This window comes from Acinetobacter sp. YH12227 (assembly GCF_013417785.1).
GTDB lineage: Bacteria > Pseudomonadota > Gammaproteobacteria > Pseudomonadales > Moraxellaceae > Acinetobacter > Acinetobacter gandensis.
On sequence record NZ_VPDH01000001.1, the window covers coordinates 57,672 to 102,342 of the forward strand.

The 44,671-nt window shown below is 41.3% G+C and carries 34 protein-coding genes, 1 tRNA gene and 2 pseudogenes (1 of these 37 running past the window's edge); 25 read left to right on the forward strand and 12 right to left on the reverse strand.

The features are described 5' to 3' along the window. The 6 genes from FTV09_RS00295 to FTV09_RS00320 all read right to left on the reverse strand — a co-directional run. Positions 1-353: the 5' portion of an AAA family ATPase gene (locus FTV09_RS00295; protein WP_180056215.1), read on the reverse strand. It extends 1,060 nt beyond the left edge of the window; 353 of the gene's 1,413 nt are visible here — the first part of the coding sequence; the start codon lies at positions 351-353; the stop codon falls past the left edge of the window. A 49-nt stretch (positions 354-402) separates the two neighbouring features. After that, the gene (locus FTV09_RS00300) at positions 403-1,905 is read right to left on the reverse strand and encodes a UvrD-helicase domain-containing protein (RefSeq protein WP_180056216.1); all 1,503 of its coding nucleotides are present in this window, start codon (positions 1,903-1,905) and stop codon (positions 403-405) included. A gap of 9 nt (positions 1,906-1,914) precedes the next feature. Further along, a complete protein-coding gene (gene hisIE, locus FTV09_RS00305) occupies positions 1,915-2,697 on the reverse strand; it encodes a bifunctional phosphoribosyl-AMP cyclohydrolase/phosphoribosyl-ATP diphosphatase HisIE (protein WP_067763043.1) in 783 nt (260 codons plus the stop codon). 97 nt (positions 2,698-2,794) lie between these two features. Beyond that, positions 2,795-4,105 (reverse strand): NAD(P)/FAD-dependent oxidoreductase, encoded by a 1,311-nt coding sequence (locus FTV09_RS00310; protein ID WP_180056217.1) that lies wholly within the window; start codon positions 4,103-4,105, stop codon positions 2,795-2,797. Positions 4,106-4,226: 121 nt separating this feature from the next. Then, a complete protein-coding gene (locus tag FTV09_RS00315) occupies positions 4,227-5,114 on the reverse strand; it encodes an SDR family NAD(P)-dependent oxidoreductase (protein WP_067763039.1) in 888 nt (295 codons plus the stop codon). 418 nt (positions 5,115-5,532) lie between these two features. Continuing rightward, positions 5,533-6,810, reverse strand: coding sequence for an O-acetylhomoserine aminocarboxypropyltransferase/cysteine synthase family protein (locus FTV09_RS00320; protein WP_180056218.1), 1,278 nt, complete (start codon positions 6,808-6,810; stop codon positions 5,533-5,535). 318 nt (positions 6,811-7,128) lie between these two features. On the opposite strand from FTV09_RS00320, the gene ettA reads away from it, so the two are divergent. Further along, positions 7,129-8,790, forward strand: coding sequence for an energy-dependent translational throttle protein EttA (ettA, locus tag FTV09_RS00325; RefSeq protein WP_180056219.1), 1,662 nt, complete (start codon positions 7,129-7,131; stop codon positions 8,788-8,790). Positions 8,791-8,850: 60 nt separating this feature from the next. On the opposite strand, the gene FTV09_RS00330 is transcribed toward ettA, so the two are convergent. After that, positions 8,851-9,261 carry a tetratricopeptide repeat protein gene (locus FTV09_RS00330; protein ID WP_180056220.1) on the reverse strand — a complete coding sequence of 137 codons (411 nt, stop codon included), beginning with the start codon at positions 9,259-9,261 and terminating at the stop codon, positions 8,851-8,853. 349 nt (positions 9,262-9,610) lie between these two features. Here FTV09_RS00330 and FTV09_RS00335 point away from each other — a divergent pair, with 349 nt between their 5' ends. Next, positions 9,611-10,603, forward strand: coding sequence for a cation diffusion facilitator family transporter (locus tag FTV09_RS00335; protein WP_180056221.1), 993 nt, complete (start codon positions 9,611-9,613; stop codon positions 10,601-10,603). 30 nt (positions 10,604-10,633) lie between these two features. Here FTV09_RS00335 and FTV09_RS00340 read toward each other — a convergent pair whose 3' ends face one another. The 4 genes from FTV09_RS00340 to FTV09_RS00355 all read right to left on the reverse strand — a co-directional run bounded on the left by FTV09_RS00340 (position 10,634) and on the right by FTV09_RS00355 (position 13,271). Then, the gene (locus FTV09_RS00340) at positions 10,634-10,975 is read right to left on the reverse strand and encodes a hypothetical protein (RefSeq protein WP_067763027.1); all 342 of its coding nucleotides are present in this window, start codon (positions 10,973-10,975) and stop codon (positions 10,634-10,636) included. 159 nt (positions 10,976-11,134) lie between these two features. Continuing rightward, a tRNA-Glu gene (locus FTV09_RS00345) sits at positions 11,135-11,210 on the reverse strand. A 90-nt stretch (positions 11,211-11,300) separates the two neighbouring features. After that, the gene (gltX, locus tag FTV09_RS00350; protein WP_180056222.1) at positions 11,301-12,809 is read right to left on the reverse strand and encodes a glutamate--tRNA ligase; all 1,509 of its coding nucleotides are present in this window, start codon (positions 12,807-12,809) and stop codon (positions 11,301-11,303) included. A gap of 171 nt (positions 12,810-12,980) precedes the next feature. Further along, on the reverse strand, positions 12,981-13,271 hold the full coding sequence (locus FTV09_RS00355; protein WP_180056223.1) for a hypothetical protein: 291 nt from the start codon (positions 13,269-13,271) through the stop codon (positions 12,981-12,983). Between the two features lie 382 nt (positions 13,272-13,653). Here FTV09_RS00355 and FTV09_RS00360 point away from each other — a divergent pair, with 382 nt between their 5' ends. The 9 genes from FTV09_RS00360 (at position 13,654) to FTV09_RS00400 (ending at position 24,142) form a co-directional block, all read left to right on the forward strand. After that, complete coding sequence (locus tag FTV09_RS00360) at positions 13,654-14,655, forward strand: sulfate ABC transporter substrate-binding protein (protein ID WP_180056224.1); 1,002 nt, start codon at positions 13,654-13,656, stop codon at positions 14,653-14,655. Between the two features lie 261 nt (positions 14,656-14,916). After that, positions 14,917-15,936: a sulfate ABC transporter substrate-binding protein gene (locus tag FTV09_RS00365; RefSeq protein ID WP_180056225.1), complete on the forward strand. Its 1,020-nt coding sequence runs from the start codon at positions 14,917-14,919 to the stop codon at positions 15,934-15,936. 188 nt (positions 15,937-16,124) lie between these two features. After that, positions 16,125-17,036 (forward strand): 16S rRNA (cytosine(1402)-N(4))-methyltransferase RsmH, encoded by a 912-nt coding sequence (rsmH, locus tag FTV09_RS00370; protein WP_067763018.1) that lies wholly within the window; start codon positions 16,125-16,127, stop codon positions 17,034-17,036. A gap of 10 nt (positions 17,037-17,046) precedes the next feature. Further along, on the forward strand, positions 17,047-17,379 hold the full coding sequence (ftsL, locus tag FTV09_RS00375; protein ID WP_067763016.1) for a cell division protein FtsL: 333 nt from the start codon (positions 17,047-17,049) through the stop codon (positions 17,377-17,379). Positions 17,380-17,391: 12 nt separating this feature from the next. Then, positions 17,392-19,221, forward strand: coding sequence for a penicillin-binding protein PBP3 (gene ftsI, locus FTV09_RS00380; protein ID WP_067763014.1), 1,830 nt, complete (start codon positions 17,392-17,394; stop codon positions 19,219-19,221). A gap of 7 nt (positions 19,222-19,228) precedes the next feature. Then, positions 19,229-20,725 (forward strand): UDP-N-acetylmuramoyl-L-alanyl-D-glutamate--2,6-diaminopimelate ligase, encoded by a 1,497-nt coding sequence (locus tag FTV09_RS00385; RefSeq protein WP_180056226.1) that lies wholly within the window; start codon positions 19,229-19,231, stop codon positions 20,723-20,725. Positions 20,726-20,734: 9 nt separating this feature from the next. Continuing rightward, positions 20,735-22,144 (forward strand): UDP-N-acetylmuramoyl-tripeptide--D-alanyl-D-alanine ligase, encoded by a 1,410-nt coding sequence (gene murF, locus FTV09_RS00390; protein WP_180056227.1) that lies wholly within the window; start codon positions 20,735-20,737, stop codon positions 22,142-22,144. Then, positions 22,144-23,262, forward strand: coding sequence for a phospho-N-acetylmuramoyl-pentapeptide-transferase (mraY, locus tag FTV09_RS00395; protein WP_180056228.1), 1,119 nt, complete (start codon positions 22,144-22,146; stop codon positions 23,260-23,262). The genes murF and mraY overlap by 1 nt, the downstream gene beginning before the upstream one ends. 76 nt (positions 23,263-23,338) lie before the next feature. Beyond that, positions 23,339-24,142, forward strand: a complete 804-nt coding sequence (locus FTV09_RS00400; protein WP_067763252.1) for a putative RNA methyltransferase — start codon at positions 23,339-23,341, stop codon at positions 24,140-24,142. A 41-nt stretch (positions 24,143-24,183) separates the two neighbouring features. Here the strand turns inward: FTV09_RS00400 and ponA are convergent, their stop codons facing one another. After that, positions 24,184-26,721 (reverse strand): penicillin-binding protein PBP1a, encoded by a 2,538-nt coding sequence (gene ponA / locus FTV09_RS00405; RefSeq protein ID WP_180056229.1) that lies wholly within the window; start codon positions 26,719-26,721, stop codon positions 24,184-24,186. Between the two features lie 165 nt (positions 26,722-26,886). Between ponA and FTV09_RS00410 the strand changes: the two are divergent. The 14 genes and pseudogenes from FTV09_RS00410 (at position 26,887) to FTV09_RS00475 (ending at position 44,536) form a co-directional block, all read left to right on the forward strand. Next, a pseudogene (locus FTV09_RS00410) lies at positions 26,887-27,945 on the forward strand (pilus assembly protein PilM). After that, complete coding sequence (locus FTV09_RS00415) at positions 27,945-28,631, forward strand: PilN domain-containing protein (RefSeq protein ID WP_180056230.1); 687 nt, start codon at positions 27,945-27,947, stop codon at positions 28,629-28,631. Before FTV09_RS00410 ends, FTV09_RS00415 begins: the two are co-directional and overlap by 1 nt. Next, positions 28,628-29,350: a type 4a pilus biogenesis protein PilO gene (locus FTV09_RS00420; protein WP_180056231.1), complete on the forward strand. Its 723-nt coding sequence runs from the start codon at positions 28,628-28,630 to the stop codon at positions 29,348-29,350. The genes FTV09_RS00415 and FTV09_RS00420 overlap by 4 nt, the downstream gene beginning before the upstream one ends. Then, complete coding sequence (locus FTV09_RS00425; RefSeq protein ID WP_180056232.1) at positions 29,347-29,874, forward strand: pilus assembly protein PilP; 528 nt, start codon at positions 29,347-29,349, stop codon at positions 29,872-29,874. The genes FTV09_RS00420 and FTV09_RS00425 overlap by 4 nt, the downstream gene beginning before the upstream one ends. Before the next feature lie 61 nt (positions 29,875-29,935). Then, positions 29,936-32,045 (forward strand): annotated as a pseudogene (gene pilQ / locus FTV09_RS00430) (type IV pilus secretin PilQ). A gap of 36 nt (positions 32,046-32,081) precedes the next feature. Further along, positions 32,082-32,624, forward strand: a complete 543-nt coding sequence (aroK, locus tag FTV09_RS00435; protein WP_067763002.1) for a shikimate kinase AroK — start codon at positions 32,082-32,084, stop codon at positions 32,622-32,624. Between the two features lie 19 nt (positions 32,625-32,643). Beyond that, positions 32,644-33,723: a 3-dehydroquinate synthase gene (aroB, locus tag FTV09_RS00440; protein ID WP_180056233.1), complete on the forward strand. Its 1,080-nt coding sequence runs from the start codon at positions 32,644-32,646 to the stop codon at positions 33,721-33,723. 11 nt (positions 33,724-33,734) lie between these two features. Beyond that, positions 33,735-34,580: a hypothetical protein gene (locus FTV09_RS00445; protein ID WP_180056234.1), complete on the forward strand. Its 846-nt coding sequence runs from the start codon at positions 33,735-33,737 to the stop codon at positions 34,578-34,580. A 469-nt stretch (positions 34,581-35,049) separates the two neighbouring features. Next, positions 35,050-39,525, forward strand: a complete 4,476-nt coding sequence (gltB, locus tag FTV09_RS00450; RefSeq protein ID WP_180056235.1) for a glutamate synthase large subunit — start codon at positions 35,050-35,052, stop codon at positions 39,523-39,525. Positions 39,526-39,598: 73 nt separating this feature from the next. Next, positions 39,599-41,020, forward strand: a complete 1,422-nt coding sequence (locus tag FTV09_RS00455; protein WP_180056236.1) for an FAD-dependent oxidoreductase — start codon at positions 39,599-39,601, stop codon at positions 41,018-41,020. Positions 41,021-41,260: 240 nt separating this feature from the next. Further along, the gene (locus FTV09_RS00460) at positions 41,261-42,145 is read left to right on the forward strand and encodes a metal-dependent hydrolase (RefSeq protein WP_180056237.1); all 885 of its coding nucleotides are present in this window, start codon (positions 41,261-41,263) and stop codon (positions 42,143-42,145) included. Between the two features lie 149 nt (positions 42,146-42,294). Next, complete coding sequence (locus FTV09_RS00465) at positions 42,295-42,885, forward strand: LemA family protein (protein ID WP_067762997.1); 591 nt, start codon at positions 42,295-42,297, stop codon at positions 42,883-42,885. 29 nt (positions 42,886-42,914) lie between these two features. Then, positions 42,915-43,982, forward strand: coding sequence for a TPM domain-containing protein (locus tag FTV09_RS00470; RefSeq protein WP_180056238.1), 1,068 nt, complete (start codon positions 42,915-42,917; stop codon positions 43,980-43,982). Continuing rightward, positions 43,976-44,536, forward strand: coding sequence for a TPM domain-containing protein (locus FTV09_RS00475; RefSeq protein WP_180056239.1), 561 nt, complete (start codon positions 43,976-43,978; stop codon positions 44,534-44,536). The genes FTV09_RS00470 and FTV09_RS00475 overlap by 7 nt, the downstream gene beginning before the upstream one ends. Positions 44,537-44,671: the final 135 nt, after the last annotated feature.

The following is a 44,671-nucleotide window of genomic DNA, read 5'->3' on the forward strand; positions in this document are numbered from 1 at the left end:
CTATTTAAGGTTTTATACAATTGCCATGAACAGGCTTGTGGGTCGATTTCTTGTTGGTCACTTGAGGGTTGAAAAGAGCCAATTTCTTCGGGAAAGTGAACCTGAATATCGAGTTTAGATTGTAAGCGCGCCAACATTATATCTTGATCGAGCATGACTACGCCTGCGGTACGTAAGTCTTTATAGCGCGCAGCAAACCATGTGAGCGCTTGATAGCTAAAACGTAATAGAGAGGTTTTCCCTGAGCCTTGATCACCCAAAATTAAAGTAATCGGGAGATCGTGATAATTAAAATTAAGTTTGATGTCAGTAAAATGTAGGGTGTGCTTAAGTTGGATTGAATCTATTTTCATAATGCACCTTTTACTGACTTATTGTCTATTCACCTTTTTATACATCATATCAGCTGACGGCTTGAGCTAAGGACTTGGGCATTTGTCGTTTTAAATGCTGCACCAAATCATAAATATGATGGATATTTAAGCTTACTTTAGCACGTGTGCAGGCAACGTAAAGTAATCGTAACTCTTCGTCACTAATTTTATAGTCTTTTTCATTTAGCTTAAATTGGTAGTCATCTTCAATATGCACACGATCCCATTCCAAACCTTTGGCTTTATGTGCAGTCGAAATGATGTAATCAGCTTGATCAATTGGGGTAATTTTCGCTAATGCTTTTTTGAGCGGATCTGTACCGTGATCGTCGACCAATTTCACCAAGGGCTTAATGTCACTACCATCATTGGTTTCGCAGTATTCATGTACATCATGCCATGAGTTAAACCATGCCAATTCAGGTACATCGACCACACGCTTGCCTTGTTTTAGCATCGCGGCTGCATCAACAAAACGATTTAATCGTGCATGATCGGCTTGTAGACTTACTTTCTCGCCTTTGACTAATCCTGCTAAGAGTAATTCCATGGCACGTGCATTGGTGCGACATAAAATAGCATCCCGCATTTTGGTGTGGGGCTTGTTGACCACTTTGGAATTGACATGTGGATTGCCAAGTAAGGGCACTGTCTCATTGAGTGCGCCTAGCAAGGCATTGGCGTTAAAAGCAATTTCTTCACCAAAACGAAATGATGTCGTTAAACGAGACTCGGGTAAGGGTAATTGCTGCATCGCGTTGACAGCGCCACGCCATGCATAAATTTGTTGGTGTGCGTCACCGACATAAATAACTTGGGTATTACGTTGTTTAAGTAAAATTCCCAGCATTAATGGATCAGCGTCTTGTGCTTCATCAAACAAGACATAATCGGCGGGAATATTCGGTTCAGACAAAGCCCATAATTTTAGGTAAATATCATGACCAATCCCTGCAGCATGATTTGGATCAATGGATTCGAGCCAACGTCGTTCTACAGCTGGATATAAATGTTTTTGTAATTCAGTAATATCATCTGGATGTAACCAACTCGGCGCTTGTAAATGGCGTGGAGCTGGGTACTGTGAACTGGTGGAGCAGAAATAACTCACAGCATTAGCCACCAAACTAGCAAGGCGTGACGGCATCAACACATATTTTTCATAGCGTCCACCCATCATGCGACGTAAGGTAATTGGGCTAAGACGATATTCTTTGGCAATAAAACTTGGGCTTAAACGGGGTAAGCGTAGTTTATCCGTCACTCCACGTGGAACACTGCGATAGGCCAAAGAGTGGAATGTACGACAGTCAACATGGTTGTGAAAACGGTTTTGTGCCTCAGTCGCAATGGCTTTATTGAATGCCAAGTACATACCACGCCGCTGCGGCATGGCATCACTGATCATTTGCAGTGTGGTGGTTTTACCTGTGCCAGCATAGGCAATCACTTTAAAAGATTTGCCCAAGCGTGCGTTATCTATGGCAGTTGCTTGCTCATAGGTGGCGGCCGGTTTCTTAATATCTGACACAGGCAAGACTTAGTGACTACGGTTGGCTTTTTCAACCAAACCTGATAAGCCTTGACGGCGTGCCAATTCATTTAACACCAATTGAGGGTCGAGGTCGAAGTAACCTAACATCACAATGGTATGGAACCATAAATCAGCCACTTCATAGATCAAATCATTTTTATGATCTTCGTTGGCTTCATTTTTAAAGTCTTTGGCAGAAATAATGGTTTCAACACTTTCTTCGCCGACTTTTTCTAAAATCTTGTTTAGGCCTTTATGGTACAACTTCGCCACATAAGATGAATCTGGATCCGCTTTTTTACGCTCCGCCATCATCTGACCTAGGTATGACAGAACATCTACTTGCTCTGAAGTCGCATTTGAGGCATTCATAGCAAGCGTATGTGGATTTGTTGATTTCTCACCATAAATTTGGCTTGGGTCTTTAATTTGTGCATCCACAATTTCCCAGCCATTTGGTGTCAATTTGCGATAGAAGCAAGATTCACGACCGGTGTGGCAGGCGATACCACCATGCTGCTCAATTTGTAGAATGATCACATCCGCATCACAGTCTAAGCGGATTTCATGTACAGTTTGAAAATGACCAGACTCTTCGCCTTTGTGCCATAACTTATTGCGTGAACGTGAGAAATACACTGCTTGGTTTTTCTCAGCAGTCAGCGCTAAAGCTTCACGGTTCATCCATGCCACCATCAACACACGACCTGTTTGATGATGCTGTGCAATAGCAGGCACTAAGCCTTGTTCGTTAAATTTTACTTCATCGAGCCATTGCACGTTGTTCATGAGAATTTCACCAAATAATATTCAAAAATTAAAAAGCTACAATGTCAGTAGCAACCCCATAGTGTAAGCCATCGTGTCTTTGATGGGGAGTTAAATCTTAATCAAATTTTAAATCGACAAGTAGCTCGTTGGTCTGAATGATGGGTCTACGCGCAATATCAGCATAATTCATTTGTCCAAATGCGCCTGTTTTTAGTCCTGAAATGGTGATGGCTATTTCTTTACGGAAAAAAGGCAGTTGATACATGGTGCGAAAAGAAAGGTCACGTACGGGGCCCGTCCAAGTATGATTCGACTGATAAAATGGTGTTAGTAAGCGACTAAAAAATTGATAAAAACGAACCGATGACAGGCGCAGTTCATGATAATGCTGCCAAAGCGCTTCGTGGTTAAATAGCTGATTATTCTGACTTGTTTTTAGTACGGCCTGGCTGATCGCCCATGCATCTAGTAAAGCCATATTGGCGCCTTGTCCAAGTTGAGGGCTCATGGCATGTGCTGCGTCACCCATTAGACCAATTCGACCCTCGCCAAGTTTACTTAAAACCACATCACGATAGTTGGCCGATAGCCAAGCTTGCTTATGATCTGCATGTGGAATGCGATGCTCTAACCATTCGGCTACTTTAGGCCAATGTTTTGAAACATCATGTAGCCATTGTTGTTGCTGCTTCGGTGTTTTTAGAAAGCTTTCAAGTTGATTACTTGGCAAACTCCAAAAAATACTCGAGAGTCGCTGTTCCGGCTGACTCGGAACAGCTCCTGTGGGCATCACACCCATCATGATGTTCGAGCGATGATAGAACTGATGTAGAATTTGAGGGTTAAGTACTTCACATTCCGGCACAATAATCCACTTGGCACCCCATGGATAAGGCTTATTTAACTTAACCCATGTCTGTGGCCGAAGTTGGCTACGTGCGCCATTGGCGATCAGTACCAAATCACAACGGTGGGTGAATGAATAGCCCTGAGTTGTTCCAATTAAACTGACGCTATCATCTCGTTGCTCTAACTCAGCAATCTCGTGCTGCATATGCCATTCGATATGATTAGTATATTCACGGGCTTTGGACTCGAGTACATGACATAAAGTGGCACGGTGAATCCCTAAACCATAGAAACGTGGATCTGCTTGTTTATAATGGCTATTAATCAGCAAATCACCGCCAGAAATTTGGCCTTCTAAACCGCTGACCATCGTACCCAGTGTAAGAGCATGTTCTAACACACCCAGATGTTCAAAAACGGCGAGTCCAGCGGGTTGTAACAGTAATCCTGCACCAACAGGCTCAAGTTCACTGACTTTTTCATACAGATGGATGTGATGACCTTGTGCTGCTAGGAGTGATGCAGCAGCTAAACCTGCCGTACCTGCACCAATAATAGCAATATTTAGATTTTTCATTCTTTTGATCGAGTTAAGTCATTATTTTAAGCTATAGCTTCAATCTAGCAAAAAAGCACACTCAAGACGAATAAAAAAAAGTCCCAAATGGGACTTTTAAATTATTTGGTGGGTTAGCTGATTACCAATGCTCACCCGGGAATAAGCGAGCATATGCTTTTTGTACCCAATTCAACTTTTGTTGTTGTCCAACAGAGGCAGAAGAGCTTGGGAATAGGTTATAACCAATCGACATGAGTTTGTTGTTGATGTCCGGCGCGATAGAGTAGGTAATGGATGCCAAACGACCCAAATTTGTTGCCACTTTTTTCGGGCGTTTCACAATCGCATATGCAATTAAATCAGCAGCTTGCTCTGGCGAAAGTGTTGGTACGTATTTATAAATTTTTGTTGGTGCAATCATTGGTGTACGAACCAAAGGCATATAGACCGAAGTAATTGCAATGTTGTGAGAATGAACTTCTGCACTTAAACAACGACTAAACGCGTCTAACGCGGCCTTCGAAGCTACATAAGCAGAGAAGCGCGTTGCATTTGCCAACACACCAATTGAACTGATATTGATAATGTGGCCTTCACGACGAATCATCATTTTAGGCAATAAGTTCATCACTAAACGGACGGCACCAAAATAATTTAATTGCATGGTACGTTCAAAGTCGTGGAAGCGATCCGTAGATTCGTGCACAGCACGACGAATTGAACGGCCTGCATTATTAATCAGAATATCAATGTGATCGACTGACGCTAAAATCTGTTGTGCAACGGCATCAATCGAATCCATATCATTTAAGTCACATGGAAAGACATCAGCCTTACCACCACTGGCTTCAATTTCTTGTTTAACGGCATCGAGCGTTTCTTTGGTACGAGCAACCAATAGAACATGAGCACCTGCATTGGCAAGGCGATGAGCTGTGGTTAAACCAATACCACTAGATGCACCTGTGATCAAAATGGTTTTGCCGTTTACACGGTCAACAAAGCGGTTTTCGAGTCTTGAATTCACAATAAGGTTCCCTGTTCAATCCATATTTTTGTAGTCATTTATCGGCCTGTTGGCGTCAAGCGGAAGGCTATTCTTAATGAGCTGTATGATAACGATTTAAATAAAAAAAGCTAGAATATAAGTTGTTGATAATTCAGTGTAATTTAGATTTTTTACTCTAAAATAAAATAGCGCGTTAAGCGATTTTTAGCATATAAATCCGTGAAAGAGAAGCCCTTTCTAGCAAAGCATAGATACAAATATTTTAGTCAAAATAATAAATCTAAATTTGTAAATGGCATACGGATGACCGTGCTGTTTATTTGAGCAGTTTTTAAAATGAAATTTTCAGCAATTTAATATTCGAAGAGTGAGAGAAATAGATTCTTAATTCATACAAAAAAGGCCTCTATACAGAGGCCTTGTTGATTTTTCTAATTTAAACGGTAGCTAATGCTTGCTCCAAATCGGCGATTAAATCATCCGCATGTTCAATGCCAATTGAGAGGCGCACCATGTCTATGCTCACACCAGCAGCTTTTAACTCTTGTTCGTTGAGTTGACGATGTGTTGTGGTTGCAGGATGGCAAGCCAAGCTTTTTGCATCGCCAATATTGACCAAACGTGTAAAGAGTTGCAGCGCATCAATGAAGCGTGTGCCCCCTGCAAGACCATCTTGTACGCCAAAAGAGAGAATAGCTGAAGGTTTACCTTTAACATATTTTTGCGCCAAAGCGTGCTGCGGATGATCTTTTAAACCTGCGTAATTGACCCATTTCACTTTTGGATGCGCTTGCAAATACTCTGCAATTTTTTGCGCATTTTCAGTATGGCGTTCCATACGTAAACTTAAAGTTTCCAAGCCTTGCAGAATCAAAAAAACATTATGTGGGCTAATCGCAGCACCGGTATTACGTAGTGGCACTACGCGTGCACGGGCAATGTAAGCGGCTTCGCCTAATGCCTCGACATAGTTGACACCGTGATAACTTGGATCAGGTGTATTCAATGCTTTAAAGCGCTCAGGGTATTTACCCCATGGAAATTTACCGCTATCGACAATAATGCCACCAATGGAATTACCATGACCCCCAATGTATTTGGTCAATGAATGCACCACAATATCGGCACCAAATTCAAAAGACTTTTGCAGGACTGGCGTTGCAACCGTATTGTCAACAATGACAGGCACACCATATTCATGCGCAATTTTTGCAATAGCTTCTAAGTCAATAATATTGCCAAGTGGATTGCCAATCGACTCGACAAAAACCAGTTTGGTCTTTTCATCAATGAGGCTACGCAGGGCTTCGGGATTTTGATAATCGAAGAATCGAACTTCAATGCCTTGTTTTGGTAGGGTATGCGCAAATAAATTATACGTGCCACCATAAAGCGTCGAAACGGAAGCAATATTGTCACCTGCTTCGGCAATGGTTTGGATGGCATAGGTAATTGCTGCCATACCTGAAGCCAAAGCCAATGCACCGATACCACCTTCGAGTGCTGCAACACGTTGTTCAAGTACCGCAGTGGTGGGGTTCATAATACGGGTGTAGATATTACCCTGAACTTTTAAATCAAATAAATCTGCCCCATGTTGAGTATTATCAAACGAATATGATGTTGTTTGATAGATCGGAACCGCAACAGCTTTGGTGGTTGCTTCCGGGGTATACCCTGTGTGAATCGCTAAAGTTTCATCTTTATATGTCATGTTTACTTCATCTTTGTGAGTTAATTTTTAATCAGTCTATCATTTATTTATATAAGTAAAAGTGCATATGTTGTCAAATATTTAGCAAATTTATTCATATATATGAATAAATTTCAGCTAAAGATGAGTGAAATTGAATTAAAAATATCGTGATTATTTTTTATGCAGAATTAAACTTGTAACAATGCATTGAAGCCGCGTGTGAAACCTTATTTTTTCGCGACTTTATGCGTATAATAGCCGATTATTTTTTCGCTCATTTGAGCAGGGGCAACTTTATGTTGTTCCGTATATGGTTTGACTATTGAGGAGTCCTACGTGGCCCAATATATTTACACGATGAACCGTGTGTCGAAAATGGTTCCGCCGAAACGCGAAATCCTAAAAGACATCTCTTTATCATTTTTCCCAGGCGCAAAAATTGGTGTGCTTGGTCTAAACGGTGCAGGTAAATCTACCTTGCTTCGTATTATGGCGGGCGTAGATAAAGATTTCTCAGGTGAAGCACGTGCGCAACCAGGTATCAAAATTGGTTACCTTGAGCAAGAACCACCTTTGGACGAAACCAAAGACGTACGTGGCAACGTGGAAGATGGTTTACGTGAACCACTTGATGCACTTGCACGTTTAGATGAAGTTTTCGCTGAATATGCAGCTGAAGATGCTGACTTCGATGCACTTGCAAAAGAGCAAGAGAAGTTAGAAGCAATTATCCATTCTTGGGATGCACACAACATTGTGAACCAAATGGACCAAGCTGCGGCTGCGTTAAACCTTCCAGCTTGGGATGCAGACGTATCTAAGTTGTCAGGTGGTGAACGCCGCCGTGTAGCACTTTGCCGCTTGTTATTGTCTAAACCGGACATGTTGCTTCTAGACGAACCTACGAACCATTTGGATGCTTCTTCAGTATCATGGTTGGAACGTTTCTTGAAAGACTTCCCAGGTACAATCGTTGCCATTACGCATGACCGTTATTTCTTGGATAACGTTGCTGAATGGATTCTTGAGCTTGACCGCGGTATGGGTATTCCATACCAAGGTAACTACTCTTCTTGGTTAGAGCAGAAAAATGCGCGTTTAGAGCAAGAACAGAAGCAAGAAGAATCTTTTGCTAAAGCATTGAAAAAAGAACTTGAATGGGTTCGTTCAAATGCCAAAGGTCAGCAAAAGAAAAACAAAGCGCGTATGGAGCGTTTTGAAGAGCTTAACTCTCGTGAATTCCAACAGCGTAACGAAACCTCAGAAATCTACATTCCACCTGGTCCACGTCTAGGCAATAAGGTTGTAGAAGTTGAAGGTATCAGCAAGTCGTTTGGTGATCGTACGCTTTATAAAGACTTATCATTTGTTGTTCCACCATGTGCCATTGTGGGTATTGTGGGTGAGAACGGTGCGGGTAAAACGACACTTTTCCGTATGATGACAGGTGAGCAACAACCTGATACTGGTACTGTGGTACTGGGCGAATCAGTAAAAGTGGCTTACGTGGGTCAGATTCGTGACACATTAGATGATAACAAAACGGTTTGGGAAGAAGTTTCTGGCGGTTTAGATATCTTGAAGATTGGTGACTACGAAATTGCATCTCGTGCATATATCGGTCGTTTTAACTTCAAAGGTCAAGATCAGCAAAAACGTGTAGGTCAATTGTCAGGTGGTGAGCGTAACCGTTTACAACTTGCGAAAATTCTACAAATGGGCGCAAACGTAATCTTACTCGATGAACCATCAAACGACTTGGACATCGAAACTTTACGTGCACTTGAGGATGCAATTCTTGTATTCCCAGGTACAGTGATGGTGATCTCGCATGACCGTTGGTTCCTAGACCGCATTGCAACACATATCTTGTCATTTGAAGGTGAAACACCTGAATTCTTCACTGGTAACTACCATGAATTTGAAGAATACCGTCGTAAACGTGATGGTGATGACTTAGTAACCAAGCGTCAAAAATACCGTAAAATTGGTGGTTAATCCCCAATTTAAAAAAAAACCAGCCTAAGGGCTGGTTTTTTTATGAGTATAAAAAAGCTGCTAAAAAGTGAGATCTTCAAAAGCTTGGTTGAGTGTATGAAGGGCAGAGGAATGTCCCTGCGCTGCTGCTTTATTTAACCACGTTTGTGCATGCGCATAATTACGATCTAAGCCTAGTTCACCATTTAAATAACCCACACCGATTCGGTATTGAGCCTCTTTATGGCCTTTTAATGCAGCACTTAAAAAATTCCACATTGCGTTACGATAATCTGTTGGTGATTGATCTTCTAATTCAACAGGATGATGGATTAGAAAATCTTGATGGTGCTGAATAGCCAATTTTTTAAAGTAAGTACCTTGTGTGTAGTCGTTTTCAGCTTCTGGTTTCAAAAGATGCATTCCTTGCGACTTCGAATTTTCATGTTGAAATAACACGCCAGAGATCTTTTGAAGAGCTTGTTTAATCATCATTAAACTCCTTTTCCCTGTGGTTGGTATATCTCAGTTGAGATGTACGGCAGTGGATTACATGGATTATATTTGTTGTAAACATGTAATGCCTAATGAGAAAAGTATCACGCTTTTATTCAGAAGTTAATACCAATTTAGAAAATATTTTTTCTTATAATTTCAATTAAATAGATCTAATTTCAAAGCATTTGAAATTTACTTTATTTCCACCTCTCTCGCTTTAGTCCTTTGGAGTATTTGACGACATGTGACGGCACTCAAGTACATAATTTTGATGTAATTTTATAACGTTAAAGACTCCTGCTAATCTTGAACTTAAAAGAATTTTTATAAAGGTCAAATTTAAATGGCAGAGCATCATGGACATGACCATAGTCATGCCGTTGTGACAGAAGGTAATGTAAAAAAACTCTGTTTTGCTTTGGCGCTGACGACAACTTTTTTAATTGTTGAGGTCGTGGCAGGTTTTATCACTCAAAGTCTCGCGTTGCTTTCAGATGCCGCGCATATGTTCACAGATGCTGCTGCACTGGCCATTGCATTGGTTGCGATAAAAATAGGAAAACTTCCTGCTGATAATAAACGTACCTTTGGCTATCAACGCTTTGAAATTTTGGCTGCCTTATTTAACGCCCTCATGTTATTTGTTGTGGCTATCTATATTTTATACGAAGCCTATCAGCGTTTTTCGACACCACCTGAAATTCAAAGTATGGGGATGATGATTGTTGCTGTAATTGGTCTCATCATTAATTTAATTTCGATGCGTATTCTATTTTCCAGTGCACAAGAAAGTTTGAATGTGAAAGGGGCTTATTTAGAAGTGCTCAGTGATGCTTTGGGCTCAGTAGGTGTCATTATTGGTGCCGCAGTGATTTATTTCACTGGCTGGATGTGGGTCGATACGGTCATTGCGGTGTTAATTGGATTTTGGGTATTGCCACGGACTTGGATTTTATTAAAACAAAGCATCAATATTTTATTGGAAGGTGTGCCTGAAGAAATCGATATTGAAAAATTACGTAATGATCTTTTGGCATTGAAAGGGGTGGAAAGTATTCACCAGTTAAAAGTCTGGGCAATCACATCGAAAAATGTACATTTAACTGTGCATCTATATGCGCCTGAAGCGGATCGAAATGCATTGTATTTTGAGGCAATTGATATGCTGCAACATCAGCATGGGATAACTGAAATGACACTACAGATTGAAGAAAATGCATGTGTTGCACGACAGCATGATACGCATTTAATGCAAGGTGAGGTGGTTCAGCATCAGCATGAACATCATCATGGTGAGCATGAGTCGCATTCACATGATCAATCACATCAGCATTGAGCTGATGTGATTTTTGATTGAGCGAGAAAATTAGATTTCCCACTCGTGATTACATTCGCGGCATTTCCATTTCTTTTGTGATTGCATGAAACCTTGCATAGAAATTTTGAAATCTGGCAAATCGCGGTAGAACATAAAACCAGCAATCACACAAACAATAAAGACAACCACAGTAGCGCTTTGTAATGTCGTTCCAGCGCCATCACCAAAGATCCACATTGCGATGCTGATTAATACCAACAGTAATAAAATAAATACTGCTGGAATCAACATGATTAAACTTTTCGGAACAACAGGGCGTGCGACAGGTGCACCTGCTTGTGCCTGAGGCATAATTTTAGGGCTTTGGCATTTTGGGCAACGGTATTGCATTACAACTCCATAATTTTAATCTATGACTTATTCTAATCTGAATAACGCAGAAAGCAAAAATACCAAGGAAAGTTCTGACTATAAATTTTAGGCAATAAAAAACCCAAGTCATAATGCTTGGGTTTTTTATTAAGACCACTACAAGAATGATCTTGAATATGGCGTCCCTACGGGGATTCGAACCCCGGTTACCGCCGTGAAAGGGCGATGTCCTAGGCCTCTAGACGATAGGGACAAGTGAGGCAACATTGATTTGGTTAACACCATCTCTCTGTATGGGCGCTATATTAGGGGGATAACGCCCACGCGTCAACTAATAATTCAATTAAGCTTCATCAACTGCATCATTTTTCGGCAGTTTTAAGCTTTCATTGAGTTTTTCCCACGCTTTTGTTTCTTTTTTGCTCGGACCACCTACAATTTCAAGTGCATGACGTAAACGTGCGAAGGTCAAGTCAGGGCCAATGGTCACCATAGATTGCATTACTGGTGTAGATGAGGTTGAACCTGCAATGGCAATAAAGAACGTTGGCATAAAGTCACGGAGTTTAATGCCCATTTGGTTCGCTAAATCCATTAGTGTTTGGCTTACCGTGTCATTATTCCACGTGAATAAACTTTCAAGGCGCCAAATGGCAAATTGTAGGCTTTGACGTACTTGTTCTTCAGACAATTTTTTACTTTCAAATTGTTCTTTAGACAGTGTTGGGAATTGGTTGAAATAGAAACCAGCCCAATTTACTGCTTCAGACAATAAGTTAATACGTGGTTGAATCGCGGCAGCAATATCTTCCAGTGTTTGACGGTCTGATTTCCAAGCCAACAGTGTATTCAAAAGTTCAGCAGGGGTAAGCCCTTTAATCCATTGACCATTCAACCAGTTGAGTTTTTCAACATCAAAGATTGGGCCACCCAAAGACACACGTTGAATATCAAAATGTTCAATCATTTCAGCCAAAGTGAATTTTTCACTTTCATCTGGCATAGACCAGCCCATACGACCCAAGTAGTTCAAAAGAGCTTCTGGTAGTACACCAATATCTTTGTAATAGTTGATTGAGGTTGGGTTTTTACGTTTAGACAGTTTTGATTTGTCTGGGTTACGTAATAATGGCATGTGGCAAAGCACAGGCATTTCCCAACCAAAGTATTTATAAAGCAACTGATGTTTAGGCGCAGATGGAATCCATTCTTCACCACGGATCACGTGGGTAATTTCCATTAAATGGTCATCAACAACGTTTGCTAAGTGGTAAGTTGGTAGGCCGTCAGTTTTCAATAGAATTTGCATGTCAACTTGTGCCCATGGAATTTCTACTTCGCCACGTAATAAGTCATTGAATTTGCAAATACCTTCTTCAGGGACTTTCATACGAATAACATGCGGCTCGCCTGCAGCTAAACGGCGTTCAACTTCTTCAGCAGTATGTTTTAAACCACGGCCATCATAGCGAGGTGATTCGCCGCGTTCTTGTTGTTCAACACGCATTTGATCAAGTTCTGCTGCCGTTGCGAAGCAGTAGAAAGCATGGCCTTTTTCAACAAGTTCCAATGCATATTGTTTATAAATGTCCATACGCTCCGATTGACGGTACGGCGCATGTGGCCCGCCGATATCAGGACCTTCAGACCAATTTAGACCTAGCCAACGTAATGAATCTAAAATCATTTTCTCAGATTCAGGGGTAGAGCGTAATTGGTCAGTATCTTCAATACGAAGAATAAATTCACCGCCATGCTGTTTTGCAAAACATAAGTTAAACAATGCAATGTAGGCAGTCCCAACGTGCGGGAAACCAGTAGGAGAAGGTGCGATACGAGTACGAACAGTCATAATCAGCTATTAATCAGAATGTAAATTAGGGACTATTATAACGAAAAAGCCTGATCACTTAATGCTTAATTCAACATTCAATGATCAGGCTTATCTCGATGCTCGGAGGGGAGAGCACCAATGGTTATAAATTTATGCTGAACTCAACAATCTAGAGATAAAATCTGTAGATTAAGAGTTGCTGCCAGAGAAAATGGCTTGGACAAAACGTGAAAAACTTTGGTTTTGTGATGCAAAAAAGCTTTGTGATGGTGGTGCTTTAATCGAAGTTAGCACTTTTAAATTATCGTCTGTACGACCTTTTGCTTCCGATTTTTGCTGATTAATGGCCTTCTCAATCAAAGAAGTGCGTTCAGCAGGCATAGTTACTTTATTTGAAGAACTATGTGTAACCGCACAAAAACCTGTTTGCGCTGTCAATGCGATGCCCAATCCAAGGCACACTGCATAAGAAAATTTCATGTCCAAATCTCCCCTTATTTGGTGATGGAACTTTATATTTTGCAATATCGTTTTAATATTTAGACTACGATTTAACCATCTTTGGTAATTAAAAAGTAGAACTACGTCACAATTTTTACAAAAAAACTAAAAAAGTCGGTTTTAGAGTTACCTAAATAGACTGTTTTCTACAGATTTTCGGTAGTTGTAACAGACAACTGTGAAGATAGCATGGAGGGAATTTTGATAATGGCTGAGATTTAGCAATTTTTCTGCATTTGATGGCTGTTTTTTGGATATCTAAAAAATAGAAATACTACTGAAATAATAATATAGATTGCTGATTGTTAATATTATTTTAGATTTATATAGTGCGTTTAATCGTCAGTATAAGTTGAATCAAATGAAAAAAATAATTGCTTCTGGGGTTTTGGTTTTATTGAGTAGTGTGGCTGCGCAGGTATATGCCGCAAAAGATTTTTTAAATGTATCTTACGATCCGACCCGTGAGTTTTATCAAGAATATAATCAGGCATTTGGTCAGTATTGGAAACAGCGTACAGGTCAAGAAATTAACTTTAAACAGTCGCATGGTGGTTCAGGTAAGCAAGCCCGTGCAGTCGCTACAGGACTACAAGCCGATGTTGTGACCTTGGCATTGGCCAACGATATTGATGAAATTGTGGCTACCGGTCAGATCAATAAGAATTGGCAAAAACAATTTCCGAATAATTCTGCACCTTATACCTCGACCATTGTATTTTTAGTACGTAAAGGCAATCCAAAGAAAATTAAGGATTGGAATGATTTAACCAAGCCGGGCGTTGAAATTATTACACCGAATCCGAAGACGGGTGGGGCACCACGTTGGATTTATTTATCTGCTTGGGGGTATGCGTTAAAACAACCGGGTGGTAATGACGCGAAAGCGAAAGATTTAGTCAAAAAACTATATAGCAATGTCAAAGTGTTAGATTCAGGTGCGCGTGGCTCACTGACTACTTTCGCAGAACGCGGTATTGGTGATGTGCTATTGTCTTGGGAAAATGAAGCATTATTAGCAACACAAGGTTTAGGTAAAGATAAGTTTGATATTGTTTACCCATCGATTTCGATTTTGGCAGAACCCTCTGTGGCAGTTGTTGATAAAACCGTTGATAAAAATGGCAATCGAAACTTAGCTAAAGGCTATCTCAACTATTTATACTCACCAAAAGGACAGGAGTTAGCTGGTAAATATTACTTCCGTCCACGTGATGCAAAAGCGACTGCGAAATATGCGGCACAATTTCCAAAACTACAAACCTTTACGATTGATAAAGTATTTGGGGGATGGGCAAAAGCACAGAAGACACATTTCGTAAATGGTGCGATTTTTGATCAAATTTATAGTGAGAAAAATTAAGTCGATGTATGGATTGATCTTTTTATTTAGCTAAATTTTTTTGAAACGGATAATTTGTTATCCGTTTTTTGCATATGCAATCCATAAAAACCTATATATGCATAATAAGTAAAGTGTTTTTGATATTTTAGTAATAAAAACAATATTTTAAAAAATAAGATCTACAAATACTAAGCTCTTTGAAGATACATATCTGAATTGCGATTTATGATTTTATTTCATATATTTAGCACCATTGAAGATAACTTTATGCTGGCTGATATGAAAACTCAATTTAAAGCCTTGATTAGTGCTGCATTATTGGCAACAGGTGTGGCATTTACTGCAACAACAGCACAAGCTGCTGACCGTGAATTCTTAAACGTATCTTATGATGCAACACGTGAATTTTACGACGAATTTAACAAATCATTTGGTGCTTATTGGAAAGAGCGCACTGGAAATACAGTTGCATTCAAACAATCACATGGTGGTTCAGGTAAGCAAGCACGTTCGGTTGTTGATGGCTTAAAAGGCGATGTAGTGACTTTAGCTTTGGCGAACGACATTGAAGAAATCGTCAAGTCTGGTCAAATTCAACCAGGTTGGCAAAAAGAGTTTCCACATAATTCTGCACCATATACATCAACCATCGTGTTCATGGTACGTAAAGGCAATCCGAAAAAAATTAAAGATTGGTCTGACTTGACCAAACCGGGTGTACAAATTATTACGCCTAACCCGAAAACTGGTGGCTTACCACGTTGGGTTTATCTATCTGCTTGGGGTTATGCTCTAAAACAACCAGGTGGCAGCGAAGCGAAAGCGAAAGATTTTGTCGGCAAAATGTACCATAACGTCAAAGTGATGGATTCTGCTGCACGTGCATCAATGACAACTTTTGCTGAGCGCGGAATTGGTGACGTGTTATTAACATGGGAAAATGAAGCATTAGTGACGCAAAAAACATTGGGTAAAAATAAGTTTGATATTGTTTATCCATCAATGTCTATTTTGACTGAACCTTCGGTTGCGATTGTTGATAAAACTGTGGCGAAAAATGGCAATAAATGGTTAGCGCAAGGTTATATCAACTACTTGTATTCACCATTGGGTCAAGATATGGCAGCACGTCATTTCTATCGTCCACGTAATGCAGAAGTATTAGCCAAATATAAAGCACAGTTCCCAACTTTAAAAACATTCACCATTGATGAAGTTTTTGGTGGTTGGTCTAAAGCACAGCAAACCCACTTTGTGAATGGCGCAATCTTTGATCAAATCTATAACAATAAGCGTTAAGATTTAATTCAGATTTGTCCATTTGCTTTAAAAAAACCTCCTTTGGGAGGTTTTTTTATTAAATGGCATAAAATAAAAACGGTTTTCTCTATGGAAAGTAATATTTCTGTACAAAAAGACGTTTGGAGCTTTGCTAAAACAAGGTAATAATGTGCAGTTACATTTTTAGCTGTGTTGAACGAACCCTTATGTCGCATATTTCTGTATTACTTCATGAAACTGTTGATGCCTTACTGGCAGATCGCAATACAGGAATTTTCGTAGATGGGACTTTTGGACGTGGCGGACACACTCGTTTATTGCTGTCTAAATTAGATGAAAATGCACGTGTTTATGGTTTTGATAAAGACCCTCAAGCATTGGCTGTCGCTGCCGAATTAGAGCAAGAAGATCCGCGTTTTAAAATTATTCATGCCAGCTTTGCGGATTTAAAACAAGCATTACAAGATCGTGGTATTGAGTCTGTAGATGGCATCATGGCGGACTTAGGGGTATCTTCACCTCAGCTTGATCAAGCTGAACGTGGTTTTAGCTTTATGAAAGATGGTCCTTTGGACATGCGTATGGATAACTCGCAAGGCCCAACAGCGGCACAGTGGTTGGTAGATATTGAAGAAGAAGACCTGGCGAATATTATTTTTAAATATGGTGAAGAGCGTTATAGCCGCCGTATTGCCAAAGCGATTAAAGCAGCGGGTTATATTGAAACCACTGGTCAATTGGCAGAGATTGTAAAAGTTGCGCACCCGAAATGGGAAAAAAATAAGCATGCTGCAACACGTACTTTCCAAGCAATCCGTATTGCTATTAATAAAGAACTCGACGATATTGATATTTTCTTGCCTCAGGCAGTGGAAATGCTTAAACCTGAAGGAACACTTGCAGTGATTAGCTTCCATTCATTAGAGGATCGTTTAATTAAACAATTTATTCAAAAAGAATCGACATTGGCAGAAGATACAGGCTGGGGCTTACCACAGAAACGTGAAGATACCCGCCGTTTGAAAAAAGTATCTCGTATTAAAGCTAGTGATGAAGAAGTAAAAGCCAACCCACGTTCGCGTAGTGCTTGGCTTCGAGTGGCAGAGCGTTTAGCTTAAAAGGCAAAGAATGAAAACCGAAGCGATAGAAAAAATAGCGAATAAGCTGCAAACAAAAAAAGTCGTTGTTTATGGCATTTTGATGGTGTTGGTTTTTATCAGTGCCATTATGGTGGTATTCCAAGTGTTTGAATATCGTCAAGATTATCGTAAGCTTAGTACGTTTATGCGTGAACGAGACGACTTAAATGCAGAGTGGGGGCGCTTACTTATCGAACAACAAACTTTCGGTGCAACTGCGCAAATTGGAACACGTGCGGTGACTCAACTACGTATGTATTCACCACCAGTCGCTCAAACGGTTGTTATTTCATTGCCACAAACTCCAGAACAGAAAAAATAGGCTAGCTGTCACATGGTTGAGAAAAGAAACAAACAAGCTCCACGTAAAAAACAGCAGTCTGTAACAGGTAAAACAGCGATTGCTGTGGAAATGTGGCGTTACCACCTCATGTGGGCGGTTGTTTTACTGTGCTTTATTGCACTCGTAGGACGGGCTTTTTATGTGCAAATTATTAATAAAGACTTTTTGCAAAATAAAGCCAATGCCAAAATTTTAAGAACTGAAACGCTCAAAGCCATGCGTGGTGTTATTTACGATCGTCATGGTGTGCCTTTGGCGATTAGTACACCGATCATGAAAATCGTGATTGATCCACGTGATTATTTTGATAATAAAAAACTGTTTGAAGAAACCACAGCCGAACTTGCCAAAGATCCAACCAACCGCAAACTTAAGCGTCAATTGCCAGATAAAAATTTAAATTTGGATGAGTTAGCGGATGCTGTGGGGATGGATCGTGCAGAACTTAAACGTAAAATGAATGAGCGTCCGCGTTCACGCTATTTAGTCCTACAAAAAGAAGTCCCTCCGCAACAAGCTGAATTGATCATGAAACGTGATTTTCAGGGAGTCTATACCGAGAAAAACTACAAGCGCTATTACCCGCAACCTCAGCCCAATTCACAAATTATTGGTTTAACCAATAGTGAGGGGATGGGAATTGAAGGTTTGGAAATGCAGCTTAATCAACGTCTTTCTGGTGTAGATGGGGCGCAGCAAATTGTGCGTGATAAAAAAGGCAATCGTGTTAAAGACCCTGAAATTGTCAAAGAAGTCGAATCTGGGGAAAATATCACACTAAGTATCGACTCGCGCCTGCAATACATTATGTATCGTGAGTTAACTGCGGCAGGTGTGGCAAACAATGCACGTTCAGCAACCGCAATTGCAGTTGATGTGAAAACAGGTGAAATCTTGGCGATGACCTCATGGCCATCGTATAACCCGAACGACAAGAAAAGTTTAGGTAATAAAGATGCAATGCGTAACCGTGGCGCAGTAGATTCATTTGAGCCGGGTTCGACCATGAAGCCAATGACCGTTGCGATGGCTTTGGAAAGTGGTAAATATCAGCCGAATACCGTAGTCAATACCTCGCCAGGTTCGATGCGTGTCGGTAATCATACCATTCGCGATACGCATAACTATGGTGCGTTGACACTAGGTGGCATTATTCAAAAATCATCCAACGTTGGTGTGGCTAAAATGGCCTTATCACTGCCGTATGAAACCTTACCAACTTTTTATCAGCGTTTAGGTTTTGGTCAGCGTTCGGCAGTTAAATTCCCTGGTGAAAGTGCGGGTTTAATCTTGCCGAAAAGTAAATGGAATGTCTCAGAAGTTGCGACTATGGCTTATGGTTATGGTTTAAACGCAACCGTGCTTCAGCTTGCAGATGCGTATGCGATGATTGCCAATAAAGGCGTTAAAATGCCACTCAGCTTGTACAAGTTGGAAGAAAAGCCGAAAGGCGATCAAATGATTGATCCAAAAATCGCAGACCAAGTTTTATTGATGATGGAAACCGCGACTTTACCGGGCGGTACGGCAACTCGCGCTGCGATTTCGGGTTATCGCGTGGCAGGGAAAACAGGTACAGCACATAAATTACGTGCAGACCGTAAAGGCTATTCAACTTCTGAGTATCGCGCTTTGTTCGCTGGGGTTGCACCTGTGAGTGATCCACGTCTAGCGATGATTGTCGTGGTGGAAAACCCGCAAGGTTCTTATTATGGCGGCACAGTCTCAGCTCCTGTATTTGCGCGCGTGATGCAAGAATCCTTACGTTTAATGAACGTTCCTTTAGATAAACCTTTAGATACTCCCAATATCCAGAAATAGGTGATGAATGAAAATTACGTTTCAAGATCTATACACCGTTGAACAGCCTGCTGAATGGATGAAACAATCCATTCAGGGGTTCAATCTGGATAGTCGCAAAGTCAGCACAGGGCAAATTTTTATTGCCCTGACTTCATTTTCACAACCTGAAAAAACGGCTCAATTTGCGCAAGCGGCATTAGACCGCGGTGCTATGGCTGTGGTGTCGGAAATGGATTTGGGCGTTAGTCCAAGTATTGTGATTGAAGATCTACGTCATTTGATGGGGCAATGGCAAAAGCAGTATTTGCAAACCACGCAACCTGTACAAGCTGCACGTATTTTGGCTGTAACAGGGACCAATGGTAAAACAACCATTTCACGTTTAATTGCAGAATTGTTAATGCTGCGAGGCAAAAAATGTGCAGTGATGGGCACGACAGGGAATGGTATTTTGCCAAATCTTGAAGCATCGTCACACACGACATTAGATGCTTTACATATGCAAAATGCCTTGCATACTTATGCACTTGAAGGCGCTGAATTTGCTGCAATTGAAGCCAGTTCTCATGGTTTAGAACAAGGTCGTTTAAATGGTTGTGCAATTGAGATTGCCGCTTATAGCAATTTAAGCCGTGACCATTTGGATTATCATAAAACCCTTGAAGCCTATGCCGAAGCTAAGTCACGTCTATTCAAATTTGCATCGTTAAAAGTGGCGATTATCAATATTGATGATGAACACGCCAATGTGATGCTTGATGCTGCACGTCAAAATCCCGCTCAACCTAAAATTTTAACTTATTCAACGCGTCAAGCAGCTGATTATCAAGTGACGGATATTCAATACAGTTTAAGTGGGGCACAATTCAAATTACGCACGGCTGATGGCGAGTTTGAAGTGAATAGCCCATTACTTGGACACTTCAATATTGAAAATATTGTCGCGAGCTTAATTGCAGCTGAACAAGCCGGTTTTGATTTGGCGGCATTGATTGCGACAGCGCCCAAATTGAAAGGTGCGCCAGGTCGTATGCAAGTGATTCGTGATGACGCGCGTTTATTTGTGGTGGATTATGCACATACTCCGGATGCTTTGATTCAAGTTTTACAAACATTAAAACGTCATGTATCGCAGCAGCTTTGGGCTGTGTTCGGTTGTGGTGGTGACCGTGACCGCGGTAAGCGTCCTTTGATGACACAGGCGGCATTAAATCATGCTGATGTGGCGTTGATAACATCGGATAATCCACGTACGGAAAATCCTGAACAAATTTTTGCAGATATGAAGGCGGGTGTAGGTTTTACTGGAAAAACTGTCCATGAAATTCATGACCGCCGTGAAGCGATTAAATTCGCAGTAAACCAAGCGCAAGCGGGTGATATTGTGGTTATTGCTGGTAAAGGCCATGAAAACTATCAAGAAATTGAGGGTGTCCGTCATTGGTTTGATGATGTAGTTGAAGTGCAATCGGCGATTGATGCGCAGTACCACAACACTGACTCGGCTTATCCAGCGCAATAGGAAAGAGATATGCATACTTCTACCACCAGTACGGTTCCATTAGAACCATGGACAGCGGCGCAATTCGTTGAGGCGACACAAGGTCACTGGTATAACGATAAAGCACCTACGGGGCCGATCAAGCGTATTTTGACGGATTCACGTCATGCAGAGTCTGGCGATGCCTTTTTGGCTTTAAAGGGCGAACGTTTTGATGCACATGATTTTGTCGCTCAAGTGGCAGCCAATGGTTGTGAAATTGCCATTGTGAGTCATCCTGTCGATGCTGATATTTGTCAGTTGGTGGTGGCAGATACGCGTTTGGCCTTAGGTCATTTAGGCGCATACCGTCGTGAACAAAATTCTCAACTCAAAGTGATCGCATTAACAGGTAGTAGTGGTAAAACCACAACAAAAGAAATGCTTGGTAGTATCCTTTCTCGTATTGCTCCGACCTTAATTACTCGCGGTAACCTGAACAACGATTTAGGTGTACCAATGATGTTGCTTGAGCTGCGTACAGAACATCAATATGCAGTAATGGAACTCGGTGCAAGCCACAAAGGTGAAATTGATTACACCTCAAATCTGGTGCAGCCGCAGGTCGCAGGGATTCTGAATATTGGTACCGCACACATGGGTGAATTTGGCGGCCGTGATGGTATTTGCCATGCCAAATCTGAAATTTATGCACATATTACTCCGACAGGTACATCTATCGTACCTGCGGATGATGATTTTACCGACTCGATCCGTGAAGCAGTACAAACCGAAAACGTTATGAGTTTCGGTCAGGGTGGTGATGTTTACGCAACAGAAGTAACGCTGCAGGCGCAATCTTCAAGTTTTGTTTTAAACACACCACAAGGCTCACGTTCAGTTCAATTGCCATTTGCCGGTGAACATAATGTGCAAAATGCCACTGCCGCGACTGCATTTGCATTATCGATTGGTGTGAGTTTAGAGGATATTGTGATTGGTCTAGAACATGCGACTGGTGCAAAAGGTCGTTTAAACTTTATTCCTCACAAAGAACATTTATTCATTGATGATACTTACAACGCCAATCCAACCTCAATGCGTGCTGCTGCAGAAGTACTAGCACAGCAAGCAGGCATCAAAGTGATGGTGATTGGGGATATTGGCGAATTAGGTGCATCAGCTGCACAGCAGCATTACATGTTGGGTCGTGACCTTGTTTCAGTGAAAGACATTAATTTTGTGGTGTCTGTGGGTGAGTTTTCTCCCGCTGTTCAAGAAGGTGCACGCAGTACCCAATATGGTAAAAAATTACAGGCCTTCTTGTCACAAGAACAGGCTTTACCGCTATTAATTAGCCTAGTCAAAACACATCAGCCTCAGTCCATGAGTTTCCTGTTTAAAGGTTCTCGTTATACCCACATGGAAACTTTGATGGCTGAATTGATGGAGAAACTTTAATGCTGTTATGGTTATTTGAGCAGCTTGCGGGTTATCACAGCTCGTTTCAGGTTGTTCGTTATTTAACGCTTCGTTCGCTACTCAGTGTCTTAACGGCATTGGCCATTGGTCTGCTGCTTGGACCGGTGATGATTCGCAAATTACAAGCTCTCAAATATGGTCAAGCAGTCAGTTCATTTGCACCAGAAAACCATGCGAAAAAAATGGGTACGCCGACCATGGGTGGCGTGCTGATCCTGCTTTCCATTGGTATTTCAACTTTACTTTGGGCAGATTTATCAAACCCATACGTATGGATTGTACTCGGCGTAATGGTAATCTTCGGTGCTGTAGGCTGGGCGGATGACTGGATTAAAATCCGTTATAAAGACAACGCAGGGCTACCCGCGAAGAAGAAATTCTTCTGGACTTCAGTGGCATCTTTAGGTGCAGGTATTGCTTTGTATGTCATTGCAACGCAACAAGCGAATCCTGTGCATACTGCCAACATGCTGGATTTGTTGATCCCATTCTTTAAAGATATCAGCATTCCACTTTCAATCATTCCTTTGGGTATTGGCTTTATTGTCTTTACTTATCTAGTAATTAATGGTGCGTCTAATGCGGTCAACTTAACCGATGGTCTTGATGGTTTGGCGATTATGCCAATTGTCTTGGTTGCAGCAGGTTTAGGTGTCTTCGCATACCTTGCCGGTGACGTGCGTTTTGCCAATTATCTGCATATTCCGTATGTGAAATATTCATCTGAATTGGTGGTGATCTGTGCCGCAATGATTGGTGCTGGTTTGGCATTCCTATGGTTTAATGCGCATCCTGCTCAAGTGTTCATGGGTGATGTAGGTGCATTATCATTGGGTGCAATGCTTGGTACGATTGCGGTGATGGTTCGTCAAGAAATCGTGTTTGCAATTATGGGCGGTGTATTTGTAGTAGAAGCTATTTCAGTCTTTCTACAAATTGGTTCGCTACGCATGCGTAATAAACGCGTGTTCTTAATGGCACCATTACACCATCACTATGAGAAAAAAGGCTGGCGCGAGACGCAAGTGGTGATCCGTTTCTGGATTATCACAATTATGCTGGTAGTTTTAGGTCTAATGACTTTAAAATTACGTTAAGCAAATAAATAAACGAAACCGGCATTTGCTCCCACAGATGCCGGTTTTTTTATTTCAAAATGAATTGGAGTTAAAAATGAACCTGCTGATGTGTCCAGTATGCCATGAAGCATTAAAACTCACAGAACGAACATGGCGCTGTGAAAACAATCATAGCTACGATGTGGCAAAGCAAGGTTATGTGAACTTACATGTGGTGCAGCATAAGCACAGTAAAAATCCGGGGGATACGCCGGAGTCCGTTCAGGCGCGCCGCGCATTCTTAAGCGCAGGTCATTACGCACCATTGCAGCAAGCCGTAGTGAATATTATTCGTGATTTACGTATTGAAAATTTATTAGATATTGGCTGCGGTGAGGGGTATTACACCAATGCGATGCAGGCTGAAGTCTTACAATGTGTGGGTGTTGATATTGCTAAAAATGCAGTACAAGTTGCTGCTAAATTGAATAAAGACGTGACTTGGGTGGTGGGTACCGGAGCAACGTTACCGGTGCTCGATCAATCCATTGATTTGTGCACCAGTCTGTTTAGCCCCATTCCAAAAGATGAAATATTACGTGTGTTAAAGCCTGAAGGGCACTTGATGGTAGTAACACCTGCGCCAGAACACCTTTATGCAATGCGTGAAGCATTATTTGAAGAAGTGAAGCCTCATGAACCAAACAAATTTGTGGAGCAACTTACAGCAGCATTTGAATTGGTGAGTGAGCAAGTTGTAAAAGCTGAGATGGTTTTACCACAGCAAGATCTGAAAAATTTGATTGCCATGACACCTTATGCGTATAAAGTCAAAGCTGAACGCCGTGAAGCATTGGAGCAGAAAGACCAATTTGCTTTAACTGCACAGTATCAAATTTATTTATTTAAAAAGAAGTAAAAATAGAAATAAAAAAAGCCCTCGTGTGAGGGCTTTTTCATTTATTGAACTTGATCAATCAGGTTGTCAAGTGCATCTGCTTTATGTTCATTATTTTGCGGTTTCGTAGGTTGCATTTGTGGTGGAGCCGAATGCGCGGGATTTAAATTGGTTTCCGCAGTGCTTGGTAAATCCTCAAAATCATTTTTAGTGGCTGGTGCTTTAGGTGCAACAGGCGCTGGGCGATATAAAGGTTGTGCCAGAGGCGGTGAAGATGCGCGATCACGCTCAGGTTGAGCTTGATCTACTTTAGCTGCATTACGATTGATCGGATTTTTGGCATGTGTATCAAGGTGTACCCAAGATTCAGGTGTGCCTTTTAACGATTTTGCCATGAAGTCAGACCAAATAGGGAGTGCTGCAACGCCACCATATTCACGGCGTCCAAGTGTTGAAGGTTGATCGAAGCCCACCCATGCAACGGTCACTAATTTCCCGTTAAAACCTGCGAACCATGCATCTTTGGCGTCATTGGTCGTACCTGTTTTACCACCTAAGTCACCACGGCCAATTTTCAATGCTGCACGACCAGTACCGTGTTGGATTACATCACGGAGAATATTGGCCATATCAAATGCTGAACTTGATTTTAAAATGCGTTGTGCTTGACGATAGTTAGCCGCATCAGGGTCAACAGTTTCAGGTTTAGCCTTTTCAAGATTGGTTACTTCAATGACTTCATCATCTGGTGTTGTTGGTTCAGCAGACTCAATCTCATCCTTTTGATTTATACATTTGATGCAGGCATATTCAGGATTAGCTTGATAAATGACTTTGCCATAAGCATCTTCAATACGGCTGATGAAATGCGGTTGAACACGGTAACCACCGTTGGCAAAAGTGGCATAGCCTGTTGCCATTTGGATGGGTAAAACTTGCGGTGTACCGAGTGCAATGGTGTAGTTGCGCGGGATTTGATTTTCTTGTAAACCAAAATCCATAAACAATTGGCGAGTACGTTCAATACCTACTGTTTGGAGTAATCGTACTGAAACCGTATTACGAGATAAATATAGCGCACGGCGCAGTGGAATCATTCCTAAATAGCGACCATCCGAGTTTTTCGGTGTCCATTTACCAATGGTGATTGGGCTGTCATTGACCATTGAGTAAGGGGTCATACCGCGTTCAAGTGCTAAAGCATAAACAAAAGGTTTGATGGTTGAACCGGGTTGGCGCCAGCCTTGTAAAGCTCGGTTAAATTTTGATTGATAAAAATTATAACCGCCAACAATCGCTTCAATACCACCGTTATTGGGGTTAATCGCAATTAATTGACCTTGAACTTTTGGAATCTGTACCAGTGACCATGAGCTTTTATTCGCATTGGGGCGTAAACGAATAATATCATTAACTTTTACAATTTGTGAGGCATTGCTCGGGCCATTACCTACGCTATTTGCACTGCGATAGGGGCGAGCCCAAGACATACCCGACCATGGAACGGTGATTGTACTGCCATCTTGCATTAAAGCATCAAAGCTACTTTTATTTACTTTTGTGACTTGTGCAGGGTAGGTATTGGCATAGGCCATAAAATTTTTCAGTGGTTCATCATGTGCTTCAGCACCACGCCAACCATGACGGCGATCATAATCTTCTAAACCATCTTGTACCGCTTGTTCTGCATAGGCCTGGCGTTGACTAACTATCGTGGTATAAACTTTATATCCAGAATCAGTTGCTTGTTCACCAAACTTTTCTACTAATTCTGAGCGAACCATTTCACCTACATAGGGATATTTATTGCTGACACCACGATCAGGCATGTCTAAATTAATGGGTTCAGCAATAGCTTTTTGATATTCCGCTTGGTTGATATACCCCAATTGCAACATACGACCTAAAATCCAGTTACGGCGCTCAAGTGCACGTTTTGGATTGGCTACAGGGTTGTATTTCGATGGTGCTTTAGGCAGCCCAGAAATCATCGCCATTTGCGCTAAACTGAGGTCTTTTAAGCTTTTGTTATAGTAAATTTTTGCTGCTGCTGCGATACCGTAGGCATTTTTACCGAGAAAAATTTTGTTGACATATAACGTTAAAATTTCTTCTTTACTGAGGTTTTGTTCTATTTTTCTTGCGAGGAAAACTTCGGTGAGTTTGCGTTTTAGTGTTCGGTCTGAGGTTAAGTAATAATTTTTGGCGACTTGCATGGTGATGGTTGAACCACCAGTTTGCACATCAGAGCCAGTAATACTTTCGCTCACTGCACGCCCCAGACCTTTAAAGCTAATACCACTATGCTCAAAGAAAGAAGAATCTTCGGCAGCTAAAAAGCCTTGAATAAAATGAGTGGGGATTTGATCGTACTCAACCGGCACAGAAAGTTTACCACCATACTCTGCAATCAGCTCATTATCAGCACTATAAACTTGTAGTGGCTTTAATAATGGTGCCTTTTTTAAAGTGGACATTTCAGGCAAAGACGGGGCAATATAGAGATACATGCCATAGAAACCCATTGGAATTGCGACCAAAATAATAATTACGGCCAAAAAAAATGGATGAACAAGGCCTGAACAAGATAGCTTTTTCATAACAAGTAAGTTTTAATAAGAGCTAATGGCAAACTAATTGGTGGTCAGTATATCCTTTCGATATACGGATTGTTAGATGAGTTATTGTATCTGTAGAAAATTATAGACCAATACTAATTAGTGGGTTACTTTTTTTGGGGATAAAAAAATAATAGGAATTATATTGTGCTCAGGTTATATCGTAAGCCAAATAAGGGGTTAATAGGAGTAGATATTAGTTCGACTTCTGTTAAAGTTTTGGAACTTTCTGTTAAAAGTGGACGGTATTGGGTTGAAAGCTATGCTTTGGTCCCTCTACCTGAAGGTAGTGTAGTTGAAAAAAACATCTTAAATCCGGAAGCTGTCGGTGACTGTTTAGAGCGCGCAATTAATTTAGCCAATACTCAGACTTCGAATGCGGCTTTGGCTGTGCCGACATCTATGGTGATTACAAAAGTCATCGAAATGGATGCCGACATGAACGATGATGAACGTGAAATTCAGATTCGTGATGATGCTGAACAATATATTCCTTTCCCACTGGATGAAGCGAGTCTCGATTTTGAGGTCTTGCCTGATCGTTTATAGAATCCAAATCGTGTCAATGTGTTGCTCGTTGCAACACGTATTGAAAACATTGAAGCGCGTGCTGAAGTATTACAGCTGGCAGGACTGACACCAAAAATTGGTGATGTAGAAAGTTTTGCCTTAGAAAATGCATTCAAAGTGTTCTCAGATACATTGCCAATGGGTGTAAATACGGTCGGTATTTTAGATATCGGTCACAGTATGACGACATTGTCAGTGATGCAAAATAATAAGGTCATTTATACCCGCGAACAGGTGTTTGGCGGTAAACAATTGACTCAAGAAATTCAAAATCGTTATGCACTTTCATTTGAAGAAGCTGGTCGTGCGAAGAAAACGCGCGCTTTACCAGATGATTATGATGTTGAAGTACTTGAACCCTTTCTAGAAGCCGTAGTGCAACAAGCGGCACGTTCATTACAGTTCTTCTTTTCATCATCTCAGTTTAACGAAATTGATCATATTTTATTGGCAGGGGGGAATGCCAATATTCCGGGGCTTGCGAAGTTACTACAACAAAAGTTGGGTTACCGCGTAACGATTGCCAATCCATTTTTACAAATGGGTTTTTCACCTCAAATTGACATTAAAAAAATTGAAAATGACGCTTCATCACTCATGGTGGCATGCGGTCTAGCATTGAGGAGTTTTGATTAATGGCAAAGATTAACTTGCTCCCTTGGCGTGATGGGCTAAGAGAGAAACGAAAAAAAGAATTTATTGCAATTTGCATTGGGGCGTTTTTAGTTGGGGCATTAGGGGTAGGTTCTACATGGCTTTACTATGATTATAAATTGCAAGATCAAGAACAAGCGAACCAACTGATTGTCAGTACCAATCAAAATCTTGATGTGCAATTAAAGTCGTTAGAAGGCTTACAAGATCAGCGTAATGCCATCATTGAGCGCATGAAATTGATTCAAGGCTTGCAAGGGCAGCGTCCGATTGCCGTTCATTTAATTGATGAATTGGTCCGTGTGACACCAGCAAATATGTATATTACGAAGTTTGATCGCTCTGCTGATAAGTTTACGATTGAAGGGCGTGCAGAAAGTCCAAATACGGTGGCTGAATTACTGCGCAACTTAGAAGCGTCACCTTGGTATCGTAATGCATTTATGAGTTCGTTCTTGGTGGTAGAAGAGAAGAAAGATAAAACGCCAAGTTCAATAGTTCCGCGCGTTGAAGAAAACTATGGAACATTCACAGTGACTGCTGATTTAGATCAAATTGCACAACCTGTTATTGCTGATCCTGCTGCAAATCCTGCCGCTACAACAGCAACTGACCAAGTTGCAACTGGTCAAGCTGTAGCAGCTCCTACGACGGAGGCCGCAAAATGAGTCGTGATGAATTTGAACAATTAAATCAAGATACTGTTGTTGTCCCTAAAAAGAAAATGACTTTTGAAAAGTTCATGCAGCAGTTTAATACCCTTGATCCAAACAATTATGGTAGCTGGCCTTTATCTGTAAAAATCACCTGTTGGATTTTTATTATTATTCTTGTTGGGATTTTGGGTTACTTCTTAGCAATTAAAAACAAGATTGAAGCGATTTCAAATGCTAATGCGCAAGAACAAAACTTGTTAAATGAGTTCCGTGAAAAAGATTCAAAACTACGTAACTTGCAACAGTATCAAATCCAATTACAGGATATGGAAGTGCGTTTTAATCAGCAACTTGAACAATTGCCGAAAGAAACAGAAATCCCTGGTTTGGTTGAAGATATTAACTTAACAGGCGTGAACTCAGGTTTGAAATTTAAGCAAATTAAACTTGAGCCTGAAGTTAAACAAGAGTTCTTTATTGAACAACCAATTAGCATTGATGCAACCGGTGATTATCATGCCTTTGGTTCATTTGTCAGTGGGATTGCAGGCCTTTCTCGTATTGTGACTTTGCATAATTTCACAATTACAGCGACTCCAAATAAAGAGAAAAATTCTGATATTCCAAAAGTTGATTATCAGTTAAGTGCAAAAACTTATCGCTATGTTGGGAATACGGAAACAACTGCTCAAGCAACTGACACTGCAAATAATCAGGAGGCTCCAAAATGAAAATGAATAAATTGGTTCTTTCTGCATTTGTTGGTTTGCTTTTAGCCGGATGTGAATCACGTATAGATGTTGTCAATCAAGAAATGGCAAATATTCGAAATCAAGAGCCATTACCGATTGAGCCTGCACCTGATTTTGTGCCTGTTGAGACCTTTAATTATGCTGCACATTCGTTAAAGAGTCCTTTTTTACCAAGTTCTTTAGCAGCAGAGCTAAAAATTATGGCAGGCAAACGTGTTTATCCAAACTTAAACCGTCAGCCACAGCCTTTAGAAAGTTATGCGCTTGAAACCTTGAATATGAAAGGCAGTATGCGTAATCAATCCGGTCAAACACTGGCATTGATTCAAACACCAGATGGTGAAGTTGAGCGCATTCAACGTGGTAGTTATATGGGGCTCAATCATGGTCGTGTTGTGAATATCACACCAACACAAATTGATTTGATTGAGATTATTCCAGATGGGCGAGAAGGATATGTGGAGCGTCCTAGAAGTCTTATTTTAATTGGACCAGCACCTTAAGCTTAAAGGAATAAAAATGAAGAATAGTGTACAAGATTTTATTTTTGGGGATGGCAATACAATGAATCGTATGTTTCGTCAGTTTTCGATGGGTGCTGTGGCAATGGCGATTATGCAAGTGGCCAATGCACAGGTAAGTGTAACGAATATTGTGCCAATGCAAATTCCTGGGCAAGGCACTGAAATTCGTGTGATGTTTAATGGGTTACCACCGCAGCCTCAGGCGTATCAGTTAGATCAGCCTTCACGTTTGGTCTTGGACTTTGATAAAGCGCAACAAAATTTAAAGCAAAGTTCAATTCCTGTAGCAACAAATGAAGCTACTTCAGTTGATGTTACTTCAGACGCTCAGCGTGCGCGTTTAACAGTTAATTTAGCAAATGCCGGTGCCTTTACGACCCGTGTTGAAGGTAATACCTTTATCCTAAAAATTAATTCAGCACAGTTAGCAACCTTGTCTCAACCAGTCGTTCAGCGTCAACAGCAAGGTATTTCAAATATTGGGTTCCAGCGTGGGTCTAATGGTGAAGGTCAAGTTGTTGTGGATTTATTGGGGGGTAACACACCTGTCGATGTACAACAGCAAGGTAGCAAAATTGTGATTCGTACTTTAGGAAATAAAGTACCTGCACACTTAACGCGTCGTTTAAATGTAAATGATTTTGCAACACCAGTGGCTTCAGTAGATGCGCATAATGATGGTAAACGGTATCATCACGATTCAATCAACAGGCAGCTATGAATATATGGCATATCAGTCAGACAATAAATTGACTGTGAGTTTAAAGCGACCTGAAGATAAAAATCCTTTACGCCCTAAAGCAGCAAACCATTACACAGGTAAGAAAATTTCTTTAGATTTCCAAGATATTGAAGTGCGTCGAGTACTACAGTTGTTGGCAGATTTCACTGAAATTAATATGGTGGCTGCGGATACTGTACAAGGTAATATTACACTACGCTTAAAAGATGTGCCTTGGGATCAAGCGTTGGATATCGTGCTTAAGACGAAGAATTTAGATAAACGTCGTAATGGTAATGTGATTTGGATCGCTCCAGTTACTGAGCTGATCAAAGCTGAAGAAGAGGAAGCAAAAGCTTTACGTCAAAGTGTTAAGCTATCTCCACTACAAACTGAATATTTGACCCTAAGTTATGCAAAAGCAGCAGATATTGAAAAACTCATTACGCAGTCAAAAACTGCTGGTAACAGCGGTTCGTCAAATAGTGGTAATTCAGATGAAGATCGAGGAAACTTATTAAGTCCTCGAGGTACCATCTCTGCGGACACTCGAACCAATACATTGATTATCAATGATACAGCATTGAATATTGATCAAATTCGTAAAATGGTCGATTTACTTGATGTATCTGTTAAACAGGTGATGGTTGAAGCTCGTATTGTTAAAGCATCTACTGACTTTACGAAGGAAATGGGTGTCAAGTGGGGCTTGTTATCACAAGGGATTAATCAAAATGATCATTTGTTAGTAGGTGGTAGTGATACAACGCTTTGGGATCTTAAAACTCCTGATGATGATGGTAAATATACTATTCAACGTCCAAGTAATTTAAACGTGGATCTAGGTGTAACGACTGCGGGAGCAAGCCGTATTGCCTTTGGTTTAATCAGTTTGTCAGACTTTATGTTGGATCTGGAATTATCAGCATTGCAAGCAGATGGTTATGGTGAGGTGATTTCTACACCAAAAGTACTGACTGCAGATAAGCAGCAAGCGAAAGTGGCTTCGGGGCAAGAAATTCCTTATCAATCAGTAACTGGTACGGGGTCAAATGCTACGTCTTCTACAGAATTTAAGGAAGCTTTACTTAGTCTCGATGTGACACCAAGTATTACCCCTGACGGTAAAGTACAGATGAAGCTCAATATTAAAAGTGATTCGCCAGCAGGTTATGCACAAAATGGTGAGATCATTTTGAATAAAAATGAAATCAATACTGATGTCCTAGTAAATAATGGTGAAACAGTAGTATTGGGTGGAATTTTTAATCAGGAAACTCAAAGTAAGCAAACAAAAGTACCATTTTTAGGAGACATTCCTTATGTTGGTCGCTTATTCCGTAAAGATTTAAAAAGTGATGCTAAAAATGAGTTGCTGATTTTTGTTACCCCACGAATTGTTAATGACAGTGTTACTAGAAATCATTAATATATTTTCAATTTAACAAAAGAAATAGGTGACTCCTTGCCAAGCAAAGAGTTTGAAACCCTACCAAATATTTATTTGGTAGGGCCAATGGGGGCAGGAAAAACAACCGTAGGGCGACATTTAGCTGAATTGTTGGGTCGAGAATTTCTTGATAGTGATCATGAGATTGAGCGAAAAACAGGAGCTACCATTCCTTGGATATTTGAAAAGGAAGGTGAGTTAGGCTTTAGAAGTCGTGAAACGAATGTTATTGATGAGTTGACGGCTAGATCGCAGTTGGTTTTAGCAACAGGTGGTGGAGCCGTTACTCAGTCCCCAAACCGTGAATTTTTAAAACATCGCGGCATAGTAGTTTATCTTTATACTCCCGTTGAAATTCAGCTTCAACGAACGTATCGCGACAAAAATCGTCCTCTTCTGCAAGTTGAAAATCCAGAGCAAAAGCTCCGTGATTTACTCGCAGCACGCGACCCACTCTATCGTGAAGTGGCACATCATATTATTGAAACCAATCAAGGTGCTGCACGAGATCTCGCACAAAAAATACTTCATCTGATTGTTTCTTCAAATACACCCTAGTCAATAAATGGTTAATGTCATGCAAACCCTACATGTTGAACTTGGCGATCGTCGCTATCCTATTTTTATCGGCAGTGAGTTAGATCCACAAGCACTGCTAGAGCCTTATATTCATGGCAAACAAGTCATAGTGGTTTCGAATACCACAGTTGCACCGTTGTATTTACAGCATTATGTAAACGCAATTGAGGCTTTAGGAAAAAAAGTTGCAACCTGTATTTTGCCTGACGGTGAAAAATATAAAGATATTCAACATCTCAATTTGATTTTTGATGCATTACTTGAAGCGGGCTTTAACCGTGATTGTACGGTGTTAGCTCTAGGTGGCGGTGTAATTGGGGATATGACCGGTTTTGCATCAGCTTGTTTCCAGCGCGGTGTCTATTTTATTCAGGTACCAACCACATTATTGTCGCAAGTTGATTCAAGTGTCGGTGGTAAGACAGGGATTAACCATCCACTGGGTAAAAATATGATTGGTGCCTTTCAGCAGCCGCAAGCGGTGTTGGCGGATATGGCACAATTAAAAACTTTACCACCACGTGAGCTTTCTGCTGGATTATCCGAAGTTATTAAATATGCACTATTAGGCGATGTTGAGTTTTTGACTTGGCTTGAAATGCATATGGAAGCGTTGGTTGCTGGGGATGCTACATTGTTGGCAGAAGCGGTATATCGCTCTTGTGCACATAAAGCGCGGATTGTGGCGAATGATGAAAAAGAACAAGGTGAGCGTGCACTACTAAATCTTGGTCATACTTTTGGTCATGCGATCGAATCATATTTGGGCTATGGTGAATGGCTACATGGTGAAGCCGTTGCGACAGGTATGGTTATGGCTGCTGATTTATCCCATCGCATGGGATGGATTTCGGCCGAAGATTTAGAGCGTACAAAAAAAATCATTTTACGTGCACAATTACCCATTGTTTGCCCTAAAATTCCGCTTGAGGAATTCCTTGCGTATATGTCCCATGATAAGAAAGTGTTAAATGGACAATTACGACTGGTTCTTATGAAATCATTAGGTCAGGCCATTATTACGAAAGAGTTTGATGTGGAACTGATGAAACAAGCAATTTTGGCCAATCAGGCATAAGTAGGTACAACATGGCAGCACGTCAGTTACAGTGGCAAAAAATACATCACTATATTTGGTTGGTGGCTGGTACTGTATGTCTGTTTGCTGCCTTGGTGTTTTGGGCGATTACCGATACTAAAGAATTGGTAGAGGTCGAAAAAGTTGCAGAAACTGAAATTGAATTACAGATTCAGCCTGAAAAAGTTGCTGCAATGTCCCATCTTGGTGCATTAAATGAAGAAGTTCGTCCACTAGATCTGACCACACGTGTTGTTGCTACAGCACAACATGAACCTGAATTTCGTGGGACAAAATTTATTAGTGATACTTCAAAACAGTATGCGATAGAATTGTTTCGTGTTTCTAATGAAGATATTTTAAAAAGCTTTCTACGCAAACAAGTTGAACGACATAAATTTGTATATTTACGCCTTTCAGGTGAAGACCATCCTGAGCAATACGTCATTCTTCTTGGCCCATATTCATCACAAAATGATGCGAAAAGTAATTTAGCTGAACTAAATATTGCCTTACCAGCATCTGTAAAGCCTGCTGTTGTTGAGTTGAAGCAGTATCAACCTTATGTCAATGATTTGGGTTCGGATGAAACATCGTCAAATCAAAAGCTATATGCTGTTAAGTTAAAGCCAGCAGCATTACCTAAGATTGATGAAGCGCAATTGGCTGCTCGTAAAGCTTTGGCCGCAGTATCAAATGCGATCTCGCCTCAAGCTAATGCGACCACAAGTACGACCGTAACGCGACGTGATGCTTCAGGTAATGTTGTGGATGTACAAAAATCTCAGAGTTCAGTAGAGACACCACGAGCAAAACCAGCACCTACCGAACAAGAAGTAACAGATCCGTTTAATTAAATCCTGATCCATTCAAATTTGAGTTCTAAAATGGCGCAATGGAATGTGCTAAATGGATGAAATGCACGATTAGGGTGCAATAAAATCTATAAATATAGCTAAAAATAATCTATACATATTAAAAATGCTTGTGAATAGGTGGCTTATAAAAAAATGCATCAAGTTGGCATATTAATTGCTTAATTGGTGCGTAAATTGAACTTTTCTCCCTATTTTGGCGCGAAAATGATTCGATAAAAGTGCGAAGTCATTAATCCAGTCCGAATTCCTGATCTGAACTGCAAAAGCTGAAAATTTGACTTTTATCCATGCATTAAAGATGAAATCAGTTTATCTTAAGGGTGTGAATAAGAAATAATTTTGCTCAACAGAACAATTCATGTGAGAAAGTTAAGACGAATCGCAACAAGAAATTAAGTTTGTTCAGTGCTCGAAAGAGCTGTAAAGAAAAGAAGGGTACGCTATGCACATGCCATCGCCTAATACTGTAGCTCCCGCTCAAGGTTTATACCAACCGGATGAGTTTAAAGATAACTGTGGTTTCGGTTTAATCGCCCATATGCAGGGTGATGCAAGCCATGATCTCGTCAAAACCGCAATGCATAGTTTAAGTTGTATGACCCACCGTGGTGGTATTGCCGCAGATGGCAAAACTGGTGACGGTTGTGGTTTGCTACTGGCTATGCCTAAAGAATTCTTCCGTGAAGAAGCAAAAAAGCTAAGTGACATTACACTGAGTGAAATTTTTGCTGTGGGTACGGTTTTCTTAAACCTTGATCCTGCAATTGCTGCACATGCAAAGCAAGTCTTAACCAAAGAAATTGAAGAAGAAGGCTGTGTTGTATTGGCTTGGCGTGTGGTGCCAACCAATAATGACGCATTGGGTTCGATTGCAATGCAATCTTTACCTGCCTTTGAGCAAATTATTGTGAACTGCCCGATGGGCGTAACCGAAGTTGAGTTCAACCGTAAATTGGTTATGGCACGTCGTCGTGCAGAACAAAAACTGGTAGGTGATTCATCATTTTATGTAACGACTTTATGCTCAACTGTGATTAGCTATAAAGGTTTAATGATGCCAGCAGCAATTGCTGATTTCTATACCGATCTAGCTGATGAGCGTTTAAAGTCACACATTGTTGTATTTCATCAACGTTTCTCGACCAACACTTTACCACGTTGGCCTTTGGCACAGCCGTTCCGTTACTTAGCACATAATGGTGAGATCAATACAATTACTGCCAACCGTAACTGGGCAATGGCGCGTACACCTAAATTTGAAACACCATTTCTACCAGGCTTAACTGAACTCAATCCAATCGTTAACCGTACAGGTTCAGACTCTTCAAGCCTTGATAATATGCTTGAAGTGCTTGTAGGTGGTGGTATGGACTTGTTCCGTGCGCTACGTATGTTGGTTCCACCAGCGTGGCAAAACGTTGAAACTTTAGATGCTGACTTACGTGCATTCTATGAATTCAACTCGAAACACATGGAAGCTTGGGATGGACCAGCAGGTTTGGTAATTCAAGACGGTCGTCATGCCATCTGTATGCTTGACCGTAATGGTTTACGTCCAGCACGTTGGGTAATTACTAAAAATGGCTACATTACTTTGGCATCTGAAATTGGTGTTTGGGGTTATGAGCCGGAAGATGTTGTGTCTAAAGGTCGTGTTGGTCCTGGTCAAATCTTAGTGATTGATACCTTTACCGGTAAAATGCTAGATACCAATGATATTAGTAACCACTTGAAACGTATGCGTCCATATCGTGAATGGTTACGTGAAAATTCAGTACGTGTTCAAGGTAGTCCTGAGCTTGAAGAATATTTATGTGATCAAGGCTTAAAAGGTGATGACCTAAAAGCTTCACAAAAAATGTTCATGGTGACATTTGAAGAACGTGATCAATTGTTACGTCCAATTGCTGAAAGTGGTCAAGAAGCCGTGGGTTCAATGGGTGATGATACGCCGATGGCGGTATTATCGCGTCAAGTGCGCCATGTATCAGACTTCTTCCGTCAACAGTTTGCGCAGGTAACTAACCCACCAATCGATCCGCTACGTGAATCGATTGTAATGTCTTTAGAGACTTGTTTGGGCCGTGAACAAAACGTGTTTGAACAAGGTCCAGAGCATGCAGATCGTTTGATCATTTCAAGCCCTGTACTTTCAAATTCGAAAATGCATCAAATCCGTACCCTTGGTCGTAAAGGATATGAAATTGCAGATATTGATTTGAACTATGCAGAAAATGAAGGCTTAGAAGCTGCGATTACACGTATCTGTGAAGAGTCTGCTCAAGCGATTCGTGACGGCAAAACTTTATTGGTATTGTCTGATAAGAAAATTCGTCAAGGTTTCTTACCTGCGAATGCCTTGATGGCAACAGGTGCGGTACATCACTATTTAATCAATGCGGGTCTTCGTACAGATGCCAACATTATTGTTGAAACGGGTTTAGCACGTGATGCGCATCAATTTGCAGTAATTCTTGGTTTTGGCGCGACTGCGATCTATCCATACCTTGCGTATGATGTGATCAATGACTTGATCGCAAAAGGCGAGCTATTAGGCGACCCGATCCATGCTCAAGCGAACTTCCGTAAAGGGATTGAGAAAGGTCTGTTAAAAGTACTTTCTAAAATGGGTATTTCAACCGTTGCTTCCTACCGTGGCGGTCAGCTATTCGAAGCTGTTGGCCTATCGGATGAAGTGGTTGCGAAATGCTTCACAGGTGTGCCAAGCCGTATTAAAGGCGCAACTTTTGCTGACCTTGAAAATGACTTGAAAAAATTGGCCGATTTGGCGTGGAAATCACGTAAACCAATTGATCAAGGCGGTATGCTGAAATTCGTTTTCGGTAAGGAATACCATGCATTTAACCCAGACGTAATTAATGCACTGCATAAATCAGTACGCTCTGGTAATTATGCAGACTTCAAAGAATATGCAGAGCTTGTCAATAATCGTCCAATCGCAACGATTCGTGACTTATTTAAGCTTAAAACTGACAATTCAATTGCGCTAGATCAAGTTGAATCGGTTGAAGAAATTCTGCCACGTTTTGACTCGGCTGGTATGTCTTTGGGTGCTCTTTCACCTGAAGCACATGAGGCAATTGCGATTGCAATGAACACAATTGGTGGTCGTTCGAACTCTGGTGAGGGCGGTGAAGACCCAGCGCGTTACGGTACGATTCGTAACTCGAAAATCAAACAAATTGCATCAGGCCGTTTTGGTGTTACTCCTGCATATCTTACATCTGCAGAAGTACTTCAAATTAAAGTGGCTCAAGGTGCAAAACCAGGTGAAGGTGGTCAGTTGCCGGGCGGTAAAGTGAATGGCTTGATTGCACGTTTACGTTACTCAGTGCCAGGTGTGACTTTAATTTCTCCACCTCCGCATCACGACATCTACTCAATTGAAGATTTATCACAGTTAATCTTCGATTTAAAACAGGTTAACCCACAGGCGATGGTGTCAGTTAAGCTGGTTTCTGAGCCCGGTGTTGGTACGATTGCGGCAGGTGTGGCAAAAGCATATGCAGACTTCATTACCATTTCTGGTTATGACGGTGGTACAGCGGCTTCTCCACTTTCTTCAATTCACCATGCAGGTTCGCCATGGGAGTTAGGGTTAAGCGAGGCACATCAAGCACTTCGTGTGAATGATCTACGTGGCAAAGTGCGTGTACAAACTGATGGTGGCTTAAAAACAGGTCTAGATGTTGTAAAAGCAGCAATCTTGGGTGCGGAAAGCTTCGGTTTCGGTTCTACACCAATGATTGCATTGGGTTGTAAATACCTGCGTATTTGCCACTTGAACAACTGTGCGACCGGTGTTGCTACACAGCAAGATCACTTGCGTCAGGAACACTATATCGGTGAGCCTGAAATGCTGATCAACTTCTTCCACTTCATTGCGGAAGAAACACGTGAATGGCTGGCAGCGCTTGGTGTAGCAAGCCTGAAAGACTTGATTGGCCGTACAGATTTGTTGGAAATGCTTCCGGGTGAAACTGAAAAACATGCGCATCTTGACCTGAGTGCATTACTAGAATCTCACCCAGCAGCCAATGGCAAAGCACAGTACTGCGAAGTACAAGGCAATGCACCATTCGACAAAGGTTTATTGGCTGAGAAAATGGTAGCTGAAATGCTACCAGCAATTGAAGCAGGGACAGGTGGTGAATATAGCTTCACAATTGGTAACTGTGACCGTTCAATTGGTGCGCGAATCTCAGGTGAAATTGCAAAACGCTATGGCAACCTGAGCATGGAAGCACATCCAGTTAAGGTGAATCTGAATGGTACAGCTGGTCAGTCTTTAGGTGTATGGAACGCAGGTGGTCTGCATATTAGCCTTGAAGGTGATGCGAATGACTACGTCGGTAAAGGCATGGCAGGTGGTCGTATCTCGATCTTCCCACCAAAAGGTTCACCATTCCAAACGCAAAATACTGCAATTATTGGTAATACCTGTTTATATGGTGCAACGGGCGGTAAATTGTTTGCTGCAGGTACTGCAGGTGAGCGCTTCGCAGTTCGTAACTCAGGTGCCTTCGCTGTAATTGAAGGTGCAGGCGACCACTGCTGTGAATACATGACAGGCGGTATTGTGACTGTATTGGGCAAAGTGGGTCATAACTTTGGTGCAGGTATGACTGGTGGTTTTGCTTATGTACTCGACTTAGATAATGACTTCGTTGACCACTACAACCACGAACTCATTGAATTGAACCGTATCTCAACTGAATCGATGGAAGAACATAAAGAGTTCTTGTGCCGTATTTTAGATGAGCATATTAAAGAAACCGGTAGTGCTTGGGCGTATAAGATCCGCCATGAGTTTGATTTCTACGGCCGCAAATTCTGGCTTGTGAAACCAAAAGCTGCTAATTTGCAGACTTTGTTGAAAACAACTCAAGCTGATCCACAATAATTCCACTACTGCAGATTTGATAGGCAGGTGTAGCGGATAAATAAACCGACTACACCTACCCACGGAGAGAGACATGGCAGAGCGCCTAAATAATGACTTTCAGTTCCTGGATGTAGCACGCCAAGATCCAGAGAAAAAAGATCTAGTTGTCCGCAAAGCAGAATTTGTGGAAATTTATAAACCGTTTACAGCTGAAGTTGCAAAAAACCAAACTCACCGCTGCCTTGGCTGTGGTAACCCATATTGCGAATGGAAATGTCCAGTACATAACTACATTCCAAACTGGTTGAAACTGATTGCAGAAGGTCGTATTTTCCAAGCGGCGGAACTGTGTCACCAAACCAATACACTGCCTGAAGTATGTGGTCGCGTATGCCCGCAAGACCGTTTATGTGAAGGTGCTTGTACCTTAAATGATGGTTTTGGTGCAGTGACCATTGGTAATGCAGAGAAATATATCAACGATACAGCCTTTGCTTTAGGCTGGCGTCCAGATATGTCACACGTGAAATGGACTGATAAAAAAGTTGCCATTATTGGTGCAGGTCCTGCTGGTCTTGGCTGTGCTGACATTTTGGTTCGTAACGGTGTAAAACCCGTTGTATTTGATAAACGTCCTGAAATTGGTGGTTTGCTGACTTTCGGTATTCCAGAATTCAAGATGGAAAAAGACGTAATGAAGCGTCGCCGTGAGATTTTCTCAGGCATGGGCGTTGAGTTCCGTTTAAATACTGAAATTGGTACAGATGTTACCATCGATCAATTGCTTGCAGACTATGATGCTGTTTTCATGGGTATGGGAACCTATACTTATATGAAAGGTGGTTTCGCAGGTGAAGATCTTGATGGCGTGGTTGATGCGCTTGATTTCTTAATTGCCAATGTCAACCGTACTCAAGGTTGGGAAAAAGATCCATCTGAATACATCAGCATGGAAGGCAAAAAAGTGATTGTTCTCGGTGGTGGTGATACCGCGATGGACTGTAACCGTACCTCGATCCGTCAAGGTGCCGAATCGGTTGTCTGTGCCTACCGTCGTGACGAAGAAAACATGCCGGGTTCACGTCGTGAAGTGAAAAATGCGCGTGAAGAAGGCGTGGATTTCCAATTTAATCGTCAGCCGATTGAAATTGTAGGTGAAAATGGCAAAGTGACGGGTGTTAAAGTTGTGACCACTCAGTTGGGTGAGCCAGATAGCCGCGGTCGTCGAAGCCCTGAACCAGTTCCGGGTTCAGAAGAAATTTTACCAGCAGATGCAGTATTGCTTGCCTTCGGTTTCCGTACCAGCCCTGCAGATTGGTTTACTACATCAAACATTAGTATGGATGGTTCAGGTCGCGTCATTGCTGCTGAACAGCAAGAATTTAAGTTCCAAACATCGAATCCGAAAATTTTTGCCGGCGGTGATATGGTCCGTGGATCTGACCTTGTGGTAACCGCAATCTGGGAAGGTCGCCAAGCTGCAGAAGGTATTCTTGACTACTTAGATGTTTAAGTCATGACATGCCAGTGATTGCATTGGATTTATTCAAAAAACTCGCTTCGGCGGGTTTTTTATTTTTTGGAATTTACCTCAAATGACAAGTAAATGGATTTTGCAGATAAATACGCTTAAAAGTTGTCAGACAGCGCTTTAGAATGGTGAATTATGCAAGTGTGCTAGCACATTTTGCCATGTGTGAAAGAGCTTAGGAATTACATACTGCCAGCATGATCACATTTAATGGATATTATCATGACTCAAGTGACGGCACAAAAATCATATCTTAATCGTCCGAAAGCCATTGGTATTACAGTACGTCGCCCACAATTTAATCCAAAGGCGATCAAGCGACATTATTTTGCCAATTCACCGGTCATGTCGCATTTACTGACAGCATTATCATCGACCTTTCCCATCGGTGAACAATTTTTTGTACACAGTGTTCGAAACGTTCGCGATAAAGTGACTGATGAAAAACTGCTAGCGGAAATTGCTGCATTTATTGGACAGGAGGCGATGCACTCAAAAGCACATGCAGAATTTAATGATGCTTGGCGAAGCGATGATTATAATTTGGATCGCTTTCAAGCATGGTTAGCTCGAAAAGATAGGTATGTAAAAAATCTACATCCCAAAATACAACTCGCTATTACCTGTGCTTTTGAACATTTTACTGCGCTGTTGGGGGGGTATATTTTAAGACATCCTGAAGTGCTCAGTGCTTTGGATGATGACGCGATTAAACTATGGGTGTGGCATGCAATTGAAGAAATTGAACACCGTGCAGTAGCCTTTGATGTCTATCAACATGTCTATGGTGATGACAAAATCCGTCGCATGATTATGCGCAGTGTTACCACAGGTTTTGCCAGCTTAACCTTTTATTCTGCCACGAGATTGTTTTTGCAAGATAAGAAAAAAAGCTTACCTAAAGTAGGAGGGAATGTATTCGGTATATATTTATTGGGCAAAATGTTTGTTCAGTTGGTGCCAGAATACTTATCTTATTACAAAGCAGGATTTCATCCCGCTGAGATTGATTACAGTAAAATTGTAGGTTATTGGAAAACTAGACTTGCTGAAGACTACCAATTTGAAGGTTTTCAAGATCATCAAACACAAATTTTATATAGTTAAGATTGCAGCCCTCGAAAGAGGGCTTTTCTTTGAATAAAGAGAATAGATGAAAAAAATGGATCACAAAGAAAATACATAAAAAAGGTAAAAATTCAGGTTAGAATGAATTTATTTAAACAATTACAAATAAATACTTGAGGTTAAGGGATATGAATTTAATGAAAAAAAGCATGCTCACTGTAGCCCTTGTGAGCACACTAACATTAAGCGGTTGTGGCTATAACACTTTACAAGTCAAAGATGAGGCCGTTACAGCAGCATGGTCTGAAGTACAAAACCAATATCAACGTCGTGCAGATTTGGTGCCTAATTTAGTGAATGTCGTCAAAGGCTATGCAAAACATGAAGAGCAAGTGCTAACGGAAGTAACGCAGGCACGTGCCAATGTAGCGGGTCTAAAAGTGGATAAAGAAGTTTTGGAAGATCCAGCACTGTTCCAAAAATACCAAGAAGCACAGGCACAAATGACTAGCGCACTTTCACGTTTAATTGCAGTCTCCGAAAATTATCCAGACTTAAAAGCCAATGAGCAATTCCGTGATTTACAGGTACAGCTTGAAGGCACTGAAAACAGGATCGCTGTCGCACGTAATCGCTACATTACTACGGTACAAGACTTTAACGGCTATGCACGCCAGTTCCCGCAAGTGATGACAGCTAAAGTCATTGGTATGGATACCAAGCCTAACTTTAGCGCAGAGCAAAGTGCACAAACTGCACCGAAAGTTGATTTTAATTAATTGGCATCACTGGATTGTGAGGTGGGCTGATGGTGGATTTTGAGCTAAAACATACAGGTTTGTTGTGGCTGCAGCGCATGGTTTTAGCATGCTTATTGTGTGTGGTGGGTTTCACACATGCAGAAACTGCCACCGCTACAGATGTAGATGCTGAAACAGTTGTTGTTGGTAAAATATTAAAAGATCAGCAGTCAGCTACGCAAAAAGAAACAACAGCACAGCCTGTAATCAAAATTCAGCAACCACAAATTGCTAATGATATGGCAGATGGCGAGTCGATTCGTGGACTGCCAACACTGAATGAGCCTGTAGTAGATCAGGCAAATTTACTTTCTGTGGCAGAGAAGCAGGCGATTAGTCAGAAAATTCTGCAATTGCATGAACATGGCAAAGCTCAAATTGGCGTGGTCATTGTACCGACAACAGGGCAGGAAGATATTTTTGACTATGCCATGCGTATTGCTGAGAAGTGGCAATTGGGCTCTGCCAAGCGCGATAACGGTATTTTAATGGCGATTGCAGTGAATGATCGTCGTATACAGATTCTGACTGGATATGGCTTTGAAGGCATTATGCCGGACATTATTGTTAGTCGAATCATTCGTAATCAAATTACACCGTACTTTAAGCAAGCTCAATATGCCCAAGGCATTGATGCTGGCTTAATGGAAATAACTCAAATTTTAAATCAAGACCCTGAAGTTGCAGCTCAAGCAGCCCAAGAGCTGAAAGAACGTCAGGAACAAGCCTTACACGAGCAACAAGCCAAAGAAAAAACCTTTACCACGGCTCTGATTATTTTAGTGGTGGGTATTTTTGCATCCTTTATTGTGGGTAAGCGCTTAAGTGCCTCAACTGCTGCAGTAGCAGGCACGGTCGCGGGACTGGTCAATGGCGCTGGTTTGTTGACTAGTTTACTCATGGGTGGTGCAATTTTCTTTTTACTGATCACTGCGATTGCACAAACGATTTTTCAAATGTTTCTTGCCGGTGGTGGAGGCGGAGGTGGTCGCAGCGGCGGTGGTGGTTTTGGTGGTAGTGGCTATAGCGGAGGCGGTGGTGGTTTCGGCGGTGGGGGAGCATCAGGTTCATGGTAACGAAAACAGAAACAACAGAAATTGTCACCTGTCCAAAAACACAGGAAATACAGCAACCAAGTTTTAAACGCTGGTTGAAGCACTTCTTTTTTATGCCTGCAGCAAACCGGTTTTTTAATAAGCAAGATCAGCAGGCCATTGCGCAAGCGGTGACGGAAGCTGAGCATGGCCATGTGGGCGAAATACAGGTGGTGATCGAAGGACATATTCCGTCAAACCAAGCGTATTATCAAAACACCCGTGCTCGTGCTGAACAGCTCTTTGCTGAGTTGGGTGTCTGGGATACTGAGTTTAATAGCGGAGTATTATTGTATTTGAATATCTGCGAACGTCAGGTAGAAATTGTTTTTGACCGTGGGCTGCGTCAAGCAACTAACGATAAAATTTGGCAAGGTATTTGCCAAAATATCATTGCTAAAATGCAAACTAAAGACTACCGCAATGCAATGACAAGTGGAGTTTCTGAGATTGGTCGAGTCTTAAATCTTTTTTATGCTGATAAAACACAAGAACGTGTTAACGAATTAGCCAATTCGCCAATAGTACTACGTTAATAAACAGGCGCAGATTCAAATCCCAAGTGCAACACATTTGTAGTTAGTTGAAAAAGTTAGGTGTATTCATAGAATCATTAGACTTTTTCAACTCGCAATTGGAAAGCACACAATGAAGAAATACACCCAACTTTC

Bases quoted from the DNA above. Each gene is read 5' to 3' on its own strand.
- FTV09_RS00460 (WP_180056237.1), top strand. From the start codon at position 41,261: ATGACTCAAGTGACGGCACAAAAATCATATCTTAATCGTCCGAAAGCC.
- ponA (WP_180056229.1), bottom strand. From the start codon at position 26,721: ATGAAAAAGCTATCTTGTTCAGGCCTTGTTCATCCATTTTTTTTGGCC.
- hisIE (WP_067763043.1), bottom strand. From the start codon at position 2,697: ATGAACAACGTGCAATGGCTCGATGAAGTAAAATTTAACGAACAAGGC.
- FTV09_RS00310 (WP_180056217.1), bottom strand. From the start codon at position 4,105: ATGAAAAATCTAAATATTGCTATTATTGGTGCAGGTACGGCAGGTTTA.
- murF (WP_180056227.1), top strand. From the start codon at position 20,735: ATGCATACTTCTACCACCAGTACGGTTCCATTAGAACCATGGACAGCG.
- FTV09_RS00360 (WP_180056224.1), top strand. From the start codon at position 13,654: ATGAAAAAAATAATTGCTTCTGGGGTTTTGGTTTTATTGAGTAGTGTG.
- FTV09_RS00455 (WP_180056236.1), top strand. From the start codon at position 39,599: ATGGCAGAGCGCCTAAATAATGACTTTCAGTTCCTGGATGTAGCACGC.
- FTV09_RS00365 (WP_180056225.1), top strand. From the start codon at position 14,917: ATGAAAACTCAATTTAAAGCCTTGATTAGTGCTGCATTATTGGCAACA.
- FTV09_RS00470 (WP_180056238.1), top strand. From the start codon at position 42,915: ATGGTGGATTTTGAGCTAAAACATACAGGTTTGTTGTGGCTGCAGCGC.
- ftsI (WP_067763014.1), top strand. From the start codon at position 17,392: ATGGTTGAGAAAAGAAACAAACAAGCTCCACGTAAAAAACAGCAGTCT.
- ftsL (WP_067763016.1), top strand. From the start codon at position 17,047: ATGAAAACCGAAGCGATAGAAAAAATAGCGAATAAGCTGCAAACAAAA.
- FTV09_RS00355 (WP_180056223.1), bottom strand. From the start codon at position 13,271: ATGAAATTTTCTTATGCAGTGTGCCTTGGATTGGGCATCGCATTGACA.
- FTV09_RS00400 (WP_067763252.1), top strand. From the start codon at position 23,339: ATGAACCTGCTGATGTGTCCAGTATGCCATGAAGCATTAAAACTCACA.
- FTV09_RS00425 (WP_180056232.1), top strand. From the start codon at position 29,347: ATGAAAATGAATAAATTGGTTCTTTCTGCATTTGTTGGTTTGCTTTTA.
- FTV09_RS00385 (WP_180056226.1), top strand. From the start codon at position 19,229: ATGAAAATTACGTTTCAAGATCTATACACCGTTGAACAGCCTGCTGAA.
- aroB (WP_180056233.1), top strand. From the start codon at position 32,644: ATGCAAACCCTACATGTTGAACTTGGCGATCGTCGCTATCCTATTTTT.
- FTV09_RS00330 (WP_180056220.1), bottom strand. From the start codon at position 9,261: ATGATTAAACAAGCTCTTCAAAAGATCTCTGGCGTGTTATTTCAACAT.
- FTV09_RS00415 (WP_180056230.1), top strand. From the start codon at position 27,945: ATGGCAAAGATTAACTTGCTCCCTTGGCGTGATGGGCTAAGAGAGAAA.
- FTV09_RS00420 (WP_180056231.1), top strand. From the start codon at position 28,628: ATGAGTCGTGATGAATTTGAACAATTAAATCAAGATACTGTTGTTGTC.
- rsmH (WP_067763018.1), top strand. From the start codon at position 16,125: ATGTCGCATATTTCTGTATTACTTCATGAAACTGTTGATGCCTTACTG.
- mraY (WP_180056228.1), top strand. From the start codon at position 22,144: ATGCTGTTATGGTTATTTGAGCAGCTTGCGGGTTATCACAGCTCGTTT.
- FTV09_RS00475 (WP_180056239.1), top strand. From the start codon at position 43,976: ATGGTAACGAAAACAGAAACAACAGAAATTGTCACCTGTCCAAAAACA.
- FTV09_RS00445 (WP_180056234.1), top strand. From the start codon at position 33,735: ATGGCAGCACGTCAGTTACAGTGGCAAAAAATACATCACTATATTTGG.
- gltB (WP_180056235.1), top strand. From the start codon at position 35,050: ATGCCATCGCCTAATACTGTAGCTCCCGCTCAAGGTTTATACCAACCG.
- FTV09_RS00335 (WP_180056221.1), top strand. From the start codon at position 9,611: ATGGCAGAGCATCATGGACATGACCATAGTCATGCCGTTGTGACAGAA.
- FTV09_RS00340 (WP_067763027.1), bottom strand. From the start codon at position 10,975: ATGCAATACCGTTGCCCAAAATGCCAAAGCCCTAAAATTATGCCTCAG.
- FTV09_RS00320 (WP_180056218.1), bottom strand. From the start codon at position 6,810: ATGACATATAAAGATGAAACTTTAGCGATTCACACAGGGTATACCCCG.
- gltX (WP_180056222.1), bottom strand. From the start codon at position 12,809: ATGACTGTTCGTACTCGTATCGCACCTTCTCCTACTGGTTTCCCGCAC.
- FTV09_RS00465 (WP_067762997.1), top strand. From the start codon at position 42,295: ATGAATTTAATGAAAAAAAGCATGCTCACTGTAGCCCTTGTGAGCACA.